The organism is Kocuria sabuli (assembly GCF_040981185.1).
In the GTDB taxonomy this organism is placed as follows: Bacteria; Actinomycetota; Actinomycetes; order Actinomycetales; family Micrococcaceae; genus Kocuria; species Kocuria sabuli.
In genome coordinates this window covers 1-56,119 of record NZ_JAVHZE010000016.1, presented here as the reverse complement: position 1 = coordinate 56,119, position 56,119 = coordinate 1, and the positions used below count along the sequence as shown (strand labels likewise).

Sequence of the window (56,119 nt, the reverse complement as noted above, 5' to 3'; positions counted from 1 at the left end):
AACCGGGGCGGAGCGACCGGCCCCGTGGACGCGGGAGCGGTGCGGCCCGGCCCGGGCCGGACGGGGCGGAGGACGGCGACCGGGCTCAGAGGCCGGTGAGGACGTCGAGGGCGGTCCGCAGTCCCTGCTCCTGCCGGACCGTGCGGCCCACGGCCGCGGCCCGCTCCCGGCGGGCGAGGGCCTCGCCCAGCGCCGGGACCAGCGTCCCCGCCGTCAGCCTCCGGTACGGCACGGGGGCCGGGGCGATCCCGAGCCGGTGGAGCTGCCGGGCCCAGAACGGCTGGTCGGCGAGGAAGGGGACCACCACGGACGGGACGCCCGCGCGGGCCACGGTGTGCACGGTGCCCGCCCCGCCGTGGTGGACCGCCACGGCCGCGGCCCGCAGCACGGCGGCCAGGGGCGCGGCCGGCACCACCAGGACGTCGTCGCCGCGGCAGTCCTCCGGCAGGGCCAGACCGCCCCACCCGGTGAGCAGCAGCGTCCGCAGACCGTGGGCGCGCGCGCTCTCGACGACCGCCCGCCCCCGGGCGGTCGCGTCGCCCGCCGCCATGGACCCGAAGGTCGCCACGAGGTAGGGGCCGCCGCGCACGAACCCGTCCAGTACGGGGTCCGGCGGCGGGTCCTGCGGCGGCTCGTGCCAGGCCCCGGTCAGGTGGACCGCGGCCGGCCAGTCGGCGGGCCGCGGCAGCAGGTGCGGGCTCGCCCCGATCAGCGTGGCGCGGGACGCCGAGCGCGGCGCCGGGGCCCTGCCGCCGGGCAGCTGCGCGCACGCCCGCTCGACGTCGGCGCGGAACAGGCGCGCGGCGCTGCGGGGCACCGCGTACGTCGCCCGGTTGAACCGCCCGAGGTCCGCGCTGACCGTGGGCCCGCCCGGGGCGGAGAAGAAGCGGGTGGGCGTGGCCACGGGGACGAACTCGGTCAGCACCCGCGGGACGCCCAGGGCGTCGGCCACGGCCGGTGCGGTGAGGACCAGCGGGTGGTGCAGCACCAGGTCCGGGCCGAACGCCAGCGTCTCCCGCACGGCGGCCGAGAACATCCGGCGCATCCCGGGGCGGACCTCGGCGCGGTAGTGGCGCACGGCCGTGCGCGGCGAGAGCCCGTCGGTGCGCAGGAGGCGGTGGAAGTCCACCCCGAGGCGCACGGTGTCGAGCCCGGACAGGTCCACGCCGGTACGCTCCGGCACGCCCAGCCGGACCTCGTGGCCGCGGGCGGTGGCGTAGCGGGCCAGGGCGGCGAACGGCTCCACGTCGCCGCGGGTGCCGGAGGTCAGGAGCATCATGCGCACGACCACAGTCTGCCCCGGGGAGGGACCGCGCACGAACCGGCGGGACACCCCCTCCCCTCGCCATGCGTCCGGGCCGCCCGCACGGCCGGTGCCCCCGCGGGCCACGTAGGGTGGGACGTGCCCGATCCACCCGGGTGCCCGCCGTCCGAGGAGGATCAGCTCCGTGCCACCAGCAGGCCTGTCCCCCGCCGCCCAGCGGATGGTCCACATCTCGCGGCCGGTGCTCTGGATCAACACCCTGGGCCCCGGCGTGCTGGGCATGTGGCTCACGGGCTCGCTCCTGCGGTGGGAGGCGGTGCCGCTGCTGCTGTGGCTGAGCCTGCCGTTCAACCTGCTGATCTACGGCGTCAACGACATCTTCGACCAGGACACCGACGCCCTGAACCCGCGGAAGGGGTCGCTGGAGGGCGCGCGGATCAGGTCCTCCGAGGTGCGCACCATCTGGGTGGCCGTGCTGGTCACCAACCTGCCGTTCGTCGCCTGGTTCGCGCTCACGCTCGGGCCCGCCGCGCTGGGCTGGATCGCGGCGTACGTCCTGGTCTTCGTGTTCTACTCGGCGCCGCCGCTGCGCTTCAAGGCCCGGGCCTTCCTGGACTCCCTGAGCAACGCCGCCTACGCGTTCCCCCTGGTGTTCTCGGCCTACGCGCTCGGGGACGCCCCCGTGTGGCCGGCGGCGCTGGGCCTGATGGCCTGGAGCGTGGCCAAGCACGCCTTCGACGCCGTCCAGGACATCGAGGAGGACCGCGCGGTGGGCATCACCACGACGGCGGTCCGGCTGGGCCCGCGCGGCACCGGCTGGTGGAGCGGGGCGTGGTGGGCCCTCTCCGTGCTGTGCTTCGCGCTCGTCAACGTCCCGGTGGCGGTGGTCAACGCGCTGATCGCCGGGTGGCTCGTCGTCTCCCTCCTGCGGGAGCCGGCCCCGGCCACCGGCCACCGGCTCTACCGGTACTCCATCGCGTTCCCCTACGTCGCCGGCACCGTGGCCGGGGTGCAGCTGGCGGCGGCGCTGATCCTGGGGCTGTACCCGTGAGCCGCGTCGTCGTCGTCGGCGGCGGGATCGGCGGGCTCACCGCGGCCGCCCTGTTGGGACACGCCGGCCACCGCGTCACCGTGCTCGAGGCCGCCGAGCACGTCGGCGGCAAGAGCCGGCGCATCGAGCAGGCCGGGCAGCGGATGGACACCGGCCCGTCCCTGGTCACCTTCCCGGGGGTGTGGGAGGAGCTCCTGCGCCGCCTGGACGCGCTGCGGGGCGCCGGCCCGGCCGAGCCGGCGCAGGGTGTCCCGAGCGCCGCGGAGCTCGCCCGCCTGGAGCTGGAGCGCCTGCCCGGCGTCGGGACGTACTACTACCACGGCACCCGGTGCGAGCTGCCGGTGGCGCCGGGGCATCCCTGGCACGCCGCGTGGGTGCGCTTCGAGGCCGAGCACGGCGGGCTCGGCCCGGACCTCACCCGGCTCCTCACCACCGCACCACTGGACCGGAGCTCCTATCCCGCGCTGGCCGCGCTGGGACGGCTCTACGGGGCGCGCCTGACGACCCGCAGCTATCTCGACGGCCTCACCTGGATGCCGGAGGGACTGCGCGAGGTGATCGCCATCCACACCCTCAACGCCGGCGTCAGCCCCTCGCGCACCCCGGCGCTCTACGCGAGCATGCCCGCGGTCATGGCCCGGGACGGCGTCTGGATCCCCCGGGGCGGGGTGTACGAGCTGGTCGAGTCCCTGCGCCGGCTGGCGGTCGGTGCCGGCGTGGAGATCCGCACCGGCGAGCCGGTCACCTCCGTCGCCCGGGGGCGGGTCGTCACCGCCGGGGGCGCGTACCGGGCCGACGCCGTGGTCAGCGGGGTCGACGCCCACCGGCTGGGCGGCCTCCTCGCCGGGCGCGCTCCGCGGCGGCCGCGCACGCTCAGCTGCTCGGCGATCGCGATCTACGCCGTCCTGGAGTCCGGTCTCCCCGCGGGAACGCCCGGGCACAGCGTCATCCTGCCGGACCGTCCCGCGGAGCTCTACGCCAGCCTGGAGGCCGGGGCGGAGCCCGCCCAGACCATGGCCTTCGCGAACTACTACCCGGCCCACGGCGTCTACCCCAACAGCGCGCCCACGCTCGCCCTGCTCCTGACCGCTCCGGCCAACGGGAAGGCGTACACGCTGGACGACCCCTTCGTGGCGCGCGAGCTCGCCCGCGCGACGCAGGTCCTGGGCCTGCGGACCCCGCTCCGGGAGCACTTCCGCAGCGCGCAGATCCTCGACCCCGCGTCCTTCGCCGTGCACGGCTCCGCGCAGGGCGCGCTCTACGGGGCGGTCCGCCCGACGTGGCTCAGCGGTCCCCTGCACGTCCCGTCCCACCGCAGCCTCCTGCGGCCGTGGCTGTGGCGGGTGGGGGCCTCCGTCCATCCGGGCGGCGGGCTGCCCGCCGTGCTGGGCGGGGCGATGATGGCGACGGACCGGCTGCTGCGGCACCTGCCCGCGCCGTCCTGATCCGCACGGACGGGGGCGCTCCCCGGCACGGACCGGCCGGGCGGGCGTCCACCCCCGGGCACGGGCCGTCCCGGTCCGCCGCCGGGCCTCAGGTCCCGCAGTAGGTGATGTACGGGCCGAAGTCCTCCGCCGCGGGGGCGGCGTAGCGCTCCAGGCCCGGGCGCTCCTCGTAGGGCGCGGTCACCGCCTCCAGGAGCCGTCCGAGCGGGTCGAGGTCGCCGCCCGTGGCGGCCGCGAGCGCCTCCTCGACGAGGTGGTTGCGCGGGATGTAGACCGGGTTGGTCCGGTCCATCACCCCGGGGTCGGGGTCGAGGGCGCGCCAGCGCCCGGCCCAGTCGTCGAAGGCCCGCAGGTCGAGCACCAGGTCCCGGGCGGGCCGGACGTCCCCCCGGGCCGCCGCGCCGAGGCCGCGGAAGAAGGACGTGTGGTCGACGTGGTTGGCGTGGAGCAGCGCGAACAGCTCCTCGGCCAGCGGGGAGACGACCTCGGCGCCGTGCTCCGGGCGCAGACCGAGCTTGGCGCGCAGGCCGGTCGTCCAGGCCGTGCTGTAGTGCCAGCCGAACGCACCGAGCGCCTCCTCCGCGAGCTGGACCGCCCGCTCCTGGTCCTCGTCGAAGAGGGGCAGCATGGCCTCGGCGAGCCGGGCGAGGTTCCACTCGGCCACGACCGGCTGGTTGCGGTAGGCGTAGCGGCCCCGCTCGTCGATCGAGCTGTAGACGGCGGCCGGGTCGAAGGCGTCCATGAACGCGCACGGCCCGTAGTCGATGGACTCGCCCGAGATCGTCATGTTGTCGGTGTTCATCACCCCGTGGACGAAGCCCACGAGCATCCACTGCGCCACCAGGGACGCCTGGGCCGCGACGACGGCCTCGAACAGCGCGAGATGAGGCCGCTCGGCCGCCGCGGCCCCGGGGTGGTGGCGGGCGACGGCGTGGTCGGCGAGGCGGCGCAGCAGCTCGGCGTCGCCGCTGGCCCGGGCGTACTGGAAGCTGCCGACCCGGAGGTGGCTGCTCGCCACCCGGGCCAACACGGCTCCCGGCTGCGGGGTCTCGCGGCGCACCCGCCGTCCGGTCCCCACGACGGCGAGGGAACGCGTCGTGGGGATGCCCAGGGCGTGCATCGCCTCGCTCACGACGTACTCGCGCAGCATCGGGCCGATCGCGGCGAGCCCGTCGCCGCCGCGCGCGAACGGCGTGCGCCCGGAGCCTTTCAGATGGAGGTCGCGGAGGCGGCCCTCGGGGTCGACGAGCTCGCCGAGCAGCAGGGCGCGCCCGTCGCCCAGGCGGGGGTTGAAGAAGCCGAACTGGTGCCCGGAGTAGGCCTGTGCCACCGGGGTGGCACCGTCGGGGACGAGGTTGCCGACCAGCAGCCGCAGTCCGTCCGGGCTCCGCAGCGCGGCGGGGTCCAGTCCGAGCTCGGTGGCGAGCGGCTCGTTGAGCACGAGCAGCTGCGGGTCGGCGACCTCGTCGGCACGCCAGGGCAAGGACATCTCGCCGAGCTCCCGGGCGAAACCGCCCTGAAGGGAGACCGCCGACAGGGATGAGATGATCATCCTACTTATGATACAGGGGGCCGGGCCACGGGACCAGCCCCGTCACCGGTCGATCCGGGCCTCCTGTTCCGTGTCCGGCTCCATCACGCCCGCCCCTCGGTCGTGATGGGCGGGCGCTGCGCGGTCTGCCGCACGTGCCGCAACGAGTCGGCGACGTACCGTCCACAGCTGTGCCGGTCCGCGTGACGTGACCCCCGTCAGGCGGACGCCTCTTTCTGTGTCACGAGCTGCTGCTCGTGGTCGGTGGGGCTGTGGTCACCCAGTCGGGAGCGGCGGCGGCGAGGAACGTGCGGCCGAACTCGCAGGCGGTGTACTGCGATCCGCGGTCCGCGTGGTGGATCGGTCCGGGCCCGGGCTTCGCCGGTGAGGATGGCCATGCCGACCGCGTCCGGCACCAGCTCGGTCCGGAGGTGGTCGGCCATCGCCCACCTTCCGCGAGCAGGCATCGATCACCACGGCGAGGTACAGGAATCCTTCCCAGGTCCGCAGATACGTGATGTCGGCGACCCACAGCCTGTTCGGGGCCTCGGCGGTGGATCGGCGCTCGACCAGGTCCGGGGCCGTCGCTGTCGAGGCGGAGCGTCTGCCGTACTCCCCGCAACACTCCAGGTACGACCTGGTCTGCGCACACGGCTCATGCCGTGCATCTGTTGGCGAGCTCAGGCAGACACGAGATTCCGACGATCACCGGCGTCATCCCGACAACGGCGGTGCTCCCCCTGCTTCCCCCCGTCCGCGCTGTAACCTCGCCCAGTGACTGTGCAGAAGACTACCCCGCGAAATGTGACCGTACCCATCGTGGCTCAGGACGTCCGTCGGCTCCCTGGCTGCTACCTCGTGGGTGGATCGGCGCACGAAGTCACTGCTGACGCCGAACGGTTGATCACGGTGTCGATGGCTGACGACCATACCGTGGTCGAAGCCGCGGGGGACGAGGGGAACTGGGTCGCTCTGTACACAGGCGGCACAGCGCACGACCTCGACACCCCCGGCATGACCGTCTCGCTGATCGCGCCCTTGTCGGCGGCGGGAATCCCCGTTTTCGTGGCCTCAACAGCATCCGCGGATCTGGTGCTCGTCCCTCTTCGAGCCCTTCCAGCTGCGAGGTCGAGCTTGATCGCGGCGGGTCATACCTTCCACGACCTGACGGACAACGGTTCCCTGGACGAGGACCGCTGAGCAGCATCGGCTCGTCCGAGTCGGCGCTGTCGGTGCGGCGAGCTCGATCAGCGATCGTCTGTTCTCGTGGGCTGATCCGACGCCCCTTTCCGACGATCCTTGCGCCGAGCTCGGATTCGGCGGAGGCCGCGATCGCCCAGGGGCCTCTCATGTGGTGATGCAGTGCCCACGACAGGCTGCCGTCACCACTTTTGGTGCGCGACCGGATGACCGGTGGCGCCGGATATACCCCCAACGCAACAACTGAGGTCGATCAGGACGCCACCTCGGAGCACCCTTCCCTCGTAGTGTGCAAGGACCATCTACCAGGAGGTCCACCATGACTGAGGTCTTCACTGTCGGACTGCTCATCCCGCTGTTCATGCTCATCGTTTCCCTGCTGGTGCTCTACTGGGTGATCCGCAAGGCGGTGACCGCCGGCATCAAGGACTACGCCCAGAAACACGGCGATCGCATGGGCAGCGGAGGGCCGTAGACGATCGGGGACTGACATGCAGGCAACGCTCATCGCTTTGAACTCGACCTGTATGGTGCTGCTGATCGTGACGGTGTTCACCGGGCGCTACAAGTTCCAGTGAAGCGATACGAAGCTCGTGATGGCCGCCCTGACGATCTGATGGCCGCCCTGACGATCTGCGCGGTATCAATCGGTGGGTCACTGCTCATTACCTCCATGAGGTGAAACAGCTCGCCCGAGCGATCCCAGGCGTGCGTCGGAGCACGGCCCCGGGGCCTTCCGATAGCTCAGGGATGTGGGGCTGTGCCGTGGCATAAGCAGGCAGGAGTGAGGAGAGCCTCGAGCGGGACCTGACGCACACAGAGATCGCAACCTGAGGCTCCAACCCAGAGGTCTTCATGGGCTTCGAAGTCCTTCCCTACTGGCCCATCGGGAACTCCAACTGCACGGGGTGAGCACGGGTCTCCGCGTGCAGTTACTCCGCTGGTGTTGGATACGGTGGCCGGGCCATCCACTTCTATTCCAAAGGTCTTCCTGATGCCTGTTCCACCCTCGATCACTCTGCGCCCGTTCCATGAGACGGACACCGCCTTCTTCACCGACCTGGCCACCGACCAACGCGTGACCCGCTACGTGGGCGACGGTCGGCCTTGGGCGCCGCAGCTCATCCAGGAGCGACTTCGCACCGCCCTGCAGCGGATGCCGGTGGAGCAGGTCGGGGCCGTCCGGTGGTCCATCGCCGAGGAGGCCGGCGAGGCGGTCGGCCTGGTCGTCTCCACTCGGTGGGAGAAGGGTGTGGAGGTCGGCTACCGGGTGTCCCCCGAGCACTGGGGTCGTGGGGTGGCCGGGGCCATGGTCGACCTGGCTGCGGACATGGTCCCGGAGATCTACGGCCGGGCCCGGCTGATCGCCCGCGTCGACCCGGCCAACACAGCCTCGGCCCGCGTTCTCACTCGCCGCGGTTTCGGACTGGAGGCCAGTCAGGATGGCCTCGACCGCTACGTCCTGGTGCAGACGCAGTAGCCAGCAAGGACCGCCCAGGAACCCCATGCGGGCAGTGATGATGCGCAATGGACCGGTGACGGTCTGGTGCGTGGACGGTCACTGTCGCTACGGGGCCACCCAGGTCTGAACATCCCGGCCTCGTTCACCAGCAGCGCACCTGCTGCCGCGGGCAGAAACAGCAAGGCGGGCAACCACTCAGTGACTGCGAAGAGGCCCAGCGCGAAGAAGAGAACGACGATCGCAGCGACTCGGACTTTGTTGTGCATGACATCACTTCCGCAAAGTCTGTGAAGCCCAACATCGGGCTCCCGGACGCACTCGCCGCCCGACTCAGCGTGCGGGCCCGCAGTGCGAGTAGGAACCCCTACTGCAACATGTGGGTTCAGCAGGCTCATCATCGTCCCAGTATTGATGGGGATCCATCGGTGAGTTGTCCGAGTCTTCCGCTGTGAGGCGGTTGTTACCTATGGAGTCCTGGGGCGGCGCATGGCCGCGTAGACGGCGCCGGCGCTGAACAGGGCCTGGGTGCCCAGGAGCGGCCAGGTGACGGTCCCCATGACGAGGGCGAGCACAGCCGGCATCAGGACGAGCAGCCCGAAGGTGTGGGCTGCGGTGAGCTGGGAGATCACGCCGATGGGCACTAACCCCGCATCGGTCATGACCACCGCACCGGACCAGTCCAGCGGGGCGCGGCGGGCACCGATGACGGCGGTGGCCCCGAGGCCGGTCCCGGTCAGAGCCCCAAGGACAGCCAATGAAGCCGTTCCGGTCAGGATCCCGAGGACACCGAGGACGAGGGCTGTCCAGGCGGCCATGGCCAGGCACGGGGTGAGCACCCGGACGAGGCGTGCGACGGTGGCCGAGATCGGCAGGATCGTCTCCACCTCCGGGGTCAGGGCCGTGATCCGGGTGGCCGCGGCGGCGAGATCAGCTGCGATCAGGGCGGTGATCACCAGCGCCGGGACCACCACGACGGGGGTGCTCCAGCCGGGGGTGGTGGCGATCATCAGCATCGCTCCGGCCGCAGCCGTCCAGAGGGGAAAGGGGCCGGGCAGCCGTAGCCACCCGATGGTCTCGGCCCGCCACAGGGCCACCCAGGGGCGGGTGGGTCGGTGCGGCACCAGCAGAGGGCCGCGACGGCTACGACGTGGCAGCGGGGTCAGGGCCCGGTAGAGGTCCTGGAGGTCGAAGGTGGCGGCCGCGGCACGAACGACCGTGGCGTGACCGCTGCCGGCCTCCAGCTGCGCCCAGCCCAGTCCCTCCACGGACCGGCGGGCCCGGACCACCGCGATTCCCAGCAGCACCAGGGCGACGGCAGCCGCTGCCAGCGCTGGGGCCGGGTCCAGCACCCACCCCAGAACCGTGCCGTCGACCGCGGCCATGCCTTCGCTCACCCGGCAGGTGAGCAACCCCCACCCGGCTCCGGCGACCAGGCAGCCGGCAACGACCCAGGGCAGCGCCCCGGTGAGGGCGCTGCCGCCATCTCGCGGGGCCGACCGCGCTTGGAGGATCACGGCCGCCCCCGATACGGCTGCCCCCACCGCGGTGATCGCCAGGGCCAGGGGCAGCAGGGCCCAGATGGGGCCCGTGCTCAGCGCCACCGCCACGGCCATGACCGCGCAGACCAGGGCACCGGTCACCGCGCCGCGGGTGAGCACCTGGCGCAGTGCCCGGTGCAGGAACGGGCGCCGGTCCACCGGCAGCTGGAACCCCCACACCAGTTCGGCGCGGTCGGCGGCGACCGGGCCGCTGGCCTGCAGCACCCACACCCCCAAGGCCCCCAGGGCAAGCACCCCCAGACCCAGGGCGGCCGGTGCGGGCAGGCCCGTATCACCGGGGATGAGGGCCTGGTGCAACCAGGAGGTACCGGTCACGGTGGGTGTGCTGGGGTGCTGCAACAGGCTGGCGGTGATGGCTGCGATCACGGCCAGGGAGAAGAAGCAGATGTAGAGATCGGTGAGCCGTTCCCCCAGCGGCCGGTGGGTGCGGGGTTTGGCCGTGGCCCGTGCGCTGGCCCATGGGTCGAATGCAGTGGCGCCGTGCTCGAGCTGATTCGCTGCAGCCCCTGGTGTGGTGGTCGGATTCACCGTGGGGCTCCGGTGATCAGGGCGGCGCCCCGGGCGGGGTCCACCTCGGTGACCGTGCTGTCGATCAACAGACACCGGGTCGAGACCGTGGTCAGGAACCCGGGGTGGTGGGTGATCACCACCGCGCATGCCCCGGCCCGGGCGAGGGCGAGGAGGCGATCGGCCAGGGCAGCGACCATGGTCGGGTCCAGGCGCTGCTCGGGCTCGTCCAGGAACAACACCTCGGCCGGACGCAGGAAGGCCGCGGCCAGCAGCAGCCGGCGACGCTGGCCCGAGGACAGGGCATCGGGAAGCGCATGGGCGCGGGCCGTGAGGCCGAAGAACTCCAGCTCCCGGGCCACCACCTCCCCCGGGTCGCCCATCCCGTGCCCGGCGGCCACCAAGCGCAGGTGCTCCTGAACACTCAGACCGGGAAACCAGGCGTCGTCGTCGAACACCGCCGCCACCGCCCGCCGCCACGCCGCCGAGTCCTCCCGCCGGGGCCGGCCGGCGAAGTGTACCGCACCGGCCAGGGCCTCCTGGCGTCCGGTGATGGTGCGCAGCACCGTCGACTTCCCGGCCCCGTTGGCCCCCACGATGGAGACGATCTGCCCGGGCTCCACGCTCAAGGACACCGGTCCGCACACCGGTGTCCCGGAAAAGCCACAGGACAGGTCACGCACATCGATCAGCGGCGCACGGCCAGGCATGGAAGCAACTCCAAGGTGTGGGGGCAATCCTTCAATCCTAGGAGCAGCCCCTGCGCGAGGCCTCCACCTGGGGGAGGAGGCGCGGGGTGGAGAAGTGACCTCAGGTAGGAGGACGGTCGATCTCTGGGCTGGGCCCTCGTCTTGTCCCCGAGGACAGGCGGTAGAGCCCATGCCCGAAGTCGGTGAAGGGCCTTTGGCGCGCGTTGACGGCGGTGCTACCGTCGACGGCAGTGACTTCCACATTCTCTGCGTGACCCGCAGCTGCTGCAGCGCTTCCTGTGCGCTCCCGATGGGAGCGGTGATTCCGTGTGCCCTCCGAGGGAACTCCATGACGAGTTCCCCGGATCCGTGCCCCTCTCACCGGACTCACCCCAGGAAGATCACATGCCCTCCTCACCCCAGCACGTCACCGCGCCGTCCTCCCCTGTTCTTGAGCGGCACTCCTTGCGCTCCGATTGCAGCAGCTGCTTCGCGCTGTGCTGCACCGCTCTGGGCTTCTCGCGCTCAACGGACTTCGCCCTCGACAAGCCGGCCGGAGCACCCTGCCAGAACCTCGCATCCGACTTCTCCTGCACCATCCACGACAGGCTGCGCCCCCGAGGCTTCCGCGGCTGCACCGTCTTCGACTGCTTCGGCGCCGGACAGCACGTCTCACAGAAACTCTTCGGCGGAACCAGCTGGCGCACCAACCCAAAGACCAAGCAGGACATGTTCGCGGCGTTCACGACCGCCCGCCAACTCCACGAAATGCTCTGGCACCTCATCGAAGCAACCAGACGCACCTACGACCCGGACCTCAAGGAGCAGGCCACCGAACTCAGGACCACCATCGAGAACGCCCTGGGCGGTGACGCGCACGACGTCCTGGACCTGGCCGTGGAACCTCTCCACGAGCAGGTGCGTGGGGTGCTCATGGATGTCAGCGAGGAGGTACGAGTCGCCTACTTCGCCAATGGCGGCGACCACCTGGAGGACGCACTCACCCCCGGAGCGGACCTGATAGGCCAGAACTTCCGAGCACAGTCCCTGTGCGGAGCGGACCTGCGGGGCGCCTACCTCATCGCCGCCGACCTGAGGAACTGCGACCTCTCAGGCGCCGATCTGCTCGGTACCGACCTCAGAGACGCCCTCCTCCACGACGCCGACCTCTCCACTGCCCTGTACCTGACCCAACCTCAACTCAACGCCGCGCAAGGAAACCACAGCACCGGCCTGCCAGCCGATCTCGTCATGCCCACCCACTGGCACGAGGACTGACCGGGGCGTACGGGGCAGGAACCCCAACTGCAAGCTGGCCCTTGCGAGAATTGGCTGGTAGCCCAGCCATGGGTAAATCGGGGGGGGATGGTGACCGCTCCGGCTGAATCCGAGTTCCCAGTTCCAGGGTGCCCTCGTACAGCCAGGAGGTGGCGCTCATCTCACCCTGAGGTGGTCTGCTGGCGGCTTTCGAGGACTCGGATGGCCAGTTGCACCCGGTTGTCGATGCCGAGCTTGGTGAAGATCCGTCCGATGTGGGTCTTGACGGTCGGTAGGGACAGGAACAGGTCCTGGGCGATCTGGGTGTTGGACAGGCCTTGGGCGACCCGCTCGGCGACCTCGTGCTCGCGGTCGCTGAGTCCGACCAGCGGGTCCGGGGCGGTGGTGCGGCGGCCGTGGCGGGTCGCGACGGACACGAGCCGGCGCAGCACCGTCGGTGAGATCGTCATGGTGCCTGCTGCGGCTTGCCGGACGGAGGCGACGAGCTCGCCGGGGGGCGTGTCCTTGAGCAGGAACCCGTCGGCACCGGCTTCCAGGGCGTCGAGGACGAAGTCGTCGGTGTCGAAGGCGGTGAGCACGAGAACCCGGGGAGGGTGCGGGGTCTGGCGCAGTCGTCGGGTGGCCTCGATCCCGTCGCACACGGGCATGCGGATGTCGGTGAGCACGAGGTCCGGGACCAGGAGGGAGGCCTGGCGCACCGCGTCGGCGCCGTCGACGGCTTCACCGACGACCTCGATGCCGGATACTCCGTCGAGGATCAGTCGCAGTCCGGTGCGCATGAGGGACTCGTCGTCAGCGAGGAGCACCCGGATCGGGTCGGTCAGTTCTGCCATGGGAGCCATGCTGTCACCGTGAAGGCCTCGGCCGTGGACTGGACGTGCAGCCGGCCCTCGAGCAGCTGCACGCGCTCCTGGAGGCCGATCAGCCCGAAACCGCCGCCGAGTTCCGCGGTGTGAGCAGGTGTATGTGGATTGGTGACGGTGAGGGTGATGCCCTCGCCCCGGTCGCCGTGCACCCTGAGCTGCACCGGCTGCCCCGGGGCGTGCTTGCGGGCATTGGTCAGGCACTCCTGGGTGATGCGGTACAGAGCACGGGAGGTCACCGCGGGCACCTTCCCCACGGTGGTCTCGGCGAGTTCCCCGCCGAACTCGAGGTCGACGGTGGTTCCGGCGGCGCGGGCGGTGACGATAAGGTCCTCCAGCGCTGTCAGGCCAGGGTCTGGCGAGGTTCCCTGTCCGTCCTCGCGCAGCACCGTCAGGACGGTGCGCAGCTCCTGGGAGGCGGTGCGAGCAGTCTCGCGCAGCACCCGTGAGGTCTGCTGGACGGTGTGGGCGCCGAGGTCGGGGCGGTACTCCAGGGCCCCGGCGTGCAGGGAGATCAGGCTCAGGCGGTGCGAGAGGGTGTCGTGCATCTCCCGGGCGATACGGGTGCGCTCGGCCGCGCGCACCTGCTCGATGTGCGCTGCGCGCTCACGGCGGGCGCCGGCTGCTTCCTGCCGCAACGACTGCACCAGGGCCCGCCGGGACCGTCGGGCCGAACCGATCAGGCCCGCCACCCCTGCCACGCCGAGCACGAACAGCAGCAGCGCCCACAGCGGGAATGGGTCCCCGGGCTCCACCACGTAGGCGTTGATCCAGGCCGCCAGGGCCAGCACCGCCACGCTGGCCACGAACCAGGCCCGCGGGCGGCGGGAGGCGAAGGAGACCAGCACGATCAGACTGGCCGGGACCGCCAACGTCGACAGGGCCGTGGCGGCCACGACCACGAGGCCGGCGGCCAGCGCCCAGCCCGCCCCTGTGGCGCGGGCACCGAGCGGGGGCGTGTCTGCGTCATCTCGGAGGGGCCGCAACGCGAACGGCAGCACCGCCACGGCGAGCAGGCCGGCCAGCAGGTCACCGAACAGGATCAGGGACAGACGCAGGGCTTCAGCCTCGGGCACGGCTTCCGGGCTATCCGGCAGTGCGCTGCCGCGGACCAGCACCAGAGTCACCAACCCGGTCATCAGCGCCACCGCGACCGTGCCGAGAAGTCGCCAGAGGGGACGACGCAACCAGGTGATCATCCCCCCACCCTAGGAAAGAGCCGGGGCATCGGCTGTCGTCCGGAAGGATGAACCCGATTCATCCCTGCGCACCCTGAAGTGCACCGATGACCGATACCGGCCGGCACCACCCACGCCCACGCTGAGTCCATGAGCACACCCCACTCCCCCACCACAGAGCTGCCTACCACCGCCGTGACCGCGGCAGGGCGTCCACCGCAACCGTCCGTCGCACCTGGCACGGATACGGTGGTGCCGTACCACCGGCTGGCCCGCGCCCACTCCTCCTACCGGTGGTGGCGGCCGGTGCTCACGCTTCTCGTCACGGCGGTCGCCTGGAGTCTGCTGCTGATCGCCCTGGTGGTCACGGCGATGGTGGCCTCCGCCCTGGACCCCGCACTCGGGCTCCGCATCGACGAGGCGATGGGTCCCTCGGCGCCGCTGGACATGCACGACCCCGTCGCGGCGCTGCTGGCTCTGCTGCTGCTGGCGATCGGGCTGCCGGCCGCTCTGCTCGGTGTGCGGGTCGGCGGATGGCGCCCGGCGGGCTCGGTGTCCTCGGTGATCGGCAGGTTGCGCTGGGCACTGCTGGTCCGCTGTCTGGGTCTGGCCGCGGGGCTGCACCTGGTGGTCGATCTCGTGCTGTTCACCACCGGTGCCGGGACGTCGCCGGTGGCAGTGACCTGGGGACCGCACAGTGGATGGGCTCTGGCGGTGGCGCTGCTCGTGGTGCCTTTCCAGGCCGCCGCCGAGGAGTACGTGTTCCGGGGCGTGCTCATGCAGACCATCGGGTCCTGGCTGCGCCACCCCGTCTGGGCCATCCTGCTGCCCGTCCCCCTGTTCGTCCTCGGTCACGAGTACGGCTGGGTCGGGCAGCTCGACATCGTCGTCTTCGCGGTCGCCGCCGCCTGGCTGACCTGGCGCACCGGAGGCCTGGAGGCCGCCATCGGCCTGCACGTCATCGGCAACTGCCTGGCCTTCGTGTTCGGCGCGATCGGGCTCACCGACCTCAACGCCACCGACATCCCCCCGCTCTCGGTCGCCCTCTCGATGGGACTGACCCTGAGCTACACCGTGCTCGTGAACCGAGCCCACACCTGGTGGCGCACCCTGCCACCGACCACCGCGACCTCCGGGGCCGGTCCCCGGAGCCGGAAACGGTATCGCTGACCCCACCGCTCAACTCCCGATACGACTCTTCCCACATTGCCGCACCCCTGCCCCATCCACCCGCTCCTGGCATCGGTGCAGGGCAGCAACCCCAACCGCAACTATGGGTACTTCGCGAGATCCTGGGTGGTGAATAGTCTCCACTTTCAGCCCGGGACGTCCGATAACGCTGCACGATAGCGTCGGGGCATGGACCAACACTCCGGGGCCCATCCCGGTGACATTCGCCCTAGCGAGGACAGCGCGATACCGACCGCCAATCAAGTCGTGACTCGTTCTCTGGCCACTGCGGGACTGATGATCATCAGCTGGCCCCTGGTGGGGTCGTCGCTGTTTGATTCCGCCGGCGAGGTCAGGACACCGTGGTGGCCAGTGGTCATCGTGGTCTGGTTCACGGCGGTCATGGTCTTCCACCGGATCACCCGGGCGCCGCGCCCCCGGTTCAACGCACGTTTCGGCAGCGAATACCTCCAGAGGGCGGTCATGCACGCTGCACGTCATGGGAGGGGCCCCCGGATCCGGGAGTGCGAGCGGCTGCTGGGGTGCTCGCTTGCCGGAGTATCGAAGCCGCCGTCGGGGGCGTCGCCGTGCTCGTGGGGGTGATCATCACGGCATTCGTCTGCCCACGTGTTCCATGGCTCACCGCGTCCATCGTCTCGACGTTGTTGGTCGTGGTTTTTCTCCTGCGGGCCCGGTTGGGTTGGCGCCACCTCAACGTCGTGCACGGCCGGACGGGGACCGCCTGAGAGCCGGCTCAGTGTGAGCCGCCCACCAGACCGAGGGTGCGCCCAACCCCGGCCCTTGCTGCTACACCCGCAAGCTGGCGTCTGCGCTGACTTGCCGCCTCGGCAGAGCAACCCGGATGGTGGACAGCCGGAGCTTAGGCTCCGACCATGAACACCCCCGCGGCGGCCTCCCGGCCCTCCGACACGTCAAGTACTTCGAAACCCGGCATGGAGAGCAGCGACTGGGTCTTCATCAGCTGGATCATCGCAGCCGCCGCCTTCTTGGTCTGGGTTCTCGATCAAGCCGCACACCTGGTGACCGTCCGCGAGGGCCCGCAGTACGTCTGTGCGATGAATGGACCATCGGACAGCGCCCAAGCGCTGGGGGCTGTGGACATCGGCATCATCTCAGGGGAGAGGACGTTCTTCCCGCCCACGTTCGTCTGTGGTTATCCCACTCGGATAGGCGGACAACCCTCGATCTTCGTGGACATGTACCCGGCAGGGCCGTGGATCTTCTGGATCTCCCTGTCGGTGCTCGCTCTCGCGGCTGGGCTCGCCGTCGTGGTCCAGCGCCGGGCGCAGCAACCTTGAGCCATGAATCACCGCAGCACGTCAGGGGCTTGATCCGACCTGCTGATACGAGCCGCTGAGGAACCCCACATGCAACACGGCCGGCGTGGAACATGGTCGGTGCTGATTCCATAGTTGGGACCATGTCGATGACCTCGCGACTGACAGCGACGGATGTTGGGAAGACGGGAGCCGGCCTTTGTGATCCCTGTTGCTCTGCGCCCGCCCCACCCGGCCCAAGACAATCTCGGCAGCCGGGAGGTGGCCCGTCGGCAGCTCCGCTGACCACGACGACGCCTCCATCAATCGTTGGTGTCATCTTGGGAGCGGCCCTGCAACAGGCTTGAATCCACCGCGGTCAGTAGACGAACGTGGCCACTACAGCTCCAGGGTCGCGACCTGGGCCGAAACCGTCCGAACGTGGCCTCTGTCCTGCACCGCCAGTGGTCACCCGTCGACGATAAACGGACCGCCATGAGCACCACCGTGATGACGTCCGGCTCTGCGGACGCCGGACGCGCTCGGCGGAGGGATCGCCGCCCAGTCTGCGCCCCTCGCATCTTGCGGCCTCGCTATCGCCGGTTCCGGAACGACAACGGTGCTCGAGCCCTCGGCGATGTGGGTCCTGGCAGAAGATCCAGAAAGTGCAGGTGTCCACGATGGAATCACGACGCATGACCGGGTGGATCGGTGCTGGGTTGCTGGCCCTGCCCGTGGCCGGCCTGCTGACCGCTTGGTCCACCATCGGAGCACAACCGGACCAGACCACTGACCCCGAGGCCTGGGCGCGGTTCGTGACCTCGACCGCATACATGCTCGGCCATGTCCTGGGCAGCACGGGCGGAACGATACTGGCGATCTTCGCCACCTTCGCCCTCGGTGTCCATCTGGCCACCAGCCGGGCAGGGGGCCTGGCCGTGCCGGCCATGGTGATCACCGTTGCAGGACACACCCTCCTGCTGGTCCCTGCGGTCATCTCCACCTTCGTCGCACCCGCCGTCGGACAGGCCTATCTGGACGGCACCCCGGAGGTCATGCGGATCACCTTCCCGGACGAGATGACGGTGGCCTTCCTGCTCGGCCTGTTGTTCGCCCTCGTGGGCAACGTGCTCCTGGGCGTGGCGGTGTGGTGTTCAGAAACGCTGCCACAAGGGGCCGGAGCTCTTTGGATTCTCGCCACCGTGGTGTTCTACCTCTTGGGTGTCGTGCTCGGGCAAGCCACCACGGGCAGCAGCCTGCCCACCCAGACCATCGGGGCGGTGATGGCAGCGGTGGCCGGTGGATGGATCGCGTGGAGTGTCTTGCGTCGGCGCCCTCACGGTACGGCGGCCAGCTCGGTGCAATCCACGGCGTAGTCGTCAGCACCGGGTGCAATGCTGCGGCTTCTCGGCACAAGCCAGGACAATCCCATCCTTGAGGCGCCGTGGCGCGGATGGGCCGCGGCGAGGCCCGCATCGCGCAGGGGGAAGGTCCGGTTCAGGGCGCCGGGGGATAGTCAGGGGTCATGTCCTCGACGACGGTGTCGAGGACGGCCATCAGTTCCTGCGGTGCTTCCTCCACCACGAGATGACCGCTGCCGGGAACGACGGTCAGCTTCCTCCCGAACCTCTCGCGCACCACGGATCGCAGCGCCGCCGGCGGGAGGAAGATGTCGTGTGCCCCCACGGCCACGGCCGTCGGAGTCTTGCTCCGTCGGAACGGCACCGAGGACGGTGATCCGCTGGAGCGGCAGTGCTCAGCAACAAGAGTCATCCACTCGACCAGGGCGGGACGCGCCTGGTGATCAGGAGCCAGCATGAGCCGCAGCAACCGGACGCTCGTCGAGGGACGGGGGAAGACCAACCAGGCCCCCGCGGCGACCAGGACGGGGATACTGATGCGCAGACGGCGCAGACCCGCCGTGGAGACCAGCAGGCGGCCACCGATCAAGGGTGATGTGCTGCTCATCGCGATCGCTCCTCCGTAGGAGTGGCCCATCACCACCACCGGCCCCGAGGCCACCTGGGCCAAGAGCTCGTCGAGCCAGCGCCCGCACCACTGTTTACTGCCGGTGGCAGCATCTCGATGCCCGTCGCTGAGGCCCGGCTGTCCGGGCACGTCCACCAGCACCACCCGGTACCGACCTGCCATGACCTCCGCCAGGGGCAGGGAGGAGGCGGCGTTGAAGTTCGTGCCCGGAAGATACACCACGGTGACGTCGCCGCCACCGGCGCTGACCACGTGGGTTTCCACACCATGGGCCACCACCACCCGACAATCGTGGGGAACGTGCCAGGACTGCAACTGGCCCACGCACCAGTCACGGATCCGCTGCTGCCCCACCGCGCTCTTGTAGATCGAAGCCACAAACCACGAGCATTCCACACGGCACCGCCGCGGACACCCAGTACGGACGTCAAAATCGTCCTATCGCCCTTGCGATCACGGCAAATCCCATGTCATCCGATCGCGCATCAGTCCCGCCCCTATCGGAGCAACCCTGACGCGTGGCGCTATGGCAAGCCACCAACCGGGGCAGCTCACCGCAAGTTTTCCCGAGCACGCTGCCGAGGAACGCCCCAAGTCGAACCCCATCGCGGCGCTCTGCTCGTAGAAGCATGTGCGCAACTGATGCGCGCTCGCCCGTCTGCGTCGTGGGTGTCTCCCACCGCGGTCAGGGCGCCGTCATAATCCGCGTTGGGATTGCAGGCAGGATGGGCGGACGTAGCCTCGGAGCCACCACGTCTCGAGTTGGGAGTCGAGGCCATGTCACCAGTCACCACCCGGCACGGGCGTTCTGCTGGGCCTTCGGGATTGCGTGGTTTCATCATCCGGCGTCCAGTGGTCACGCTCGTCCTGTGTGCTCATTTGGGTCTGTGGGGGGCCATCGCCACGGTCTTGTTCCTCGGCGCGCCGCCGCGCCCGATGAGCACAGTCGGTGCGATCCTCGGCTTGGCCGTCCCGGCCCTGGCGATCACCGCAGCCCTCGAAGGCAAAGCCGGTGTGCGAGACCTGCTGGGCCGGTCGCTGCGCTGGCGCGTGAGCTGGCCGTGGTACCTGTTCGCCGTGCTCACCGTCCCGCTCGGGTCCCTGTTGCTCGCTCCCCTGTTCGCCGGCCCAGCAGTACTGGAGGTGCTGGAAGAGAACTGGCCGCTGATTTTCACCGTGTTCTTGCCGCAGGTGCTCATCAACCTCGTGACAGTGCAGATCTTCGAAGAACTGGGATGGACCGGGTTCGCCCAGCACCGGGTGCAACGTGTGCATGGTGCGCTGAAGACCTCATTGCTGCTGGGCGTGGTGTTCGCCACGGTGCATTTCCCGATGTACCTGATCGGGATGCCTCTCACGCCCCAGAGCGTGTTGGCCGTGGTGGCACTGCAGGTGATCGTCATTCCCCTGGCCTTGTCCATCAGGGTGTTGCTGACCTGGACCTACAACCGCACGGGCTTCAGCGTGCTGCTGGCCGCGATCCTGCACGCGTCGTTCAACGCCGCCAGCGACGCGGACTTCCTGCCGGAACTGGTCCCCGGCCCCGTGGCGATGATGCTGCCCCTGGCCGTCGTGGTCGTGCTCGCCGTCACGGTCATGGTCCACAGCAAAGGACGACTCGGGAACCACCCAGAGCGCCAGCCCGCGCAGTCACCATCGGGCCCGGACTGAACCACCACGCACGTGGAGTCCACCCGTTCCCCGAAGAAACAACCAGCAGACCCCACCGCCCGTCCCGTCCCGTCCCGGGAGAGGAATCAGCAACAACTTGCGTCGTGACTCATGAAAACCACACCCCACCGACTATCGCCTGGAACGCCCCCTGGGAACCTCGACGTACGCCGCGCCGCATGGGCCAGGTCCAGAAGGCCGTCGATGGCCGTCGCCAGAGGCCTCAGCGCGCGGCAGTTCCCCGGAAACGGGTCAGCGCCGAGAACCTGCCGTGTACATGACTCTCCTGCACGACGACAACGATCCGGGGCTGTACCCGGCAGGACGATTGGGCCTAACCTCAGCGCACGGGCCGGTTCCGGGGGATGGCCGCACCCGTCATGGGCGTTGCCCGATGCACTGACCCGAGGACGGGCACCGGCTGGTACATCCTGCGAGCACCTCGACCGGTTGTCGCCCCGGATAAACACATGATCGAGGTTGGACCTATGCGCAGCGTCCTCGTCCACAAGAGTTCGAGCCGGTGATGACGCCCCGGCACACCCCCGGGGTGCGGGGGCTGGTGTGCCGCCGGCCGCTGGCGGCGTTCTTTGTGATCGTCTTCGGGCTGGGGTGGCCCGTGTTGAGTGTGCCGTTGCTGGCTGACCGCGCAGTGATCGGCACTGGGGCGCTACCGGCGGAGCTGTTCGCGCTGGGGGTGACGTGGTTCCTCATGCTGCCGGCCGCGCTGTGGGTGACGGCCGTCAGCGAGGGTCCCGCGGCAGCGCGTCATCTGTTGCGCCGGTTGTTCCAGTGGCGGTTGGGCGCATGGTGGGCGATGATCCTGCTCGCGCTGCCTGCCGCCACGCTGGGCGTCGGGTTGCTGCTGGGTGGGTCCCTGAGGACCCACGACGTGGGGGCGAGCCTGTTGCAGGGAATCGTGTTGCTGGTGACTGCTGTCCTTCTGATCCACCTTTGGGAGGAGACCGTGTGGGCCGGCTTCGTCCAGATGCGTCTGGAACGGCGCCACAGCCTGGTCGTGGCGGCGTTGCTGACCGCGGTCCCGTTCGCGGGGATCCATGTGCCGATCATCCTGATCGGTGAGTCGGACGTGCTCTCAGCACTGGGCGGGGTCCTGGTGCTGGGTGCGGCGATGCGACTGCTGGTCGGGGTGTACCTGCGGGGCACCGGCGGCAGCCTGCTGGCCGCCGGGTTCGTGCACGGGGTGTACAACGCATGCAACAACAACGGGGCCCTGGTGGACGGGCTGCTCCAGGGCGCCGATCAGAACCTGGCAGCCCCCATCGCCCTGGTGGTGGTCACCGCGGGCGCCGCCGCGATCCACCACCGCAGCAAGCCTGGGCCTGAGCGACGTCGACGCCACGGCACTGGACAAGGTGGCACGGGCCGCGATCCAGGGCGAGGACACCAGCTGGCTGATGCCAATAATGGCGGCCCTCGTGCACCTCGGGCTGCCCAGCCCCGTCGGACTCCACACCATGGGTAAGCCATGGTTACGCGCGCCAGCTTTCACGCGCATGGGCACCATCGGAAGGACTGACGGTGCACCACGGACCCGTGGTCCATTCGACGGCCCATCACCAGGGCATCGACCGGGAGCTCGAGCAACACCACGACCGGCCCGGTCGAGGGGCATCCCACGGAGGATCCCCTGATGCACTTCCATCAAGGACATCTGGAGGGTCCACATGAACGACGTCGCCGCAGAAACGACGGAGGTGCTGGTGGTGGGGGCCGGACCCACGGGACTGACGCTGGGGTGCGATTTGCGCCGGCGGGGCATCGGCTGCCGGGTCATCGACCGGGTCGCCGAGCATCATGGGAGTTCTCGGGGTAAGGGCATTCAGCCGCGCACGCTGGAGGTATTGGCCGATCTCGGGGCGATCGAGCCGATCATGGCGCAGGGCTGGTCGCGGAACATCCGGGTGCGCTGGCACGTGAGCGGGAAGCTGCTGGCCGACCTGCACCTGCCCGGCCGGGACCCGCTCCCGGAGGTCCCCTACCCGAATCCGGTGCTGATCCCGCAGTGGCGCACGGAGCAGATCCTGCGCGCCCGCCTGGAAGACCTCGGTGGCAGCGTGGAACTCGGTCAGGAACTACAGCACCTCACCCAGGACGAGTCCGGGGTGACCGCCACGATCCGGGACACCCCCACGGGCAGAACACGAACGATCCGCAGCCGCTATCTCATCGGTTGCGACGGCGGGCACAGCCGGGTGCGGCAACTTCTCGGCACCACGCTGATCGGCGACACCCATACGGAGCACTTCGCCTTCGGGGACGTGGAGATCAGCGGCCTGGACCCGGAGGCAGCCCATGTCTGGTTCGACGCCGACCGCTACGTGGCCGCCAGCCCCTTCCGTGGTCAACGGGCCTGGCAGGTCCAGGCCAGCGTGTTACCGGATGAACACGGCCAGGTGGAGCCGGCCGGCCTGGAGTTCTTCCAGCGGATGTTGCGAGAACGCACCGGTCGGACCGACATCCACCTGTCGCATCCGACGTGGTTGTCGAACTTCGTCAGCAATGTCCGGATGGTCGAGCACTACCGGGTGGGCCGGGCCTTCCTAGCCGGTGACGCCGCCCACGTGCACAGCCCAGCCGGGGGCCAGGGCATGAACACCGGCATCCAGGACGCCTACAACCTCAGCTGGAAACTGGCCCTCGTCCTGCGGGAGAAGTCCGGGGACCAGCTGCTGGACACCTACGAGGAGGAACGCCGACCCGTCGCCCGCGCGGTGCTGAAAGGCTCCGATGCAGGGCACACCGCGGTGTTCTCCGCGCATCCGGTCATGACCGTTGTCCGTGAGCGTCTGCTCATGCCGCTGCTGCGACTGCCACGGATCCAACAGGCGATTCTGGCCGCCGGCGTTCAACTCGACATCAGCTACCGCCGCTGCTCGCTGGCCGTGGACGTCTCCAGCGCCTCGTCAGCGCCCCAGGCGCGTCCAGGGAGGTGGCGCCGGTTCGGCCGCGGGCCACGCGCCGGTGACCGGGCGCCCGATGCGCTCCTGAACACTCCCGGCCGCACCGAGCAGAGACGGCCCTTCGACCACCTGCACGGACCGCACTTCACGGTGGTGCTCTTCGACACCGGAGTGGATACCCGAGCCGCGTCCCAGCACATGATCGCCCTCGCCGACCGGCTGGACCAGCTCTACGGCTCCGACGTCGCCACGCTCCTGGTACTTCCCGACGCCGACGGGTCCGCAGCCGCCGACCTGCACCACACCGTCCTGCTGGACCCCACGCTGGAGGCCTCCCACCGGTACGGGGTCAACCGGCAGGCCATCTACCTGATCCGATCCGACGGATACATCGGTCTGCGCACCCCGCACCTGGATGAACACGCCCTCACCGATTACCTGGACACCCTGCTGCGACCCAGCCGGCTCGCACCCGACTGATGGAATCCAGGACACATCCCCCTGCCCGCGGAGGGACTGTGGCACTGCCCCGCCCAGGCATCAGCCCTCGGTGCGGCCTGTTCCAACCGGCACACCCTTTCACAGGACAGGCTCCAGCAATGCGCGCCCAGCAGCCCTCTGTCCGAGTGCCTCGACGTCAGGACCAGGTGGCCTTCGTGAGCAGGGGGAATACAGGGTTGAAGTCGCAGCTCGTGGTGCTGTTGGCCATGACGACGATGCCCAGATCCCGGTCGGGATACAGGCGCATGACGTTCCAGGATCCGGCACCGGCCCCGAAGTGCTCCACCCGCTCCTGCGGGCCGGGACCGGGGCGGCGGAACCACCCGATGCCGTGGTGGAACGGCTTGCCCGGGTGCTCGACCACGCGCATCGCGCGGGCCGTGTCCGCGGAGAGACCGGCACCAGGGCTTCCTGCACTGCGGGGTCCTGGAGCAGGAGGTCTTCCTCTGCCGGTGGCTGCCAGTACCGGGCTTCATCGACCGTATCGTGCAGGGCGGTGATCAACCGGGTGCGGTCACCCACGGCTGGGGCCGGGTCGATACCGGACAGCTGGTGGACGCGCTGGGCCGTGGGCGAGGAGACCGCCTCCCATGCCCAGGCCGGGGTGGGCTCGGTGCTGGGAAACAGCACCGCCCAGCACGACCGGCGGCCTCGCGGCCCAACCAGCAGGTCCCCGTGGTAGGTGCCCACGGCACGATCCTGGAGACGGCGCCATCAGCCCCCTGGGCCATCCATCACGTGTTGCCGCCTCGAGGCCCGAACACGAACCGCACCGCTCGACGGTGGACCGGTGTCCGCCCGAGGACGGCTCCGGCGGAGCACAGCCATGCCCGGACCGAGCGGGCATGCCGGTCAGCACGGCCACCGGCGCGACACGCCCGCCGCGCCACGGCAATGCCTCTTCACTCCGTGTAGACATCGGGTGTATAGATAGGGGCATGAACAACGCGCTGACCCTGCTGGGGCTGCTGCGGCGGGAGCCCAGCTACGGGTACGACCTCAAGCACTCCTACGACCGGTACTTCGGCTCGCAGAAACCGCTGGCGTTCGGCCAGGTGTACTCCACCCTGGCCCGGATGATCCGCGACGAGCTCATCCGGGCCCTGGGCGAGGAGCCGGGGGCGGGACCGGACCGGAAGAAGTACGAGATCACCGACACCGGACGCGCCAGGGTCCAGCAGTGGCTGTTCACCCCCGAGGTGCCCGCCCCCACCCTGCAGAGCGAGCTGTTCGCCAAGACCGTGGTCGCCCTGCTCGTCGACGACGACGCCCAACGCCTGCTGGACGCCCAGCGCGCCGAGCACATGACCCGGATGCGTGAGCTGACCCGTCTCAAGCGCGAGGGGGATCTGCTGCAGGTGCTGATGTGCGACCACGGGATCTTCCACATCGAGGCCGATCTGCGCTGGATCGAGCTCACCGGTGCCCGCTTGACCCAGCTGAAGAAGGAGCTGTTGACCGCATGATCCCCACTCCTGCCCCTGTCCCCGCCGCCTCTGCCGTTCCGCCCTCCTCCCCGGCCGTCCTGCTGTCGGTGCGCCAGGTGCACAAGGACTTCGGGTCCACCCCGGCCCTGCGCGGGATCGACCTGGACGTGGCCCCCGGGGAGGTGCTGGCCGTGATGGGGCCCTCCGGGTCGGGGAAGTCCACGCTGCTGCACTGCATGGCCGGGGTGCTGACCCCGGACCGGGGCACCGTGACCTACACCCGCCCGGGCGCCGGGACGGCAGCGGTGGTGCTCAGCGCCCTGGACGAGGCGGCGCGCTCCGGACTGCGGTTGCGCGAGTTCGGGTTCGTCTTCCAGTACGGGCAGCTGCTGCCCGAGCTCAGTGCGGTGGACAACGTCACCATCCCGCTGCTGCTGGCCGGCACCCGGCGCCGGGTCGCGAGGTCGGCAGCCAACGAACTGCTGGAACGCCTGGGCCTGGCAGGACAGGGCGAGAAGCATCCCGGGGAGCTCTCCGGGGGCCAGGCCCAGCGGGTGGCGATCGCCCGGGCCATGGTGGGGTCACCGGCGGTGCTGTTCGCCGACGAGCCCACCGGGTCCCTGGACTCCCTGGCCTCGGAGACCGTGCTGGAGCTGATGCTCGAGCTGGTGCGCGAGACCGGGACCACGGTGGTGATGATCACCCACGATCCCCGCACCGCCGCCTACGCCGACCGGGAGGTCGTCGTGCGCGACGGCACGATCACCTCCGGTCAGGCCGTGCTCGCCCACGAGCCCACGGGCGGGACCGGTCGGGGGGCCGCGGCATGAACCCGGTGACCGCCCGGCTCGCCCTCACCGGTGCCCGCTCCTCCGCGGGACGGCTGGCCGGGATCGCCGGCGGGGTGGCGATCGGGGTGTGCCTGATCCTGTTGCTGTGGGCGGCCGCCCAGGGGCTGTCCGATCGTGATCAGCGCGCCGCCTGGCTGCGTGAGGAAGGCCGGTCCCCCTTCTCCGTACCAGCCGACGTCGATGGCACGGCGACGGAGGGGCAGCCCCAGCTGCTCCCGCTGACGGCGGAGACCATCCTGGTCGGCCGGGCTGACGACGTCTTCCAGGACCGGCTCATCCAGCGACGCGATATCGCCGCCACCGAGAATTCCACGGTGCACATCCCTGGGATCGGTTCCGCCCCTCAGCCGGGAACCTATTACGCTTCCCCAGCCCTGCAGAAGCTCATCGAAACCACCCCGGTGGATCAGCTCGGGGACCGCTACGGGACCTACGCGGGCACCATCGACGACACCGCCCTGGCCGGACCGGACTCCCTGGTGGTGATCACCGGGGCCACCGAGGACCAACTCCGCCAGACCATGGCCCTGGCCCTGGTGTCGGACTTCACCTCCAACCCGTACGGGGACAACGCCACCACCTACGCCACGCTGATGGCACTGGGCGGAATCGCCGTCCTGTTCCCCGTGCTGCTGCTCATCAGCATCAGCACCCGGCTGGGCGCGACCCAGCGCACCGAACGCTTCGCCACCCTGCGCCTGATCGGGGCGACCCCTCGCACGGTGGCCGGCATCGCCGCCGCCGAGACCGCGGTTCCCGCTCTGCTCGGGGCGGTGGCCGGGGTCGCCGCCGCTTCCATCCTGCGTCCGGTCACCGCCCAGGTGCCGGTCGGTGAGAGTCGGCTCTACGTCCACGATCTGGCCGCCGGCCCGGTGCTGAGCACCGCCGTGGTGGTCCTGGTCGTGTCCGCCGCCATCGCAGCGGCCGCCTGGGGCACCGCCCGCGCGGGGATCGGCCCCCTGGGCGCGGCCCGCGCACGCCGGGAACCCACCCCGAGAGCGTGGCGGGCGCTGCCCCTGCTCACCGGGCTGGCGGCGATGACGGCCGCCGTGGTAGTGGCCCGTGTGGATTGGCCGTGGGCCTACGCCGTCGTCCAGCTGCTGCTGATTCTCGGCTTCGCCCTCACCACGGTGGGCCTGGTGGTCATCGGCCCCTGGCTGACCCTGCTGGTGAGCCGGATCGGTCTGGCCCGGGCCTCCAGCGCGGCCGCGGTGATCGCCGCCGGCCGGATCCGCAGCACCCCGGTGGCGACCTTCCGCGCCGTCTCCGGACTGGTCGTGGCGGTATTCATGGTCTCCGCCTTCGCCGGTGCCTCCAGCGCGGTGGACCAGGCCGAGCTGCCCCCCGCCCGGCCCGGACTGATGCTGCCCACCAGCGTCTACGCCTACCTCGGCGACCGGACCGACCCGGCCGAGGCGCAACAGGTCGCCACCAGGATCGAGACCCTTCCCGGGATCTCCTCCACCGCGGTGCTCTACGACCGCCCCGCCTCCGCGTCCGGGTCCGGGTCCGACGACAGCAATGTCTACCTCGCCGCCGAGGACGCCTCCGGCCTCGGCTTCGAAGACCCCGTGACCGGACCGGTGGCGGTCTTCGACGACGACTTCTTCACCCCCTGGGCAGAACAACCCCTCCCCCTGAAAACCTCTTCCCTCCAGGACGTGAACTCCCTGCAGCTGTTCGCTGTGGTGATCAACACCGACGGCACCGCCGAAGCCATCGACCGAGCCCGCACCGCCCTGAACACCTCCGGCATCACTTCCAGTCCGGCGACCTCCCGCGCAGACGTCACCGCCACGCAGACCACCCGCCTGATCCACAGCCTGTCCGTCCTGGCCCACCTGGGCACCTTCGTGGCCGTGATCATCGCCGGGATCTCCCTGGCCGTCGCCACCGGCGCGGCCATCATCGACCGCCGACGCGCACTAGGACTGATGCGCCTGATGGGCATGCCCCTCTCCGCCCTGCGCGGGATCATCGTCCGCGAAGCGGCCGTGCCCCTGCTGTCGATACTGCTGCTCTCCGCCGCCCTGGGATTCCTCGCAGCCTGGCTGGTCGTGGAAAGCCTCCATGACACCTACTCGGTCAGCTGGCCCGGACAGGCCTACTTCGCCACCCTCGGCCTCAGCATGGCCCTGGCGCTGGCCGCCGTGGCCGCCACCTTCACACTGCTCCGAGCCAACACCTCCATCACCGCCACCCGCTTCGAATAGGAACCCCAACTGCATCGTCGTTCCCCCGGGCAGTGTCCGGTAGCCGGGCCACATGGAAAGCGGACTGTCTGCAACACCCGTGCTGGCCGTGGCCTTAGGTGCCTGCCGTATTCCTGTGAGCCACCCCTGGAGCAAGCCAGGTCAGATGACACCTGATGATGCGGCAACCCCGGGGTCGTTTAGAAGCTATGTAACGGCAGAGCGAACAGCTTTCTCCCATGGGCCGCCCAATGAGGCGGCGTGAATCACCAACTGGCCTCATAGAAACTAGCCACCAGGCACATCCTCCACACCCATTACGCCGTTCGTGAAAACAATACCGCCCTCGCTGTCTCTGGCCTTGGCCAACATCGCCGGGTCGTAGAACCGCTCTTCTTGGTGATAGATGTTGTTCGCCCTATTGACATCAAATATGTCCTGCCCCAAGTCAACGGTGGCCTCCATCTTGTACTTGGTGTCCAAGTCTTCATTGAAGTACACCAAGTTGGCCCGCGTCGGAGTTGTCTCCACAATATCCCCGGGTCGGATTCCTTCGGCAACAGTGGAAACCCTTTCGTTATATCGGGTCTGGGCCCCGCTCCTGTAGGTGATGCCTAGTACGAACTGGACGAACCTTCTCTTAGTGGCCCTGCCGTCATTTCCCACGAATGCGTTTACGCTCAACACACCACCAACGTGATCCAAAACTATGTGAAATCCTTGAACGACATACAGGTCGTAAATGCGGAACTCATTCGGTGCAAATACTTCTTGCGCATCCCCCTTTTTTATGGACCTCGATGCCGTCTTGTCAGAAGCGATCGAATCAGTCATTGCGTACGCCCCTCATTTCACTTCGGTGATCATGAACAGGGCAAAGGGATCATGAATGCTATATGCCCAGACGAGGTACGGACCCGAGACAAAATGTATCCAGCATTTCATGCATTCATATTTCCACAGTGGGTCACCCAGGCGATCTAAACTGCTTGTCCCAGGGATCAGCAAGTGGAAGAGCCTCACTCTTCTCCCCACAGTGGAGGACATGGAGCAGTAGAGGCAATGGAGCAGAGTGGGATTGAGTGGCGCAGAGCCGTTGCAGAACCGTGATCGCGTTACAAGGTCCGACCACCCGAGATGGTAGAAACGACCATCCGTCGCTGATGGGGGGCTTCGGGAAGGCCGTCTCCGCCGTGTGCGCGGCACGCTGTCGAAGCCCATCCTGCTCAAACCGTCTACGGCCTCGAGGTCCGCTGCATGGTGTCGCGCAGCACCTGGTAGAAGGCGGTGGTCACGCTGTGGCCGAAGGCCAGCAGGATCCCGACGACGGCCAGTGCGGCCAGTGCGGCCAGTGCGGCCAGTGCGGCCAGTGCGGCCAGTGCGGCCAGTGCGGAGTAGACCACCACGGCGACCGCATGGACTGGCCCACCAGCATCACCGGCTGACCGTATGCCACCCTGTCGATCACCACGACGACGTCGTCGACGAAGGCGCACCGGCCCATCTGGGCCGACACCGGGGTGCCGCACCCCGGTCCGCACTGGTCCACCAACACGCAGCGAACAATCAGCCCACAGCGCCCGGGCCGAGGGCACGAGTTCCCCGGCACTGCCGGCCAACCCGTGCAGGAACACCGCCCCAGGAGCAGCACACCGGTGTCCGGACAACTGATCCGCACCCCGGGCCGATCCACCGCCCACGCGTGAGTTCCACGATCTCGACTCTCCTTCAGTCACCTCTCCCGCAGCACGGTCCGCCGCTGACCGGCCATATGCAAAGCCCCCCGCCACTGGCGGACGCACCCCGCGCCCCGGAAGGATGGGCACATGAGCACTCCTGATCAGCCGCGTCCACCGCTTCCGCCCTTCACCCACGGGAGTGCCCTCGCCAAGGTCCAGGCCGCCGAAGACGCCTGGAACAGCCGTGACCCCGAACGCGTCGCCGGCGCCTACTCTGTCGACACCGAGTGGCGCAACCGCGACCAGCACATCCGCGGGCGTGAGGAGGTCGTCGCCTTTCTCACCGACAAGTGGGACCACGAGCTCGACTACCGCCTGCGCAAGAACCTCTGGTCCTTCACGGACCACCGGATCGGAGTCCGGTTCCAGTACGAGTGGCACGACACCGGTGGGCAGTGGTGGCGCTCCTACGGCAACGAGCTGTGGGAGTTCGACGCACTCGGCTACATGAGCCGCCGCGAGGCCTCCATCAATGACGTCGCCATCGACGAGTCCGACCTGCGCGTCACTCCCGGCGAGGGCGAGCTTCCTGTCTGGTGACGATGGCGGGAGTCCCTCCCCTGCCACTCACAGCATCCGCGGACGGCCAACCTTGTGGCTGACCATTCCCGGGTCCGGGGAACGACGTGTCTCACGCCCATGCCGCTGGCCCCGAAACACTGTCTGCACGTTGCCGGCCTGGTCGTCGACGGCGGGTGGCCGAGCAGCAAGGTCGCTGCTCGATCCACGTCTCGTCACCGACCGTGACCCGTTCGCACAATCTGCGTCACCCGACGATGCCCGGATGGGAACCCCTAGTGCCGTACGAGGTAGGACCAGGCTGTTGTCCGTTGCATGCTGCTGGATTGTCTTTGCGCAGGAGGTTCAACAGCCGATTCCCTCTGGCCGAGGACGGGTGACATGTCGCGTCGGTGGAGACATTGTCTTCCGCGACGGACGGAGCGGCCCTCGGGTGCCGTGGGTGACACACGGGCCATCACGGAGGGCTCGGGCGGCGACCGTCACAGTGAACCTCAGACCGCCTTATGTGCTGACGACCTGGCCAAGGAGAGTGGCTTCACTGGGTGCCACGCACAGCTACCGGGCCAGTAGTCTGCTGCCATGCCTCAGCCGCCACCGTTCAGTCCCACGGTCATGCTCTTGACGTTGGCCTCCTCTTGGGAATCCGCGTTGACACAAGCGCTCAGACCACTGGGACTGACCACACGCAAGTACGCGCTGCTCGGACACATCCGGGCCACTCCCGGCATCTCCTTCAGCGAACTCGCCCGCCGATCCCGCATCACGACACCGAGTGCCCACGGTGCGGTGTCGGGCCTGGCCGCCGACGGGTGGGTGGAGGACGTCACCTCCCGCGCGGGAGCGGCCTCTCGCCTGCGCATCACCCCGGCCGGTGAGCAGCTGCTGGCGGAGGCCGCGCAAGAGGTCGCCGCCCTCGATGCCGATCTCGCCCTGGCACACCCGGGAGTCACGCAGGCCCTGCACAGCCACTACCTGGAGATGGCAGACAGATCCCCCAACCTTTAGCTAGGCTAAAGGTATGGAACCATTCCTTCTCACGGGGCACGTGCTCGCGGGCATCTTGTTCCTCGGCCCGATGGCGGTCACCACGAGTCTCTTTCCGCGCTTGGCTGCGGTCGTGGCGGACGCCGCGACCGAGCGGGACGGTGAGCGCAGCGCAGCGCCCGCGCAACTGCTGCACCGGATCACCCGCAAACACGGTGTCCTCACGCCGGCCGCACCGGTCATCGGACTCGCACTGGCAGGGGCCCAGGATCGCCGGAGCGAGGTCCAGATCGTGGCTGCCATGGATCTGACCGCCGCTGCCGGGGGCTTGGCGGCACTGCGCACCATGCCTGGCCAACAAGAGTCGCTGCAGACCCCGGTCGATTCCGCCAGGTTGACATGGCGCACCCGCATCCTTGCCCTCGCACCGGTCATCGGTGGCCTCTTTACCCTGGTCAATGTGCGGAGAAGGGGCCACCGGTGAGCCTCCGACACTTCTTCCGCCGCCCTCCGGCCGTCACCGTCCAGCAGGCCATGGAGCTCCTCGAGGCCGGCGCACTCGTCGTCGACGTGCGCCGGGATCAGGACTGGCGCCGCCACCACATCCCCGGTGCCAAGCACATTCCACTGGACCAGCTTGAGGAACGCGCCCAGGAACTGCCCGAGGACCGCCTGCTGATCACCTTCTGCACCGGAGGACTCCTCTCCACCGGTGCAGCGAACCTCTTGGCCGACCTGGGGTTCGACGCCATCAACATGGCACGCGGACTCATCGACTGGCGCGCGGCCGGCGGACCCCTCACCAGTGGAACCGATTGAGCACTGCCGCATCCATGGACCGACCCCGCCTGCGGCAACCCGGAATGCCCTCTCACCACAAGAGCAACTCCTATCGCACACGGCTGTGCTCCTCGCATCTACTTCAGCAGGCCGTCGAGCACCTGGGTCGAGACGGGGTCCGTGGTCAGCACCAGCGGCACACCAGAGCCTGCACCGGCCCCGGGGCGAATCCGTCTCTTACAGAAATCGGGCACCGCGGTGGCGGGCGAGTGGCAATCGGCTGATCAAGGAGCCGATCAGAGTGCCGATGGCGACGGCGAGCACGGCTGAGCCTGCCGTGGCGAGGTCATGAAGGCCGTCACCGGAGTGCATCTGGGTGGCGTTCATCAGGCCGAACGAGCCGGGAACGAGGACCCAGAAAGCCGGTAGATAGATGACTTGCCATACCGGGGCGTTGGGAAGCGCATGGGCGATGGTGGCCGCGATGGCGGCGACGACGGCTCCCAGGAGACCTCCAGTGGCGGCACCATACATCGACTGGACCGTGAGTTGAACACCAGCGGTGAGACCGGCAACGACAACGATGTAAGGGGTGGCGGAAAGGGGCGTGCTGAACCAGACGATGATCCCGGCAAGCGTGATCGCAACCCCGACCACCATGGTCCACCAGGAGGCATGGGTGACGTACGTGTTGGCCAGGTCGGTGGGCGGAGCATGAAGAAGTACTGCCGCCGTAAGGACCCCGGTGACAAAAAGCACCAACTGCACGCTTCCACCGAGGAGTCGGGCGGAGCCGGCGCTGATCGCCCCGGCTGCGATTTCGGAAAGACCGGTAACCAGCAGGCTTCCCGGAAGCAGGATCGCCAGAACGGCCACGATCGTGCGCAGAGCGCCGCCCAGGATGGATGCTTGCACCGCCAGGAGCATCACGAAGGAGACGATGAATGCGGCCGTTACCGGCAGCAACGGCCTGAACCCAGTCCAGTGACGAGCCACCGTGGTGAGTCCTGCGACGATCAAGGACCCCGCGGCGGCGGCGGCGATGTTGGGCAAGGCGGGCTGGAGGAGAACGCACAACCCCACCCCGATGGGCACGGCACCGAGGTCGGACACCCATGCGGGCCAGCGTGCGGGTGAACGTCGAATCCGCTTCAGGTCGCGCAAAGCATCACCGATGCTGAGGCGGCCGACGCGTACCCGCTGCCCGAGTTCGAGGATCTCAGCCGTTTGTTCGAACCTCAGTGGGTTACCGGTGGGCTGGAACCCGGCATCGCCTGCCTTCTCGAGGGTGACGAAGAGGCCTGTGGGCAGTGCCGCTACCGCGACGTCGGGTCGTCCGAGGGCAACACCGAGGTGGCGGAGGGCGCCTTCGACGTCGTTGACGGGCAGACCCCCGGCGAGCAGCTCCGATCCCAGCTCCAGCAGCAACCGGCGAAGCTCCTCCCCCGAGCCGTCCGCGTCAGTGCCAGGCTCTGGCTGGGTGGGGGTCTCACCGGTCATGTCTCACTCTTCTCCACAGGTCATATCCGCAAATCCAGGGCATCCTACGTCGTTGTGGCCGGTCACGGACGGCGATGGAACGCATCGACGACGTCACCCCACTTCCCCGGAACCTCCTCTGGGCGAGACGACCGAGTTCGGGAAAACGCACCAGGCCCGCTCGGGGAACCCCAACCGCACGCCACAAACCCAGTAGCTGATCGAGGTTTCAGCGGTCCCAAACAATTTTGAGGGTGCTGGAGAAAGCCCCCGACGCGAAACCGCTGGAGGCCTCGGCATCGACAGGCTCTTCTCCCGCTGGCCACAGCCGAACCGCTCGATACGTGAACCCGTCCTGCTCAACCCGCTCCCACTCCAGATTCACCGCCTGCCCCGGCACCAGCGACTTGAATCCGCGAACAGCGACATGACTGAAGTGAGCCCAACAACCCCCAGGGGTTTGCTCGGAGTCAACAACTCCCCACCCTGCGTCGTCGAACCAAGACCGCACCACACCGGAATCACTCATTTAGCGAGATTACGACCTAACCTGAAAATGCTCAGGACCAACCCCAGCTGCATTACAGGATTGGTGTTCGCGGCAGACGCTCAGCACCTTGGTCGTGGATGCGGTTCAGGCGGTGCGGATGAGACACCACGAGTGGTTGAAACGGCGGGACTCCAAATCGGATCCACGCATCCACACCTCCAGGCTGCCGGCATCGCCGAACCACCCTGCCAGGGCTGTCCAGCTCTCCAGGTCCAGAACCAGGCGGTGCTCATTCCCGGGCACACTCAGCGGCAGCACCTTATCCAGCAGGGCCCGGGCATGGATCTCCCCGTGCTGGCTGTGCCCGTAGACGTGGCTGACCGGGATCGGATGGCCCTGTGTGGAGCCGGTGCGCTGGGCCAGCCACGCTCGTTGCAGAGATTCCTCCAGAGTCTGGGCGGTCTCGAAGTCCTCCTCCGGTCCACCGGCGGTGTCGGCGGCCGGGGGCAGGGTGAACCCGGGCAGGGCCAGCACGACCTGGCACGCCGCCGATGGTGCATCTGTCTCCTCCGGCGGTTGCACCAGCTCGGTGCGCGCAGGTTCCGCTACCCAGCGCACCACCCAGGCACCGGTGTCCCTGTCGTCGACGTCGTAGCCGAAGGTGCGCAGATCGTGGAAGACCTCCAGCACCCCCTCGGTGGGCAGGCCTTCGCGCAGGCCCTGCCACACGGCCTTGCCCTGGTCATCGACCACTCCGGAAAGGTCAGACAGATCCAGGGTGAGTACGTGGGCCAGGGCGGTGCCGTCGGCCGCGTGCGGCCACTGGTCCAGGGGTGCGGCGGCGGGACCACCCAGCCAGCTGACCCATCCGCCGGTGCTCCAGAACTCGCGCAGCTCCTCGTCGCCGGGGGCGAAGGACTGGTCGCTGAGCACCGGCGAGAACGCCACCTGCTCCAGCAACTGGCCGGCCCCGGGCGGGCCGGTCTGCAACCAGGCCTGGATCTGTCCCCACGGTCCATGCAGGGGAGCCTCGACGTTGATGGGTTGCTCGCTCATCATGTCCTCTCGAGAAAGGGCTCTGCTGCCCGAGCCCTTTGGAAGTGCGAACATAGCTCCTCGCACGCCGACGACACCCGCACGACCCTGCGTGGCGATCACTGTGCACGCAAGAGGGACCTCTTGCGGGCCGTGACGCTTCTACGTGTTCTACAAGCAACCGAGAGGCGTTGTCAGGCCCGTGAGACCCGCGCGGTGAAAAGCCCGCAAAGGCACGACATACGCATCATGCTCCTCACCAGGCGATACAGCCTCCGGTCGTAGACGGGGCACTTCGGAATCCGCCGTTCTCGGGAGCTCTACATGCTTCGGCACACAGCGACTACCCTCTTGAACGGTCACAGCCGGGTGAGGGTTGTTCGCGTACGCCGGCATCCCACCTCTTCCACCGAGGGGCGGTGGTCGATGGCTGCGCTACCCCCTGGTCGAGGCCCTTCGCTGTCACATGGTTCGGGCGTCTGCCCCGGTTCGCAGGGCGGGGGCAGCGTGGTGGGCACGACCATGCGGGCCGACTGACCGGGGCGATTCTGTGGTCTTACCGGCTCGCCGTGCCAGGAAGATGGCCATGAGCAGCAAGCAGATCGTCCTCACCGCCGGCAACGAGCTTTTCGGTCACCGGGACCCCTCGGCGGTCGACCGTCACTGGGTCCCGGGATACCGGCAGCACTCCGCTCTGGCTCCCGACGGAGCACAAGGGCGCGAGGCCATGGCCGGGCAGCTGCCGCCGGACTTCCGGTTCGAGCCCCTCCGGGTGCCCGAGGACGGAAACATGGTCGCGATCCACTGCCTCTACCACGGGTTAGGGCCGGGCCCGACGGGGACGCAGGAACCCGTCGGATCGATGGCCCCACCGAGATCACCGAACGGGAGAGCGCCGGGGCGAACAAGACGCTGGTCACCGAATGGGTGCAGAACCGCCTCATCGGCAGCGATCGGGAGGCTTTCGAGGAGCTTGCCGGCAACTCGGACCACGTGGAGCATGGGACGGGACCGGATGATCGGCTGGTCCGGCGCACTCTTCACCGGGTGGTCGGTGAGGGAGACTTCGTCCTCACCGTCACCGAGGCCCTGCTGGAGCCCGGCGGTGACGGCGAGGGGGACGGCCCACCTGTCTCGGCTGGTTGCTATGACCTGTGGCGGGTGGCCGCTGGGCGGATCCTCGAGCACTGGGAGGTCGTCCAGCCCGCGCCGGAGAACCTGCCGCACGACAACGGCTTCTTTTGAGCGCCCGGCTGTCCAAGCGCAGAGCGAGTGATCCCCCAGGCCCCACGGGCAGCTCTCCGATCCGCTGGTACAGCGGTTGCCCGGAACATCCCCGGGTCGCGAGCGACCTGGGTGGCCGAGTCCACGGTGGGCAAGGTGGTCGAGCGGTTGCGCATCGCGATCGGCGCGTGATGGGCGCAGCTGATGAACGGGCCGCCCGGTCAGCGCTGGGCAACGCGATTCAGTCGCCACAGGCTGTACGTCCAGGGCAGGTCGTAGCCGATGACCCACAGGGTGTACGGGGTAAGGGCGAGGACAGACGGCCGGTCTGCGGCCACGGCCTTCTGCAGCGCCAGAAGTGGCGCCAAGAACGCGACGATCCCGAGAAACCCAGCCCGTGGATCGCGCCGTCCGAAGAACGACACATTCCAGAGCTCGTTACCCGCGAGCACGAGGAGGGCGAGCCGCCGAACGTGCCGGTCGTCGTTGCGGTGGGCGCGATACAGTACGGCACCGAGCTCGAGGTAGTAGATCGCCCCGACGACACCGAAGGCGGGCAGCGACAGTTGCATCCGCGGAGCCTTCAGCTCGCGGAACCAGCCCATGGCCTCCTTGCCGATGAAGGCGTTCCCCAGCACTGCGGCGGCCACGGGGGGCCCGCCCACGGCGGTCAACTGCCTCAACCGAGCCCAGTGCTTCATGGGGTTCAGCATGCCACTTCTAGCCGATCAGCACCGTCGCGTACCACGAGTGGGGGCCGGATATGACGTGTCGCCGCGCAAGCCGGACGGTCAGGAGCTCAACGAACATCACATGAAGGAGGCACCAACCCGGTTAGATAGCTGCGCACCACCGCGGCGATCTCGGTCTGGGATTGCGGCGTTCCAGGCGCGGCTGCTGACATCGAGCCCACCCCCACGAGCCGATCGAACTGCAGCCCGTCGATCAGGGCGACCAGGCCGTCGGCCTGTCGCGGCGGGTCACCGGCGCCGAGCCGGGTGAGGGCAGCGACCGCCATCTCCCGGAAGACGTCTCCTGCATGCAGGATCTCGCGCAGGTCCGGATCTGAGGCGACTTCGATCTCGCAGGCCATCCGGGCCAGGGTATGTTCCCGTCGCTGGGTGATCTGACCATCGACGAACACCGCGATCCGTTGGGCCAGCTGATCGGCCTCCGCGAGCCGGTCCGTCCGCGTGGCGGGCGCGTCAACGGTCTCGGTGGGTGGACCCGGCACCCGGGACAGCCGCTCGTGGTTGACCTCCGCGATCCGCGAGAGCACGCCACGCAACAGTTCGCGGCGGGTCCGGAAGTGGTACGAGGTCGTTCCGTACGGAACCCCGGTGGCGGCGTCCACCGCCCGGTGGGTGAGCGCCCGCATCCCGCTGCTCGCGATCACGCCGATCGCGGCGTCGGCCAGCAGGCGCGGCCGGTCAGTCCTGGCAGGCATCGTACGCATATCCCTTCCACTTTCTACACTACGGCTGTAGCGTGTTCACTACACATGTAATGCTACATGTGTAGCAATCAGAAGGAGACACGGATGTCTGGACAACCACTCCACGTGGTGGTCGGGGCGGCTGGAGCGACCGGACGACGCGTAGTCGCCCACCTCGTCGCGGCCGGGTCCGAGGTGCGGGCACTCACGCGGGACGGCCGCTCGGTCGGTCACCCGGCGGCGGAGCTCGGTGCGGCCGACGCGGCTGATCCGGCGGCACTGGTGGCGGCGACGGCCGGCGCCTCGGTGATCCATCACTGCGCGATGCCGCCGATCGGCCGGTGGCGGCAGGACTTTCCCCTGCTCACGGACGCCGTCGTGAGTGCTGCGGAGGCAGCCTCCGCCCGGGTGGTCTTCGCCGACGACACCTGGATGTACGGGCGGGTCGGTGGGCCGATGACCCCGGATCTGCCCTACCGGCCGGTCAGCTCCCTGGGGGTGTTACGCGCGTGGCTGGCGGAGCGCCTGTTGCACGCAGCGGCTGCGGGGCGCATCCGGCTGTCCCTCGTCCGGGCCGGCGAGCTGTACGGGCCCGGAGTGCGCTCGATGATCGCCGGCAACGTGTTCGACGCCCCTGGCCCCGGGGACCGCGCATTCTGGTTCGGCTCACCCGACCTGCCGATCACGCCGACGTTCATCGACGACTTCGCTCACACCATCGCCACGGTGGGTCGGGAGGACACATCGGACTGCGCGACCTGGCACGTCCCGCATCCGGAACCCACCACTGGACGCGCGTTCGTCGCGTTGGCCGCTCGCGAAGCGGGCCACCGGAACGCCTTGACCGCTGTCCGCCGCGGGCACCTACGCGCGCTCGGCACCGTCGTGCCGCTCGCACGCACCGGCGTGGAGCTCCTCTACCAGTTCGAGCAACCGTTCGTCGTCGACGGAACAGCGACCACGAAGGCGTTCGATCTGTGGCCGACCCCGTACACCGTCGGGGTGCGCGAGACCCAGCGCCTCGCGGGTCTCCAGCACTCCTTCTCCTGACGAGAGTGGACATGTCCGCACAGCGAGCTGCTTGCTGATCGTCGATACGCAGCTACCGACCCGCTGGACCAGGCCTCATACATACGTCGTTCGACGTCGTTGCAGCGCCATACACATCGTGGTCCGCAGGCCGAAACAACCCTAGATCGTCAGCGTCGGCAACTCCCGGATCCGCCGGTAAGGAGTGGCCCGCGACATGCTCAGATCGCGGGCGACCTGAGTGGCCGGCTCTCCGCCACCGATGAGCCGCAGGGCATTGCGGATCTGGGAGTCGGTGAAGGTCTGGCGCCGCCCACCGAGGTCCTTGCCGGCGGCCCGGCGCTTGGCCACCGAGTCGGCAACGCGCTCCCGTAGCGCCTCGGCGAGAGAGAGCATGCTCTGCGTCGACCGCCCGAGACGGTCCAGCGTGGTGATGACGAGAGTGTCGCTCTCCTCGAGCGCGGCCACCGCTTTGTCGAACTGCGGACGGGAGCCAGGCGCTCCAGACATTCCATGGCCCACGTAGAGGTCATCGCGTCGCACGCCGGCATTCAACAGGTCAGACACTTGACGGTCTGCGTCCTGCTGCCGTGTCGATCGGGCTCCTCGGTGTGCCGCCGCACCGGTCAGCGGAACGGCCAGGAGGCACCGATCCACAGGACCGCTCCCGGTATCGCTCCCCGGTGCCTCCCGGAACGGCAAGGGATCGCGCCGGGCGGTCGCCGGGAACGGTGATGGCACGGGGACCGACGGCCGGTCTCGCGAGCGGGTCCGTCGCCCGGCCGGGAGCGCTTCCCGGGGCCTGCGGCAGCACGACAGCAGCGCCCCCGCCCCGGAGAGGGCGGGGGCGTTGCCGTGCGCCGAGGCGCACAGGGTCGACCTGCCGGACGGCAGCCTCGCGGACGTCGCACCGGGCGGGTCTCCCTGGAGGGGATGACCCCGGAGCCCCCCGGCTCCGGCGTCACCTGCGGCTCACGAGCACCGATCCGGAGTTCGCCATCCCCCCGAGGCCTCCCCCGGCCTCCAGCGATCTCCGGACCTGCCGTCCGAACCAGCACCGACCATACTCATCAGTAGCCTTACCCGCACATTCGCCTTCCGCGCCTGACCGTGCTAGTGACACAGCAACGAAAGCGCCCCGCCTCGCAGCGCGAGACGGGGCGTTCCCGCGCCCGCGCGGGGGTGCGGGCGCCCGTCCCGGGGGAAGGGGACGACGTGACGGTAGCAGACGAGAACACCGGCCGGCGACCGCAGGCCCGGGGTCAGCCGGATCGTCGCCCCGGCGCAGCGGCCAGCCGGACGCGCACGGCCAGACCGGCGCACAGCACCACGGCCAGACCGCCGAGGAGGACCGCCCCGGTGAGCGCCTCCCGCAGCAGGAGCGCCGCCCACAGGATGCTCAGCACCGGCTGGACGAGCTGGATCTGGCTGACCCTCGCGATGGGGCCGATGGCCAGCCCCCGGTACCAGGCGACGAAGCCCAGGAACATGCTGACGACCCCGAGGTAGGCGAAGGCGGCCCACTGCTCCGGCGTGCCGGCCACCGGCCGCCCCACCAGCGGAACGGCCGCCAGGGGGATCATCAGCGGCGCGGACAGGACCAGCGCCCAGGAGATGGCCTGCCAGGCGCCGATCTCCCGGGCCAGCAGACCGCCCTCGGCGTAGCCGACGGCGGCGGCCACGACCGCGCCGAAGAGGAGCAGGTCCGCCCGGTGCAGCTGCCCCGGACCCCCGGCCTGCACGGCCGCGAACGCGATCCCGACGAGCGCACCGGTCCCCGCCAGGCCCCAGAAGGCCGGCGGGGGGCGCTCGCCGCCGCGCAGCACGGCCGCGCCGGCCGTGGCGGCCGGCAGCAGGGCGATGACCACGGCGCCGTGGCCGGCGGACGTACTGGTCAGCGCGTAGGAGGTCAGCAGCGGGAAGCCGACGACGACGCCGCCGGCGACCACGGCCAATCGGGCCCACTGCACTCCCCGCGGAAGCCGCTGCCGCGTCAGCGCCAGGGCCGCGGCGGCCAGGGCCGCGGCGACGACCGCACGCCCGGAGCCGATGAACAGCGGGGAGAAGCCCTGGACGGCGATCCGGGTGAGCGGCACGGTGAGGGAGAAGGCGGCCACACCGAGCAGCCCCCACCACAGCCCGGCGACCGGGGCGGACGATATCGGTGCTCGTGAAAGTGCGGTAGCGCTATTCTTTGCTGTCATGAACGACGATAGCAGTTCGCGGATCGCCGACCAGCTCCGGACCTGGGTCGCCGCCGCGCCCCCGGGGGCGCGACTGCCCTCCACCCGGTCCCTGGTCGCGCAGCACGGAGCCGGCCCGGTGACGGTTCAGAAGGCCCTGCGCGCCCTCGAGGCCCAGGGACTGGTCGAGACCCGGCCCGGCGTCGGGACCTTCGTCCGTGCCGCGCGCACCGTCCGGGCGGCGGACCACGGCTGGCAGACGGCGGCGCTGCGCGGCCACCAGGCACCGCTGCGGTCCGTCGCCACCGCGCTGCGGAGCACCCCGAACGACGTCGTGGCCTTCCACTCCGGGTACCCCGACCGGGAGCTGCTGCCGGAGCGGTTGGTGCGTGCGGCACTGGCCCGGGCGGCGCGTTCGGAGGCCGCCCTCTCCCTGCCGCCGGTGGCCGGGCTGCCGGAGCTGCAGTCGTGGTTCGCCCACGAGCTGGGCACGGCCACGCCCGCCGGGGTCGGCGCGCCCACGCCCGGCGACGTGATCGTGCTGCCGGGGACCCAGAGCGGGCTCAGCTCGGTCTTCCGCGCCCTGGCCGGTGCCGCACGCCCGGTGCTCATGGAGTCCCCGACCTACTGGGGCGCCATCCTGGCCGCGGCCCAGGCCGGCGTGCACGTGGTGCCGGTGCCGGCCGGGGCGGCCGGACCCGACCCGGCCGATCTCGCGCGGGCCTTCCGGGAGACCGGCGCCCGGCTCCTCTACGCCCAGCCGAACTACGCCAACCCCACCGGGGCGCAGTGGCCGGCCGAGCTGGGCCGGCAGGTGCTGGAGGTGGTGCGCGAGCACGGCGCCTTCCTGGTCGAGGACGACTGGGCCCACGACTTCGGCATCACCACCACCCCCGTGCCCCTGGCCGCCCAGGACGACTCCGGGCACGTCGTCTACCTCCGGTCGCTGACCAAGAGCGTCTCCCCCGCGCTCCGCGTGGGTGCGGTCATCGCACGGGGACCCGCCCGGGAGCGGATCCTCGCCGACCGGGCCGCCGAGTCCATGTACGTCAGCGGGCTGCTCCAGGCCGCGGCCCTGGACGTCGTCACCCAGCCCGGGTGGTCGACCCACCGGCGAGGTCTCCGGCACCAGCTCCGGGCGCGCCGGGACCTGCTGCTCACCAGCCTGGCCGAGCACGCCCCGCAGGCGCACGTCGAGGTCGTGCCCCCGGGCGGGCTGAACCTGTGGCTGCGCCTTCCGGACGGCACCGATCCGGCCCGGCTCGCCCGGGACTGCGAGGCGGCCGGCGTCGTCATCGCCCCGGGCTCGGAGTGGTTCCCGGCCGAGCCCACCGGTCCCTTCGTCCGGCTCAACTACGCGGGGGCCGACCCGGGGGCCTTCCCCGACGGCGCCCGCGTGCTCGGGGACCTGCTCGCACGGAACGGCGACTAGGAGGGATCCACCACGACGGGCGGCACCCCTCCGGGGTGGCCGGGTGGGCGCGCTCGCCGGCGAAAGCGCAGAAGAGGCCCGGCCGACCGGCGTCGAGGGCACCTTCTTGCGCATTTCGCAAGACACCATGTTGTTACCGCATGGCGGTTCTACCCTGGATCCACGGCACACCGCTTCCGTGGCCCCACGAGAGCGGGTCGGCCGATCACCGGACCTCGCGAAGGAGCCCTGCCATGACCACGTCCCCGATCCACGACGTCGCGATCGTCGGAGGAGGTGCTGCCGGCCTCAGCGCCGCCGTCACCCTGGGCCGCTCCCTGCGCTCGACGGTCGTCGTCGACGCCGGTGCACCCCGGAACGCCCCGGCGGACGGCGCGCACAACGTCCTCGGCCGCGAGGGGATCTCCCCGCTCGAGCTGTACGCGATCGGGCGGATCGAGGCCGAGGGCTACGGAGCGCAGTTCCGGCGAGGGCGGGCCGTGACCGCACGACGCCTCGGGGACGCGGACGGGTTCGAGGTCGAGCTCGACGACGGCGCACCGGTCCGGGCCCGCAGGCTGCTGCTGGCCACGGGGCTGGTCGACGAGCTCCCCGAGGTCCCCGGCGTCCGGGAGCTCTGGGGGAAGAGCGTGCTGCACTGTCCGTACTGCCACGGCTGGGAGGTCCGGGGCCGGCGCATCGCCGTGCTGGGCACGAGCCCGCTCAGCGTCCACCAGGCGCTGCTGTTCCGCCGGCTCAGCGACGACGTCACGCTTCTGCGGCACACCATGGCCGATCCCGGGGAGGAGGCCTGGGAGCAGCTCTCCGCGCTCGGCGTCCCGGTGGTAGACGGCGTGGTCGCCCGGTTGCGCAGCCCGGACGAGAGCCTGCAGTCCGTCGTGTTCGAGGACGGCCGCGAGCTCCCCGTGGACGCCGTGACCGTCGCCCCCCGGTACACCGCACGGGGCGAGCTGTACGTGCAGCTCGGTGGCACCCTGACGGACCACCCGATGGGCACCTACGTCGCGACGGGCCCCATGGGGCGCACCGAGGTCCCCGGCGTCTGGGCGGCGGGCAACGTCAGCGACCTCGCCGCGATGGTCGCCACCGCCAACGGGGCCGGCGTCGCCGCGGCCGCGGCCGTCAACGCCGACCTCGTCGCCGAGGACGCCCGGGCCGCGGTCGACGCCCGGGCGAAGCGCCGCCTCGCGGCACCCGGGCGGCGCACCGGCTGAGGGTGCTTGTCCTGGACCGCGACAGTACCTACTGTCGGGAAGGGACCGTACTCGCTGTCCGGACGGGGCCGGGATGCCGGCATCCCGGCCCCGGTCGGGAGCGACCCCGAGTCGGTGGACTCCTCCGGCCCGCACGGACCGCCCCGGTCCGGCGCCCAGCGGCGGTCCGCCCTGTCCTTCACCGCCGGGTCGCCGCGGCGGCGTCCCGTCCCTGCTCGAGGAGTCCGAGGTCCCATGCCTGTCGCCCGTTCCCTGTCCGTGGTGGAGGAGCTGCGCGCCGCCCTGCCGGGCCGGGTGGAGACGGACCCGGCCCGGCTGCAGCCCTACACCACCGACCGCTCGGGCCACCGCTCCGCCGGGGCTCCGGTCGCCGCGGTCCGCCCGCGCACCGTCGAGGACGTCCAGGCGGTGTGCCGCATCGCCTCGACCACCGCCACCCCGGTGGTCACCCGCGGGGCCGGCACCGGGCTGGCCGGCGGAGCCGTCGCCGGCCCCGCCGAGATCGTGCTGTGCCTGCAGGACATGGACGGGATCCTGGAGATCTCCCCCGAGAACCGCCTGGCCGTCGTCCAGCCGGGGATCCTCAACGGGGACCTCAACCGCGCCCTGGCACCCCACGGCCTGTGGTGGGCCCCGGACCCGGCCAGCAAGGACATCTCCACCGTGGGCGGCAACATCGCCATGAACGCCGGCGGCCTGCTGTGCGCCAAGTACGGGGTCACCCGCGAGGCGGTCCTGGCCCTGAAGGTCGTCCTGGCCGACGGGCGGCTGCTGGAGGTGGGCCACCGCACCGTCAAGGGCGTGACCGGCTACGACCTGTGCGCGCTGATGATCGGTTCCGAGGGCACCCTGGGCGTCATCGTCGAGGCCACCCTGAAGCTCCGACCGGTCGTCGAGGGCGCGGTGGTGACCATCGGGGCGTTCTTCGACACCGTCGAGGCCGGTGCGGCCGCCGCGGCCGCGATCACCGGGGCCGGGCACGTGGCGGCGATCATGGAGCTGATGGACCGGCCCACCCTGGGGTGCGTCAGCGCCCACACCGGCCAGGACCTGCTGGCCCGGGGCGGGGCCTACCTCCTCGTCCAGTGCGACGGCCCGGCCGCGGCCGTCACCGCCGAGCGGATCACCGAGCTGGTCCGCAGCGCGGGCGGGACCGCGGAGACCACCGTGGACCCGGCCGCGTCCCAGCGGCTGGTCGCCTTGCGCCGGGCGGCCTTCCCCGCCCTCGAGGCCATGGGCACCGTGCTCGTCGAGGACATCTGCGTGCCCCGCGACGGGATGGCCGCCGCCTTCGCCAGGATCCGGGAGCTCGAGGACGAGTACGGCGTCGTGATCCCCACCACCTGCCACGCCGGGGACGGGAACCTGCACCCGACCTTCGTCTTCGACGGCGACACCGTGCCCGAGGCCGTCTGGGCGGCGGCCGGGGAGCTGTTCTCCTACGCCCTGGAAGCCGGCGGCACCCTCACCGGGGAGCACGGGGTCGGGCTGCTCAAGCGCGACTGGCTCGCCCAGGAGCTCGGCCCGGACCAGTACGACCTGCAGCGCCGGATCAAGGCACTCTTCGACCCCGCCGGCATCCTCAACCCCGGCAAGGTCTTCGCCCCCACGCCGTAGCACCACGCCTGCGAGCTCCCGCCGCTCACGCCCACGGGGACGGTGCCGGCCCGCCCCCGGGCGTGGTCGGGAACGGCCGGCACCGTCCCCGCCGAGGGGCCCGCGGCGGCACCCGCGCCGGTGCCCGCCCGCCCCGGCGGCCGGTCGGAGCGTGACGCCGCGTTAGAGTTGACCCAGACTTCCCGGTGCCGTTGCGCGCCGCAGGCGGCCTGGGCTCGACGAGAGCCGGCCGCACCGTCCTGTTCCACCCGATGATGAAAGCGTGATCCATTGACCAATTCCTCCCGCAAGCTCAAGTCCCCGCCGCCGCTGCCCTCCGGGGGCCTGCGAGTCACCCCGCTGGGGGGCCTGGGCGAGATCGGGCGCAACATGACCGTCTTCGAGCACGCCGGCAAGCTCCTCGTCGTCGACTGCGGCGTGCTGTTCCCCGAGGAGCACCAGCCGGGCATCGACGTGATCCTGCCCGACTTCACCTCCATCCGGCACCGGCTGGGTGACATCGTGGGGATCGTGCTCACGCACGGGCACGAGGACCACATCGGCGGCGTGCCGTACCTGCTCAAGGAGCGCCCGGACATCCCGCTGATCGGCTCCGAGCTCACCCTGGCGTTCATCACGGCCAAGCTCACCGAGCACCGGATCACCCCGAAGACCGTCCACGTCGAGGCCGGGGACACCCACAAGGCGGGCCCGTTCGAGTGCGAGTTCGTCGCGGTCAACCACTCGATCCCGGACAGTCTGGCCGTGGCGATCCGCACGGACGCCGGGCTGGTCCTGCACACCGGGGACTTCAGGATGGACCAGTTCCCGCTGGACGACCGGATCACCGACCTGCGCCACTTCGCGCGGCTGGGCGAGGAGGGCGTGGACATGTTCCTCACCGACTCCACCAACGCCGAGGTCCCCGGGTTCACCACCTCGGAGCAGGAGCTGACCCCGGCGATCAACCACGTCTTCGCCACCGCGCCGAAGCGGATCATCGTCTCCAGCTTCGCCAGCCACGTCCACCGGATCCAGCAGGTCCTCGACGCCGCCCACGCGCACGGGCGCAAGGTCGCCTTCGTCGGGCGCTCCATGGTCAAGAACATGGGCATCGCCCGGGACCTGGGCTATCTGAAGATCCCCCGGGGTCTGGTGGTCGACTTCAAGAAGCTCCAGTCCATGCCCGACGCCAAGGTGACCCTGGTGTGCACCGGGTCCCAGGGCGAGCCCCTGGCCGCGCTCTCCCGCATGGCCAACGAGACCCACCAGATCCAGCTCAACACCGGGGACACGGTGCTCATGGCGAGCTCGCTGATCCCCGGCAACGAGAACGCGATCTACGGGATCATCAACAAGCTCACCGACCTCGGGGTGAAGGTCGTGCACAAGGGCAACGCCAAGGTGCACGTCTCCGGCCACGCCTCCGCCGGGGAGCTGGTCTACTGCTACAACATCGTGCAGCCCACCCACGTCATGCCCGTGCACGGGGAGTCCAAGCACCTGCACGCCAACGCCGAGCTCGCGATCCGCACCGGTGTCGATCCCGAGCGGGTGCTCATCGCCCGGGACGGCTCCGTCATCGACCTCGTGAACGGCCGGGCCCGGATCTCCGGGCAGGTGGAGGCCGGACTGGTCTACGTCGACGGCCACACCGTGGGCAAGGTCACCGAGGAGACCCTCGTCGAGCGCCGGCTGCTCCAGGAGGGCGGCGTGCTCACGGTCGTGGCGATCGTCGACGCCGACACCAACGCCCTGGCCGAGCCGCTGGAGTTCATCGCGAAGGGCTTCGTCCACGACGAGCACGCCTTCGACAAGGCGGCGGAGAAGGTCAAGAGCGCCCTGGCACGCCCGGACGCGCAGAAGGTGAAGGACCTCGACGAGCTCGAGTCGCTCATCGGCCAGACCGTGTCCCGTCACCTGGAGCGCGCCTACCGGCGGGCCCCGCTGGTCACGGTCGTCGTCATCGACGCCTGACCCTCCCGCGGGCGGTCCGGTCCCGCGCCGCCACCGGGAGGAGCGTGCCGGCGGCCCCCGGGCGCGGGATGCGGACCTCGTGCGCCGGGTCCGGCCCCGGCGTCGCCGGGAGGCCTGTGGCGCCCCGGGGCGCGCGCCGGACCGGCGCCGCGAGCGCCCCCGGGGCACCCCCGGTCGGCAATGTGTGTGCATGTGACGACAGGTGCTGTGCCCCCGGGGCGGGCGGGTCATAATGGTGCGAGCTTGCCCGAGGCCGGGGACGAACGGCCGGAGCCGGATCTGTGCCGGGTACAGCCCGCGCGGAAGGTGGTGCCGGCGCATGGGTGAGCTGTTCCGCCACGAACTCACGGTCTCGGAACCGGAGGTGCTGGCCCTGCTCGGGGAGCAGACCGGGATGCGATTCGGCTACGGCTCCACCGATCCCGGGTTCGCCTACCGTCTGTCCCGCGCCGGGGACGGCCAGCTGGCCGTGTCCCAGGTGCGGGTGGACGGGACGATGTCCTTGTGGGGGGACACCGAGGTGTTCACGGTGGCCCATGTGCAGGGCGTCCGGTACGACTGGCAGATCCGGGAGGAGACCGGCAGCGCCGCCGCGGGCTCGTCGGTGCTGTTCCGCCCCGAGAAGCCCTCCCTCGTGGTGGCCCAGGACGTGGACGTGACCCTGGCACACCTGCCGGTCCAGCTGGTGCAGGCCACCGCCGACACCGTCTACGGCGTCGAGACCCCCGTGGAGTTCACGTCCGCCACCCCGCTCAGCGCCCGGCTCGGCGAGTACTGGTGGGGCCTGGTCCGTTACGGTGCCGGTGTCCTGGACTCGGAGGCCTTCCGCGAGCCGTTGGTGCGCGCCGAGCTCACCCGCCACCTGGCCGTGGGGCTGCTCGAGTGCTTTCCCCTCCTCGGGGAGCGCGAGGAGCGGTACCTGACCATGGAGGCCCAGCGCCACCGGTACCGGATCGCGGTGCAGTTCTTCGACGACCACGTTCGTGACGCGATCACCGTGGAGGACGCGGCCCGTGCGGCCCGGACGACCACGAAGGCTCTGGTGCACGCCTTCCGCGCCAACCACCCCTCGGGGCTGACGCCGGCCCAGTACCTGCGCCGCACCCGGCTGGACGCCGCCCACCGCGACCTGGAGGACGGTGACCCGACGCGCGGGGACACCGTGAAGAAGATCGCCGCCCGGTGGGGCTTCACCCACCCGGGGCGCTTCGCCCAGTACTACCGGCAGATCTACGGGACGGCACCGAGCCACACCCTCGACCGGTGACGCCCGACGGGCCGCGCAGCCACACCGCGGTCACCGGGGCACCCGCACGCCTCCGCGACGCACCGGGCCGGATGACGCACTTCGTGCCCGTCCCTGGCCGATCCGGGCCGGTCGTTCTACCCTGGACACAGGTCAAGCAGGCGGCCATGGGATTCATTGCATGCGACGAAGGATGCTCTCATGGACCACAAGCTCTCCGTGCTCGTCCAGATCGATCTCGACGGCCGCTACGTGCGCCTGGTGGTGACCGGGTGCCTGACCGAGGCCAACCAGCACGTCCTGTACCCGCTGGTGCGCCGGGCGCGGACGCTGGTCCCCCCGGTGACGATCAGCATCGATCTCACCGGCGCCGGTCACGTGGAGGCGATCGCGGTGGACCTGCTCCGCTGGGCGGTCGACCACGAGGAGACCGTGGCCGGCCCCGGCCCGGTGCAGCTGCTCCTTCCCGGCGGCCTCCCCGGCCACCGGCACGCTCCCCGTCCCGGCAGCCGCCCCCTGGGGAGCATCGGGCGGGCCGCATGAGCCGGGCCGTCCCGACCTCGCGCCACGGGCGGGGTGACCGCCCGTGACGAGGTCCGCGCGCCTCGGTCCCGTCGCGCAGGCCGCCGAGATCGACCGGGTCCTGACCGCGCTGGGCCGGCGGATGGGTGCCCTCTCCGGCGGTGCGGCGGTGGCCGCGGTGACCCAGGCGGCCGTCCACCACGTGGCCGGGACCCGCTGGGCCAGTGTGAGCGTCCTGGCCCGCGGACGATCGCGCACCCTGGTCGCCACCGCGCCGGCCGCCGCCGACGCGGACGCCCTCCAGCGGGACCTCGGCCAGGGCCCGCTCGAGGACCCCACGCCGGCCGGTGCCGTCCAGCTGGTCGGGGACCTCGCCCGGGACCGGCGCTGGCCGGACTTCGCGGCCCAGGCCTCTCAACGTCTGGGTCTGGCCGGCCTGGTGGTCTACCAGCTGCCCCTGCCGGAGGAGCCCGGTGCCACCGTCCGGCTGAGCATGTACTCCGACACCCCGGACGCCTTCGACGCTCCGGCGCTGTGGGCGGGGAGCCTGCTGGCCTCCCACGCCGCGCAGGCGGTCGCGGCCGGCCACCGCCGTCAGCAGGCGCAGCACCGGGAGCAGGCACTGGCCGCGGCCCGGGAGATCGGGACCGCCGCCGGTGTGCTGATGGCACGCCACCGGCTCGACCGCGAAGGAGCGCTGCAGATGCTGCGGACGGCGGGCCAGGAGACCGAGCGCAGTGTGGGCGCGGTCGCCACCGAGGTCATCGCCGCCGAGGCCCGGCGGCTGCCGCCCGTGCCCCGCGGACCGTCCCACAACGCCCCGGCACCGTGAGCGGCCGGGGACGCCCACCGCCCTCCAGCGCCTCCCGTCCCGGCCGCCCGAGGACCTCCCCAATCCTCGGACGGCCGAGGGCCTGGCCCCGCGGGACGACGGACGGACGGTCCCGGGCGGAGAGTCAGCCGCCGGGCGGTGTGCTCCAGCCGAGCCACTGCCCGGCTCGCAGCGCGATGTCGAGGGGTACGGTGTGGCCTCCGTCGAACTCGACGGACGTGACGTCGTATCCGTCCCGCCGCAGCGCCGGCACGACGCGCCGAGCGGTCCGGTCGATGGGCAGGACCCGGTCCGCCACGCCGTGGGCGACGAAGACCCGGGGCTCTCCCACTCGGGCGGCGAAGGGGACGAAGCCCGGCGAGAAGGCGATGACGTGGCTGAACAGGTCCCCGTTGGCCAGGCCCAGGCCGAGGGCGTAGGACGCGCCGTCGGAGAATCCGACGACGCCGAGGCGCGCCGGATCGACCCGGACCGCCTCCAGAGCTCGGTGCAACGAGCGGTCGACGACGTCCACGTCGGGGCCGTAGCCGTGGCGGATCCCGTCCCAGGTCGACTCCCGCGACTGCGGTACGAGCACTGCCACGGCGTACTGGTCGGCGACGGCCTGGAGCATGGGCATGCTGCCGTCCGGAAGGCCGCCCGCTCCGTGCAGCGCCACCAGCAGCGGCATCGGCTGCCCCGCCCCGGCCGAGGAGGGCACGCAGAGCACGGAGTCCCGCCGGGTCTCCACTCCGAGGCGGTGCGTGCCGGGACCGGCCGGCGCGGGACCCGGGGGTCCGCCCGGCCGCGCCGACAGCGCGGCACGGTTCTCCTGAACACCCATCTGTCCCCTCCGCATCTGCGCCACCGGACGGCTCCTCTCCGACGCCGCTCCGAGCGATGCCGCTCCGAGCGATGCCGTTCCGAGCGATGCCGTTCCGAGCGATGCCGTTCCGAGCGATGCCGGGGAGCACGGTGTCCGGCCCGTGGTGCGGCCGACTGTACCCGGTGGCCCGGGCGTCGCACAGGACGGCCGCGTCAACGGACGAGGGGCCGGGCAAGGAGCCGATGAGGACCGTGTGCCGTGGTCTCCGGGACCGAGGTGCTGCACCGGCGGCGAGGCCTGACCCGGCACGCTCCCCCGGTCGGTCGGGCCCGGCCGGCCACGTCGTCCGCAGCAACAGATGCTGAGGGTGCTGGTCGTCCGGGCGGAGGTCGCGTACTCCGGGACGCGGTCCAGCAGCAGGCCGCGAACCCTTCTCGTAGGCAGGAAGCTGCTGTGGTCGACAAGATCTCCGTGACCGTCCAGGTCGATCTGGACGGCAAGTACGGGCGCATCGTCGCCACCGGATGCCTGACCGGGGCCGGCCAGCGGGCCCTGCACCCGCTGATCCGCCGCGCTCGCGCCCTCACCCCCGGCACCCACGTCGTCGTCGACATCCGCGGGGCACACCTCATGGAGCCCGCCGGGGTGGACCTCCTGCGCCGGGCCGTCGCCCAGGACGGGGCGGTGGAACTGGCGCTCCCCGACCCGCTGTCCGCCCACCTGCCCACTCCCGTGGACCGCACCCCGGTCGTGGCCGACGGTCCGGCCGCTCCTGGCCGCCGGGCGAGGACGGCGGCATGAGCGCCGGCCACCACCATCTCCGGGGCTGCTCGGCCGGCCTGCGCCTGCGGACCGTCCACGGCGCGGTGGTGCACGGGCCGCGGCGCAGCCGGTCGCTGCGACCGCTCACCCGCTGCTCGAGAGCCCGCCGCGCCCAGGACCACCCCCACGCCTGATCCGGGAGGAACCGGCGAAGGGGCCCGGGACGCGGTCCGTCATGACGGTCCCACCACCACGGCGGGAGTGCTGACCGAGTGCCGTCGCTAGGGTGGGTCACATGTCGGACGCCGCGGCGATGGGGCCGCCCTCGAGACCGAGCGCCTCCCCGCCGGGCGGGAGCGCCCGCGGAGCCCGTCCGTCCGTCTGCTTGTACACGCGCTCCGCGAACCCGTCCGGGATGGGCGTGCACATGCTGGACCTGGTCGAGGGGCTCGCCGACCAGGCGGACGTCTCGGTGCTGTGCCGCGACAGCCCCGGCGCCCGCTGGTTCTTCGACGAGGCCTCCGCGCACGGCGCCCGGACCGTGGCGCTGCCCGGCCCGCACGACCCCGCCTACCCCGACGTCGTCGGCGGCTTCCTGGCCGACCGCCCGGTGGACGTCTTCCACTGCCACGCGGCATGGGGCTGGGAGGACCCGGTCGGGCTGCGGCTGGCGCGAGCCGCCGGCGTGCCGGCGGTGGTCATCACCCACCACCAGCCGTTCCTGCTCCACCAGCGCGCCAAGGCGGAGAAGCTGATCCGTAACACGTCGTTCGCCCACGCCCGGATCGCCGTGTCCGGCGGAGTCCGGGACACGTACACCGCGCGGGGAGTGAGCGCGGAACACTTCGTCACGGTGCCCAACGGCGTCGGACCGCGCCGGGACGCCCCCGGGCGGGCCGCCGCCAGAGCAGCGCTGCGGTTGCGCCCGGACGACCTCGTCGTGCTGACGACCGGCCGGCTCACGGCCATGAAGGGGCAGCGGTACCTGATCGAGGCGGCGGCGCTGCTCGTGCCGGAGCACCCGGAGCTGCACGTGGTGGTCCTGGGAGAGGGAGATCTGCGCGAGGAGCTCGAGCACCTGGTGGCCGACCGCAGCCTCGCCGGCTCGGTGCACCTTCCGGGCCACCGGGCGGACGCCCGCGGGCTCCTGGACGCCGCCGACGTGTTCGCGCTGCCGTCGCTCTCCGAGGGCATGCCGCTGGTCCTGATCGAGGCCATGGAGGCCGGTCTGCCCGTGGTGGCGACACGGGTGATCGGCTCGTCGGAGGTCGTGGTCCCCGGCGAGACCGGACACCTCGTCCCGCCCGCGAACGCCGGGATGCTGGCTGCCGCGCTGGGGGAACTGCTCGGTGACGCCCGGATGCGAGCGCTGTACGGCGACGCCGGCCGCCGGAGATATCTCCGGGAGTTCACCGTCGAGCGCATGTTGACGCGGACGCGGGCCGTCTACGACTCGGTCCTGGGGCGCTGCTAGAGCTTCTTCCCTCGTGCGGCGTGCCGTTCGGCGTGCGGAGCTGTCGGGCGCGTTTGGTCTCGTAGGCCCACAAGGTGAGCTCGACCCGGTTCCGGGCCGCGAGCTTGGTTATGAGATGGGCGAGATGGAACTCGACGGTACTCGTGCTGATGTGGAGTTCCACTCAGCCGCGGTCCGGGTCCGGTCCCGCCGTGAAGGTTCCGCCCAGCAGCTCGACCCGCTCGGCCATGCCGACCAGCCCGCAGCCGGACGGGTGCGGGGCGATGGGGGGGTGTGGGCACCGTCGCCGCTGACCGTCATCCGGATCTGCCTTGCGGCGCCGGTCGGTTCCACCCGGACCCGTGCGGCTCGGTGTGCGTGGCGCCGGGCGTTCGTGACCGCTTCCTGGGCGACCCGGCAGAGCGCCCTCCTCCTCGCGCGGCACCGGAGTCGTGCGGAGTCACGACCACCCCGTGCTGTGAAGGGAGGGCCGGTCCGCAGCGCCCGCCCCTGCACGAACACCGTCCTTCCGCTCCCGCCGACCGTGCAGGGCTCCCGGTGCGGGTGCGTACCACCGGGAGAGGGACCTTGGATCCGCCGCCGGCGGATCCGAGACCCCTCTCCCACATATCGTTGAACATGTAAAATCGATTGACTTTCAATAGATTTTTGATGAGACTCGACGCATGCCGCAATTCGATCGAACAGTGCTTCCCCTCCGGGGCCCCGGTGGGGGATCCGCCGAGGCCTCTGCGCCCGCACCCGGGGGACACGCCGGTGCCCGCCGTGACGACACGACGTCCGTCGACGTACTGGTCGTGGGGGCCGGGCTGGCCGGACTGCACACCGCCACGCTGCTCGCCCGGCACGGTCATGACGTGCTGCTGGTCGACCGGCGCTCCACGCTGACCAGCACCATCCGCACCACGGGCATCTTCGTCCGCCGGACGCTCGACGACTTCCTGCTGCCCCCCGAGCATCTGGGACCGCCCATCCGCCGGGTGGTGCTCTATCCGCCGGGACGGCAGCGCCCGGTGCCCCTGGTCAGCGGGCGCGACGAGTTCCGCGTCGGGGACATGGGGCCGCTCTACGCAGCAGTCGCCCGCACCGCGGCCGAGGCCGGCGTCCGCATCGCGCTCGGCACCCGCTACACCGGCCACCAGGACGACACGTTCTTCCTCGAGGCTTCCGACGGCCCGTGCCGGGTCCGGGCCGAGTACGTCGTCGGGGCGGACGGCGCCCGCTCGACGGTGGCCCGCGACCTCGGCCTGGACCACAACCGGCATCTCCTGATCGGTGCCGAGGACGTTTTCGAGATCACCCACGGGACGGAACCACCGACCTTCCACTGCGTGCTCGACCCGTCCCTCGCCCCCGGCTACCTCGCCTGGGTGGTCAACGACGGACAGCATGCCCACGTGGGCGTCGCCGGATACGCCCACCGCTTCCCCGACGGTCTGCACAGAGCCCTGGAGAGATTCGGGGCATCGGCACCGGGGCTGGCAGGCACCGACCGCCCCGAGGAGATCGAGCGGCGCGCCGGCCCCATTCCCGTCGGCGGCCTCCTGCACCGGATCGGCTGCCCCCGAGGGCTCCTCGTCGGGGACGCCGCAGGCGCCGTCTCACCCCTGACGGCCGGAGGCCTGGATCCGTGCCTCCGGTTGTCCGAGCACGCCGCCACCCTCCTCGACGACGCCCTGCGAACCGGGTCACGGGAGGCGCTGGCCCACTACGACGGACGGGCCCTGCGTGCCCGCTTCCGGGGACGGCTCATGCTGCGGCGGGGGCTGGCCCAGGTGCGCACACCCGCCGCGGCCTCTGCCGCGTTCACCCTGCTGCGCACCCCCTTCGGACAGGCGGCGGCACGACGCGTCCTCTTCGGCGACCGGTCCTTCCCCATCCCCAGCTAGCACCCCCTGCCCAGCCAGGGCCCGCCGTACAGGAGCGTCATGGGAGGGCAACAGGAACGGAGGGCTCCCCACTGCCCACTCCCGCTGCCCTGTGCGGAAGGGCTCGGCGTGGTGCCGCACCGACCGGGACCGTCAACGGCGCCCGAGGAAGCGCAGCACAGCGGTGAGTGCTCGCCCGGACGGAGACACCCGGTCCCGGCCCGGCGTGGAGTGCGGGCGTCGCCGACGGGGCGCTACGGCGATCCGCGACCAGGAGGCGAACATCGCGCTGCCTTCGGTGACCGCCCGCCGGTTCTGGATCGTGGGGCGCCCGGCAGGGCCCCGCACCGCTCCGGTGCGTTTGTCATAGGTGTAGCCGTCGTCGAGGGTGATGTGCTCATCGCCCTCGGCGACCACGGAGTACCGCACCACGTGCTCACCGGAGTCGGCTCCTGGGTGGACGATGGCGCGGGCTCCCGGGTGCGTGGCCCCGCCGTGGTTGAAGTCGAACAGGTCAGCCATGGGGCCTTCCAGTAAGTTCGGCGATGCGGTCATCCGTGGGGCACCGGTGACGGGCCGGCGAGGGACCCGTCCGGCGCGCGTCCGCCCGACGGCGCTGGGGTTCGTGGGGCGGACTGTCGCGAGCACGCCGCTGACGCCGTGGCCCACGATCCTGCGCACGCGGCTGGTCGAGCTGTCCCCGGGCCACGTCGGCGAGGCGGGACGTGCGGTCCGCAAGGCGCTCAGACCCGTCCCGTCGATCCGCTCGTCCGCCGGTCCGCTGCCGGCGCGGGCACGACAGCGGTGACGTCGCGGACGGTCCGGGGTGCGTCCGAGGCCTCAGCGTCCTGGGCGCGGATCGCGGCGAGATAGCCGGCGAGATAGCTCGTGACCGGCACTGCCGGACGGGCCACTCCGGTGGAGACGGCTCCGGCCAGGGCCAGGAGTTCCTCGATGGGCACCTCCACATCGCCCAGGTCGAACTCGGCCGTCACGTTCTCGACCCATGCGGAGAGCAGTTGCCGCTCCTCGGGAGCCATCTCCTTCGCCACGCGTTGTCCTTTCGTTGAGAGCGGTCGGTCACGATCGAATCTGCGCACGTCGGCCCACGGGTCCACGTCCGCAGTGGCGTCCTCGGCCACGGTGACGTCGCCGAGGACCCCGGTGCGGTACAGGGCGGCCAGAGGCCGGTGCCGGCCGCGGCCCGGGCGGCGGCGAAGTAGCGCACCAGCACCGCCGCGCCCGCGACCGGGGTGCGGAGGGAGCTTCCGGTGGGGTGGGGGGTCATCGCTCCTGGTCCGGTCTGCGTCGGGGGCGGGCGTGGGGTCACGGGCTCAGCCGCCGATCGCGCTCATGGAGCGCTCCGGCTGGATGTAGGCCTCCGAGTCCAGGCCCGGGCCGCTCCATCCCGTGGGCGGCCGGTTTCCCCCACATCCCCGCCCGCCACCGCTCGGCCAGTTCC

Annotated in this window: 54 protein-coding genes and 2 pseudogenes; 33 read left to right on the top strand and 23 right to left on the bottom strand. The window is 70.5% G+C overall.

All coding sequences use genetic code 11. The features are described from left to right. Positions 1–85: 85 nt before the first annotated feature. On the bottom strand, positions 86–1,279 hold the full coding sequence (locus tag RE027_RS14215; protein WP_368808949.1) for a glycosyltransferase: 1,194 nt from the start codon (positions 1,277–1,279) through the stop codon (positions 86–88). A gap of 169 nt (positions 1,280–1,448) precedes the next feature. Between RE027_RS14215 and RE027_RS14210 the strand changes: the two genes are divergently transcribed. Together RE027_RS14210 and RE027_RS14205 are read left to right on the top strand one after the other, a co-directional pair. Then, entirely contained in the window at positions 1,449–2,315 is an 867-nt protein-coding gene (locus RE027_RS14210) for a UbiA family prenyltransferase (RefSeq protein ID WP_368808923.1), read from the top strand. Continuing rightward, positions 2,312–3,760 carry a phytoene desaturase family protein gene (locus tag RE027_RS14205; RefSeq protein ID WP_368808922.1) on the top strand — a complete coding sequence of 483 codons (1,449 nt, stop codon included), beginning with the start codon at positions 2,312–2,314 and terminating at the stop codon, positions 3,758–3,760. Before RE027_RS14210 ends, RE027_RS14205 begins: the two co-directional genes overlap by 4 nt. An 88-nt stretch (positions 3,761–3,848) precedes the next feature. Here RE027_RS14205 and RE027_RS14200 read toward each other — a convergent pair whose 3' ends face one another. Beyond that, a complete protein-coding gene (locus RE027_RS14200) occupies positions 3,849–5,312 on the bottom strand; it encodes a protein adenylyltransferase SelO (protein WP_368808921.1) in 1,464 nt (487 codons plus the stop codon). Positions 5,313–5,567: 255 nt separating this feature from the next. Beyond that, entirely contained in the window at positions 5,568–5,864 is a 297-nt protein-coding gene (locus tag RE027_RS14195) for a DDE-type integrase/transposase/recombinase (protein WP_438612442.1), read from the bottom strand. Positions 5,865–6,065: 201 nt separating this feature from the next. Here RE027_RS14195 and RE027_RS14190 point away from each other — a divergent pair, with 201 nt between their 5' ends. The 3 genes from RE027_RS14190 to RE027_RS14180 all read left to right on the top strand — a co-directional run bounded on the left by RE027_RS14190 (position 6,066) and on the right by RE027_RS14180 (position 7,971). Continuing rightward, positions 6,066–6,491: an ACT domain-containing protein gene (locus RE027_RS14190; protein WP_368808920.1), complete on the top strand. Its 426-nt coding sequence runs from the start codon at positions 6,066–6,068 to the stop codon at positions 6,489–6,491. A gap of 319 nt (positions 6,492–6,810) precedes the next feature. Then, on the top strand, positions 6,811–6,966 hold the full coding sequence (locus RE027_RS14185) for a hypothetical protein (protein WP_368808919.1): 156 nt from the start codon (positions 6,811–6,813) through the stop codon (positions 6,964–6,966). A gap of 519 nt (positions 6,967–7,485) precedes the next feature. After that, positions 7,486–7,971 carry a GNAT family N-acetyltransferase gene (locus RE027_RS14180; protein WP_368808918.1) on the top strand — a complete coding sequence of 162 codons (486 nt, stop codon included), beginning with the start codon at positions 7,486–7,488 and terminating at the stop codon, positions 7,969–7,971. Positions 7,972–8,417: 446 nt separating this feature from the next. Here RE027_RS14180 and RE027_RS14175 read toward each other — a convergent pair whose 3' ends face one another. Beyond that, on the bottom strand, positions 8,418–10,040 hold the full coding sequence (locus tag RE027_RS14175; RefSeq protein WP_368808917.1) for a DUF6297 family protein: 1,623 nt from the start codon (positions 10,038–10,040) through the stop codon (positions 8,418–8,420). Then, positions 10,037–10,654, bottom strand: coding sequence for an ABC transporter ATP-binding protein (locus RE027_RS14170; protein ID WP_368808916.1), 618 nt, complete (start codon positions 10,652–10,654; stop codon positions 10,037–10,039). The genes RE027_RS14175 and RE027_RS14170 overlap by 4 nt, the downstream gene beginning before the upstream one ends. A 459-nt stretch (positions 10,655–11,113) precedes the next feature. Here RE027_RS14170 and RE027_RS14165 point away from each other — a divergent pair, with 459 nt between their 5' ends. Continuing rightward, positions 11,114–11,986, top strand: a complete 873-nt coding sequence (locus RE027_RS14165; protein WP_368808915.1) for a pentapeptide repeat-containing protein — start codon at positions 11,114–11,116, stop codon at positions 11,984–11,986. A 161-nt stretch (positions 11,987–12,147) separates the two neighbouring features. On the opposite strand, the gene RE027_RS14160 is transcribed toward RE027_RS14165, so the two are convergent. Beyond that, positions 12,148–12,819 carry a response regulator gene (locus tag RE027_RS14160; protein ID WP_368808914.1) on the bottom strand — a complete coding sequence of 224 codons (672 nt, stop codon included), beginning with the start codon at positions 12,817–12,819 and terminating at the stop codon, positions 12,148–12,150. Next, positions 12,807–14,048, bottom strand: coding sequence for a sensor histidine kinase (locus tag RE027_RS14155; protein WP_368808913.1), 1,242 nt, complete (start codon positions 14,046–14,048; stop codon positions 12,807–12,809). The genes RE027_RS14160 and RE027_RS14155 overlap by 13 nt, the downstream gene beginning before the upstream one ends. A 231-nt stretch (positions 14,049–14,279) precedes the next feature. On the opposite strand from RE027_RS14155, the gene RE027_RS14150 reads away from it, so the two are divergent. The 3 genes from RE027_RS14150 to RE027_RS14140 all read left to right on the top strand — a co-directional run bounded on the left by RE027_RS14150 (position 14,280) and on the right by RE027_RS14140 (position 17,850). Then, a complete protein-coding gene (locus RE027_RS14150; RefSeq protein WP_368808912.1) occupies positions 14,280–15,197 on the top strand; it encodes a CPBP family intramembrane glutamic endopeptidase in 918 nt (305 codons plus the stop codon). Positions 15,198–16,150: 953 nt separating this feature from the next. Next, positions 16,151–16,516, top strand: a complete 366-nt coding sequence (locus RE027_RS14145; protein ID WP_368808911.1) for a hypothetical protein — start codon at positions 16,151–16,153, stop codon at positions 16,514–16,516. Between the two features lie 629 nt (positions 16,517–17,145). After that, entirely contained in the window at positions 17,146–17,850 is a 705-nt protein-coding gene (locus RE027_RS14140) for a hypothetical protein (RefSeq protein WP_368808910.1), read from the top strand. Between the two features lie 121 nt (positions 17,851–17,971). On the opposite strand, the gene RE027_RS14135 is transcribed toward RE027_RS14140, so the two are convergent. After that, the gene (locus tag RE027_RS14135; protein ID WP_368808909.1) at positions 17,972–18,841 is read right to left on the bottom strand and encodes an alpha/beta fold hydrolase; all 870 of its coding nucleotides are present in this window, start codon (positions 18,839–18,841) and stop codon (positions 17,972–17,974) included. Positions 18,842–19,315: 474 nt separating this feature from the next. On the opposite strand from RE027_RS14135, the gene RE027_RS14130 reads away from it, so the two are divergent. From RE027_RS14130 to RE027_RS14120, 3 genes are all read left to right on the top strand, one after another. Further along, on the top strand, positions 19,316–20,134 hold the full coding sequence (locus RE027_RS14130; RefSeq protein ID WP_368808908.1) for a CPBP family intramembrane glutamic endopeptidase: 819 nt from the start codon (positions 19,316–19,318) through the stop codon (positions 20,132–20,134). A gap of 526 nt (positions 20,135–20,660) precedes the next feature. Next, positions 20,661–21,620 carry a CPBP family intramembrane glutamic endopeptidase gene (locus tag RE027_RS14125; RefSeq protein ID WP_368808948.1) on the top strand — a complete coding sequence of 320 codons (960 nt, stop codon included), beginning with the start codon at positions 20,661–20,663 and terminating at the stop codon, positions 21,618–21,620. A 202-nt stretch (positions 21,621–21,822) separates the two neighbouring features. Beyond that, positions 21,823–23,538: an FAD-dependent monooxygenase gene (locus tag RE027_RS14120; RefSeq protein WP_368808907.1), complete on the top strand. Its 1,716-nt coding sequence runs from the start codon at positions 21,823–21,825 to the stop codon at positions 23,536–23,538. Positions 23,539–23,695: 157 nt separating this feature from the next. Here the strand turns inward: RE027_RS14120 and RE027_RS14115 are convergent, their stop codons facing one another. Further along, the gene (locus tag RE027_RS14115; RefSeq protein WP_368808906.1) at positions 23,696–23,929 is read right to left on the bottom strand and encodes a hypothetical protein; all 234 of its coding nucleotides are present in this window, start codon (positions 23,927–23,929) and stop codon (positions 23,696–23,698) included. A 568-nt stretch (positions 23,930–24,497) separates the two neighbouring features. Between RE027_RS14115 and RE027_RS14110 the strand changes: the two genes are divergently transcribed. From RE027_RS14110 to RE027_RS14100, 3 genes are read left to right on the top strand one after another with little or no spacing between them, the layout of a single operon-like run. Next, positions 24,498–25,025, top strand: a complete 528-nt coding sequence (locus tag RE027_RS14110) for a PadR family transcriptional regulator (RefSeq protein WP_368808905.1) — start codon at positions 24,498–24,500, stop codon at positions 25,023–25,025. Further along, a complete protein-coding gene (locus RE027_RS14105; RefSeq protein WP_368808904.1) occupies positions 25,022–25,816 on the top strand; it encodes an ABC transporter ATP-binding protein in 795 nt (264 codons plus the stop codon). Before RE027_RS14110 ends, RE027_RS14105 begins: the two co-directional genes overlap by 4 nt. Continuing rightward, complete coding sequence (locus tag RE027_RS14100; protein ID WP_368808903.1) at positions 25,813–28,050, top strand: ABC transporter permease; 2,238 nt, start codon at positions 25,813–25,815, stop codon at positions 28,048–28,050. Before RE027_RS14105 ends, RE027_RS14100 begins: the two co-directional genes overlap by 4 nt. A 267-nt stretch (positions 28,051–28,317) precedes the next feature. Here the strand turns inward: RE027_RS14100 and RE027_RS14095 are convergent, their stop codons facing one another. Together RE027_RS14095 and RE027_RS14090 are read right to left on the bottom strand one after the other, a co-directional pair. Continuing rightward, positions 28,318–28,863, bottom strand: coding sequence for a hypothetical protein (locus tag RE027_RS14095; protein ID WP_368808902.1), 546 nt, complete (start codon positions 28,861–28,863; stop codon positions 28,318–28,320). A gap of 401 nt (positions 28,864–29,264) precedes the next feature. After that, positions 29,265–29,435, bottom strand: a complete 171-nt coding sequence (locus tag RE027_RS14090; protein WP_368808901.1) for a hypothetical protein — start codon at positions 29,433–29,435, stop codon at positions 29,265–29,267. Positions 29,436–29,855: 420 nt separating this feature from the next. On the opposite strand from RE027_RS14090, the gene RE027_RS14085 reads away from it, so the two are divergent. The 4 genes from RE027_RS14085 (at position 29,856) to RE027_RS14070 (ending at position 32,093) form a co-directional block, all read left to right on the top strand. Then, complete coding sequence (locus RE027_RS14085; RefSeq protein WP_368808900.1) at positions 29,856–30,308, top strand: nuclear transport factor 2 family protein; 453 nt, start codon at positions 29,856–29,858, stop codon at positions 30,306–30,308. Between the two features lie 630 nt (positions 30,309–30,938). After that, entirely contained in the window at positions 30,939–31,295 is a 357-nt protein-coding gene (locus RE027_RS14080) for a MarR family winged helix-turn-helix transcriptional regulator (protein ID WP_368808899.1), read from the top strand. Positions 31,296–31,308: 13 nt separating this feature from the next. Further along, positions 31,309–31,758, top strand: coding sequence for a hypothetical protein (locus tag RE027_RS14075; protein WP_368808898.1), 450 nt, complete (start codon positions 31,309–31,311; stop codon positions 31,756–31,758). Continuing rightward, positions 31,755–32,093, top strand: a complete 339-nt coding sequence (locus tag RE027_RS14070) for a rhodanese-like domain-containing protein (RefSeq protein ID WP_368808897.1) — start codon at positions 31,755–31,757, stop codon at positions 32,091–32,093. The genes RE027_RS14075 and RE027_RS14070 overlap by 4 nt, the downstream gene beginning before the upstream one ends. A gap of 198 nt (positions 32,094–32,291) precedes the next feature. On the opposite strand, the gene RE027_RS14065 is transcribed toward RE027_RS14070, so the two are convergent. After that, positions 32,292–33,554 carry a threonine/serine exporter family protein gene (locus RE027_RS14065; RefSeq protein WP_368808896.1) on the bottom strand — a complete coding sequence of 421 codons (1,263 nt, stop codon included), beginning with the start codon at positions 33,552–33,554 and terminating at the stop codon, positions 32,292–32,294. A 613-nt stretch (positions 33,555–34,167) separates the two neighbouring features. Then, entirely contained in the window at positions 34,168–35,079 is a 912-nt protein-coding gene (locus RE027_RS14060; protein ID WP_368808895.1) for a DUF1963 domain-containing protein, read from the bottom strand. Positions 35,080–35,524: 445 nt separating this feature from the next. Between RE027_RS14060 and RE027_RS14055 the strand changes: the two are divergent. Together RE027_RS14055 and RE027_RS14050 are read left to right on the top strand one after the other, a co-directional pair. Then, positions 35,525–35,899 (top strand): annotated as a pseudogene (locus RE027_RS14055) (nuclear transport factor 2 family protein); the annotation flags it as partial. A gap of 206 nt (positions 35,900–36,105) precedes the next feature. Beyond that, complete coding sequence (locus RE027_RS14050) at positions 36,106–36,303, top strand: hypothetical protein (protein WP_368808951.1); 198 nt, start codon at positions 36,106–36,108, stop codon at positions 36,301–36,303. A gap of 200 nt (positions 36,304–36,503) precedes the next feature. Here the strand turns inward: RE027_RS14050 and RE027_RS14045 are convergent, their stop codons facing one another. Together RE027_RS14045 and RE027_RS14040 are read right to left on the bottom strand one after the other, a co-directional pair. Then, positions 36,504–36,995 carry a TspO/MBR family protein gene (locus RE027_RS14045; protein ID WP_368808894.1) on the bottom strand — a complete coding sequence of 164 codons (492 nt, stop codon included), beginning with the start codon at positions 36,993–36,995 and terminating at the stop codon, positions 36,504–36,506. A gap of 86 nt (positions 36,996–37,081) precedes the next feature. Further along, positions 37,082–37,738 (bottom strand): TetR/AcrR family transcriptional regulator, encoded by a 657-nt coding sequence (locus RE027_RS14040; protein ID WP_368808893.1) that lies wholly within the window; start codon positions 37,736–37,738, stop codon positions 37,082–37,084. A 105-nt stretch (positions 37,739–37,843) separates the two neighbouring features. On the opposite strand from RE027_RS14040, the gene RE027_RS14035 reads away from it, so the two are divergent. Then, the gene (locus tag RE027_RS14035; RefSeq protein WP_368808892.1) at positions 37,844–38,767 is read left to right on the top strand and encodes an NAD-dependent epimerase/dehydratase family protein; all 924 of its coding nucleotides are present in this window, start codon (positions 37,844–37,846) and stop codon (positions 38,765–38,767) included. A gap of 141 nt (positions 38,768–38,908) precedes the next feature. On the opposite strand, the gene RE027_RS14030 is transcribed toward RE027_RS14035, so the two are convergent. Together RE027_RS14030 and RE027_RS14025 are read right to left on the bottom strand one after the other, a co-directional pair. Continuing rightward, positions 38,909–39,376, bottom strand: a complete 468-nt coding sequence (locus RE027_RS14030; protein WP_368808947.1) for a recombinase family protein — start codon at positions 39,374–39,376, stop codon at positions 38,909–38,911. A 632-nt stretch (positions 39,377–40,008) separates the two neighbouring features. Next, positions 40,009–40,950, bottom strand: coding sequence for a DMT family transporter (locus RE027_RS14025; protein ID WP_368808891.1), 942 nt, complete (start codon positions 40,948–40,950; stop codon positions 40,009–40,011). Here RE027_RS14025 and RE027_RS14020 point away from each other — a divergent pair. From RE027_RS14020 to RE027_RS13990, 7 genes are all read left to right on the top strand, one after another. After that, the gene (locus RE027_RS14020; protein ID WP_368808890.1) at positions 40,949–42,361 is read left to right on the top strand and encodes an aminotransferase-like domain-containing protein; all 1,413 of its coding nucleotides are present in this window, start codon (positions 40,949–40,951) and stop codon (positions 42,359–42,361) included. The two genes, RE027_RS14025 and RE027_RS14020, sit on opposite strands and share 2 nt — an antisense overlap. Before the next feature lie 233 nt (positions 42,362–42,594). Continuing rightward, the gene (locus tag RE027_RS14015; RefSeq protein ID WP_368808889.1) at positions 42,595–43,575 is read left to right on the top strand and encodes an NAD(P)/FAD-dependent oxidoreductase; all 981 of its coding nucleotides are present in this window, start codon (positions 42,595–42,597) and stop codon (positions 43,573–43,575) included. 234 nt (positions 43,576–43,809) lie between these two features. Continuing rightward, positions 43,810–45,192, top strand: a complete 1,383-nt coding sequence (locus tag RE027_RS14010) for an FAD-binding oxidoreductase (RefSeq protein WP_368808888.1) — start codon at positions 43,810–43,812, stop codon at positions 45,190–45,192. Positions 45,193–45,462: 270 nt separating this feature from the next. Beyond that, positions 45,463–47,148 (top strand): ribonuclease J, encoded by a 1,686-nt coding sequence (locus RE027_RS14005; protein WP_368808887.1) that lies wholly within the window; start codon positions 45,463–45,465, stop codon positions 47,146–47,148. A gap of 319 nt (positions 47,149–47,467) precedes the next feature. Then, positions 47,468–48,415 (top strand): helix-turn-helix transcriptional regulator, encoded by a 948-nt coding sequence (locus RE027_RS14000; protein WP_368808886.1) that lies wholly within the window; start codon positions 47,468–47,470, stop codon positions 48,413–48,415. Positions 48,416–48,595: 180 nt separating this feature from the next. Further along, positions 48,596–48,937 carry a hypothetical protein gene (locus RE027_RS13995; protein WP_368808885.1) on the top strand — a complete coding sequence of 114 codons (342 nt, stop codon included), beginning with the start codon at positions 48,596–48,598 and terminating at the stop codon, positions 48,935–48,937. A 43-nt stretch (positions 48,938–48,980) separates the two neighbouring features. Beyond that, positions 48,981–49,748 (top strand): ANTAR domain-containing protein, encoded by a 768-nt coding sequence (locus RE027_RS13990; RefSeq protein ID WP_368808884.1) that lies wholly within the window; start codon positions 48,981–48,983, stop codon positions 49,746–49,748. 124 nt (positions 49,749–49,872) lie between these two features. On the opposite strand, the gene RE027_RS13985 is transcribed toward RE027_RS13990, so the two are convergent. Further along, positions 49,873–50,571: an alpha/beta hydrolase gene (locus tag RE027_RS13985; RefSeq protein ID WP_368808883.1), complete on the bottom strand. Its 699-nt coding sequence runs from the start codon at positions 50,569–50,571 to the stop codon at positions 49,873–49,875. 435 nt (positions 50,572–51,006) lie between these two features. On the opposite strand from RE027_RS13985, the gene RE027_RS13980 reads away from it, so the two are divergent. Together RE027_RS13980 and RE027_RS13975 are read left to right on the top strand one after the other, a co-directional pair. Beyond that, a complete protein-coding gene (locus tag RE027_RS13980) occupies positions 51,007–51,354 on the top strand; it encodes a hypothetical protein (RefSeq protein WP_368808882.1) in 348 nt (115 codons plus the stop codon). Then, a complete protein-coding gene (locus RE027_RS13975) occupies positions 51,351–51,509 on the top strand; it encodes a hypothetical protein (RefSeq protein WP_368808881.1) in 159 nt (52 codons plus the stop codon). Before RE027_RS13980 ends, RE027_RS13975 begins: the two co-directional genes overlap by 4 nt. Before the next feature lie 97 nt (positions 51,510–51,606). On the opposite strand, the gene RE027_RS13970 is transcribed toward RE027_RS13975, so the two are convergent. Further along, positions 51,607–51,744, bottom strand: coding sequence for a hypothetical protein (locus tag RE027_RS13970; RefSeq protein WP_368808880.1), 138 nt, complete (start codon positions 51,742–51,744; stop codon positions 51,607–51,609). Between RE027_RS13970 and RE027_RS13965 the strand changes: the two genes are divergently transcribed. Continuing rightward, positions 51,743–52,789 carry a glycosyltransferase family 4 protein gene (locus RE027_RS13965; protein WP_368808879.1) on the top strand — a complete coding sequence of 349 codons (1,047 nt, stop codon included), beginning with the start codon at positions 51,743–51,745 and terminating at the stop codon, positions 52,787–52,789. The two genes, RE027_RS13970 and RE027_RS13965, sit on opposite strands and share 2 nt — an antisense overlap. Here RE027_RS13965 and RE027_RS13960 read toward each other — a convergent pair. Then, positions 52,725–52,952 (bottom strand): LuxR C-terminal-related transcriptional regulator, encoded by a 228-nt coding sequence (locus RE027_RS13960; RefSeq protein ID WP_368808878.1) that lies wholly within the window; start codon positions 52,950–52,952, stop codon positions 52,725–52,727. The genes RE027_RS13965 and RE027_RS13960 overlap by 65 nt on opposite strands. A gap of 502 nt (positions 52,953–53,454) precedes the next feature. Here RE027_RS13960 and RE027_RS13955 point away from each other — a divergent pair. Continuing rightward, on the top strand, positions 53,455–54,678 hold the full coding sequence (locus RE027_RS13955) for an NAD(P)/FAD-dependent oxidoreductase (RefSeq protein WP_368808877.1): 1,224 nt from the start codon (positions 53,455–53,457) through the stop codon (positions 54,676–54,678). 132 nt (positions 54,679–54,810) lie between these two features. Here the strand turns inward: RE027_RS13955 and RE027_RS13950 are convergent, their stop codons facing one another. The 3 genes and pseudogenes from RE027_RS13950 to RE027_RS13940 all read right to left on the bottom strand — a co-directional run. Then, positions 54,811–55,179 (bottom strand): hypothetical protein, encoded by a 369-nt coding sequence (locus tag RE027_RS13950; RefSeq protein WP_368808876.1) that lies wholly within the window; start codon positions 55,177–55,179, stop codon positions 54,811–54,813. A gap of 221 nt (positions 55,180–55,400) precedes the next feature. After that, complete coding sequence (locus tag RE027_RS13945; protein ID WP_368808875.1) at positions 55,401–55,709, bottom strand: DUF6457 domain-containing protein; 309 nt, start codon at positions 55,707–55,709, stop codon at positions 55,401–55,403. 282 nt (positions 55,710–55,991) lie between these two features. Continuing rightward, positions 55,992–56,119, bottom strand: a pseudogene (locus RE027_RS13940) (GTP 3',8-cyclase MoaA); the annotation flags it as partial.

What these genes read in the sequence shown, in the direction of transcription:
- RE027_RS14215 (WP_368808949.1), bottom strand. Translation starts at nt 1,279, where the DNA reads ATGATGCTCCTGACCTCCGGCACCCGCGGCGACGTGGAGCCGTTCGCC.
- RE027_RS14200 (WP_368808921.1), bottom strand. Translation starts at nt 5,312, where the DNA reads ATGATCATCTCATCCCTGTCGGCGGTCTCCCTTCAGGGCGGTTTCGCC.
- RE027_RS14185 (WP_368808919.1), top strand. Translation starts at nt 6,811, where the DNA reads ATGACTGAGGTCTTCACTGTCGGACTGCTCATCCCGCTGTTCATGCTC.
- RE027_RS14180 (WP_368808918.1), top strand. Translation starts at nt 7,486, where the DNA reads ATGCCTGTTCCACCCTCGATCACTCTGCGCCCGTTCCATGAGACGGAC.
- RE027_RS14165 (WP_368808915.1), top strand. Translation starts at nt 11,114, where the DNA reads ATGCCCTCCTCACCCCAGCACGTCACCGCGCCGTCCTCCCCTGTTCTT.
- RE027_RS14160 (WP_368808914.1), bottom strand. Translation starts at nt 12,819, where the DNA reads ATGGCAGAACTGACCGACCCGATCCGGGTGCTCCTCGCTGACGACGAG.
- RE027_RS14155 (WP_368808913.1), bottom strand. Translation starts at nt 14,048, where the DNA reads ATGATCACCTGGTTGCGTCGTCCCCTCTGGCGACTTCTCGGCACGGTC.
- RE027_RS14145 (WP_368808911.1), top strand. Translation starts at nt 16,151, where the DNA reads ATGGAGAGCAGCGACTGGGTCTTCATCAGCTGGATCATCGCAGCCGCC.
- RE027_RS14125 (WP_368808948.1), top strand. Translation starts at nt 20,661, where the DNA reads ATGACGCCCCGGCACACCCCCGGGGTGCGGGGGCTGGTGTGCCGCCGG.
- RE027_RS14120 (WP_368808907.1), top strand. Translation starts at nt 21,823, where the DNA reads ATGAACGACGTCGCCGCAGAAACGACGGAGGTGCTGGTGGTGGGGGCC.
- RE027_RS14115 (WP_368808906.1), bottom strand. Translation starts at nt 23,929, where the DNA reads ATGCGCGTGGTCGAGCACCCGGGCAAGCCGTTCCACCACGGCATCGGG.
- RE027_RS14110 (WP_368808905.1), top strand. Translation starts at nt 24,498, where the DNA reads ATGAACAACGCGCTGACCCTGCTGGGGCTGCTGCGGCGGGAGCCCAGC.
- RE027_RS14105 (WP_368808904.1), top strand. Translation starts at nt 25,022, where the DNA reads ATGATCCCCACTCCTGCCCCTGTCCCCGCCGCCTCTGCCGTTCCGCCC.
- RE027_RS14100 (WP_368808903.1), top strand. Translation starts at nt 25,813, where the DNA reads ATGAACCCGGTGACCGCCCGGCTCGCCCTCACCGGTGCCCGCTCCTCC.
- RE027_RS14095 (WP_368808902.1), bottom strand. Translation starts at nt 28,863, where the DNA reads ATGACTGATTCGATCGCTTCTGACAAGACGGCATCGAGGTCCATAAAA.
- RE027_RS14085 (WP_368808900.1), top strand. Translation starts at nt 29,856, where the DNA reads ATGAGCACTCCTGATCAGCCGCGTCCACCGCTTCCGCCCTTCACCCAC.
- RE027_RS14075 (WP_368808898.1), top strand. Translation starts at nt 31,309, where the DNA reads ATGGAACCATTCCTTCTCACGGGGCACGTGCTCGCGGGCATCTTGTTC.
- RE027_RS14065 (WP_368808896.1), bottom strand. Translation starts at nt 33,554, where the DNA reads ATGACCGGTGAGACCCCCACCCAGCCAGAGCCTGGCACTGACGCGGAC.
- RE027_RS14060 (WP_368808895.1), bottom strand. Translation starts at nt 35,079, where the DNA reads ATGAGCGAGCAACCCATCAACGTCGAGGCTCCCCTGCATGGACCGTGG.
- RE027_RS14045 (WP_368808894.1), bottom strand. Translation starts at nt 36,995, where the DNA reads ATGCTGAACCCCATGAAGCACTGGGCTCGGTTGAGGCAGTTGACCGCC.
- RE027_RS14040 (WP_368808893.1), bottom strand. Translation starts at nt 37,738, where the DNA reads ATGCGTACGATGCCTGCCAGGACTGACCGGCCGCGCCTGCTGGCCGAC.
- RE027_RS14020 (WP_368808890.1), top strand. Translation starts at nt 40,949, where the DNA reads ATGAACGACGATAGCAGTTCGCGGATCGCCGACCAGCTCCGGACCTGG.
- RE027_RS14025 (WP_368808891.1), bottom strand. Translation starts at nt 40,950, where the DNA reads ATGACAGCAAAGAATAGCGCTACCGCACTTTCACGAGCACCGATATCG.
- RE027_RS14015 (WP_368808889.1), top strand. Translation starts at nt 42,595, where the DNA reads ATGACCACGTCCCCGATCCACGACGTCGCGATCGTCGGAGGAGGTGCT.
- RE027_RS14010 (WP_368808888.1), top strand. Translation starts at nt 43,810, where the DNA reads ATGCCTGTCGCCCGTTCCCTGTCCGTGGTGGAGGAGCTGCGCGCCGCC.
- RE027_RS14000 (WP_368808886.1), top strand. Translation starts at nt 47,468, where the DNA reads ATGGGTGAGCTGTTCCGCCACGAACTCACGGTCTCGGAACCGGAGGTG.
- RE027_RS13995 (WP_368808885.1), top strand. Translation starts at nt 48,596, where the DNA reads ATGGACCACAAGCTCTCCGTGCTCGTCCAGATCGATCTCGACGGCCGC.
- RE027_RS13985 (WP_368808883.1), bottom strand. Translation starts at nt 50,571, where the DNA reads ATGGGTGTTCAGGAGAACCGTGCCGCGCTGTCGGCGCGGCCGGGCGGA.
- RE027_RS13975 (WP_368808881.1), top strand. Translation starts at nt 51,351, where the DNA reads ATGAGCGCCGGCCACCACCATCTCCGGGGCTGCTCGGCCGGCCTGCGC.
- RE027_RS13965 (WP_368808879.1), top strand. Translation starts at nt 51,743, where the DNA reads ATGCTGGACCTGGTCGAGGGGCTCGCCGACCAGGCGGACGTCTCGGTG.
- RE027_RS13970 (WP_368808880.1), bottom strand. Translation starts at nt 51,744, where the DNA reads ATGTGCACGCCCATCCCGGACGGGTTCGCGGAGCGCGTGTACAAGCAG.
- RE027_RS13955 (WP_368808877.1), top strand. Translation starts at nt 53,455, where the DNA reads ATGCCGCAATTCGATCGAACAGTGCTTCCCCTCCGGGGCCCCGGTGGG.
- RE027_RS13950 (WP_368808876.1), bottom strand. Translation starts at nt 55,179, where the DNA reads ATGGCTGACCTGTTCGACTTCAACCACGGCGGGGCCACGCACCCGGGA.